Here is a 57,671-nt window from a genome sequence, read left to right as displayed (position 1 = left end):
GCGCCGATGCGCTCGTCGAAGGCGTCCAGCAGCCCGGCGGCGAACTCCCCGTCCGGGACGGCCTTGGCCAGCGCCGACGCGGCGGAGGCGCACCAGTCGGGGACGGGCACCGACGGGGCCGGCGGGAGCGTCGCCGCGACCCCGTCGAGCGCCCGGTCGAACTCCCCGGCGGGCAGGCAGAAGAAGTCCGGGACGGGGAAGCCCGCCGCGTGCAGCGTCTCCAGCCGCGCGAACTTGTGGCCGATCTCGCCCATGCTCACCACACTCCCGGCAGCAGGCGCGGCCTCCCGGCCGCGTACCGCGCGTAACCCGGAACGTCCCGCAGGGCCCGCTCCTCGACCCGGATCCGCCAGGCGACCGCCGCGGCGAGCAGGACCAGCGCCGCCGCCCCTGCCGGGTTGAGGAAGAGGCACGCGAAGCCGGCGTTCGCGAGCAGCATCCCCGCGTAGGCCGGGTGGCGGACGATCCCGTAGAGCCCGCCCGTGACGACCCGGTGCCCGTCCTGCCGCATGACGTGGTGGGAGTAGAACCGGCCGAGCGCGCGGATCGCGGCCTGCCGCAACGCCACCCCGGAGGCGAACACGGCGGCCGGCACGAGCAGCCACGGCGACCACCCGTCCCACGGCGGCGGCGCGAGGGAGGCCGACGCGATCAGCATGATGCGGGCCAGCGCGTACGGGAGCAGCGTCCGCGCGTCGGCGGGCGCCGCGGCGGCGCGGCGGAAGGTCACCGGGGCCTCCAGGAGCAGCCAGCCCAGGTACGCCGCCAGCAGGCCCGCCGCGGCGGGCTGGGCGAAGGCGTGGCGGACGATCCCCGCGACCAGCGTGCCCGCGGCCACGGCGAACAGCAGGCGCGGCGCGAGCACCAGGAGCTTGTCGGTCATCGTCGCGTCACCGTTTCCTGGTCCGCGCGTACTGGTCCGGGTCCACCGCGTACGCCTCGTAGGTCAGCGATCCCAGGTCGGCGCCGGTCACGGCGTCCGCCAGCGTCGCCTTGCAGTGGGAGCGGCGCCCCGGGGCGCGCGTGATCGGCCAGCGCAGCAGGAGCGGGGCTTCGCGGTCGAGGCGGCAGGGGATGTCCAGCCGCAGCGCCGCCCACAGCAGCGTCGTGTCCATGGGCCTGCCGTGCTCCTCGTGCTCCAGCATCGTGGCGAACTGCCGGCCGGCCTCGACGATCTCCACGGGCCCGCGGAACGGCGGTCTCGGCTCCGGTCCGGCGGGCGGCTGCAGGACGGCGGCCTCCACCACCCCGCGCCCGCGCCGCACCGGCTCGCCGACCAGGATGTTCTCGGGGCGGTGCCGGTGGACCAGCGCGGCGGGCGCCCGCCGGGACGCGGCCGGTTCCCCGGCCCCGCGCATGCCCGCAGGGACGGCGGGGACGTCGTCGGCGAACGCGATGGAGCCCGCGCACACCTCCTCGTCCGCCTGGCGCGCGGCGACCGTCCACGCCCGGTTCGGGCCGGGGATCGCGCGGCAGGACAGCGTCGTCGCGCCGCGCAGCTCGCAGAACCGGGTGAAGTCCAGTCCGGCCACCACCCGGCCGGGCGGCCGCCCGCGCGACCGGAGCTCGTCGGCGCGGACGGCCAGGTCGAGCAGGCCGCTGAACAGCAGCATCCCCGGCACATGGTCGAGCGGGTGGTCGAAGTAGAAGGGATCGGACTCGTCGACGACCAGCTCGCGGAATCGATCGATGACGGACGCGGCCATGCGCCCTCCCTCCATTTACTGACCCCTGGCTCCCCGCCGGCATGCGCCGAAAACGGCACCGGACGCCCTTCTCGGTAAGGGCCGGAAAACCGGCGAGACGGCCGTCATCTTGCTACAGAAATGAGCACAGCTGAACTGCACTCCTGGGCAGTCCGGGCGGCGGGAGTCTTCCCAGACCGGCAACCCGGCGTCCCCCGAACACGCTCCGTGCAAGGGCGTACCGGCCGGAAAGCGCATGTCAGCGTCCACTTGCGGAACCCGGCGGCCCGGCCGTCCGGCGGCAGCCCGGGCGAAGCGCGCACGTCATCAGGCCACAATGCAGATCGTTAGCCGCGCGTTTGTCCGCACCCGGTGCGGTGCTTTAGCGCGCCGGTCGCACAAGATATATTTTCAAACTATTGTCCGGGCACCCCGGAAACGGCGAGCGCTGTGACCTTGCCCACAATTAATTGGCAGAATGCGGTCAAAGCGGCGGGGCCCGGCGCGGCGGCTCGCCGAGCCGCGCCGCGCCGGGCCCCGTCCCCCGGTCCGCCCCTCCCCGGGAGGGTCCTCAGGGGTGGTCAGGCGGGTACGTGGGACTTCTTGCGCGTCCAGTGCCGGTGCGCCTTGACCGCGTCGATCAGCTTGGCCGAGAAGTCGCCGCCCGGCCCCTCGCCGGTGACGACGCCGTGGTCGCTGACCGTGCCGCCGTCCGCGAAGTCCACACCGGTGATCCCGGCGCGTTCCAGCAGGCCGATGCCCGCGTCGAGCGCGCCGACCGCCTTGCAGTGCACGAACGCCTCGGCGACGAAGTGCACGGCGTCGCCGTCCTGCGCGAGCGTCCGGACGCTCTCCTCACCGCCCGGCACGAGCACCGCGTCGTAGAGGACGGACGCGACGGTCGGCATCGCGCGGGTGACCTCCACCTGGGCGCCGTTGGCCGCCTGGACGAAGCCGTCCTCGGCGGCGAGCACCTCGCAGACCGCGCCGGCCTCGGTGAGCGCCTCGCCGACCGCGGCGACGGCGGCCGAGTCGACGCCGTCGGCGACCAGGATCGCGATCTGGCGGCCCTCGACGGCCGCGGGAGAGTTCGCCTGGCTCAGCGCGGGCGAGCTGCGGCCGTGGTTGGCGGTCACGGGCGACTTCGGCGGGTCCACCCCGATGCCCTCGGCGACCCGGACGGCGAGGTCGTGGTCGATGTGGTTGAGGTGCTCGACGACGCCCTCGCGGACGTGCTTGTGGTCGCACTTGCCGAGCTCGAACCGGAACGCGCCGACGATGTGCTCCTTCTCCCAGTCGGCCATGCTGTTCCAGAACAGCGTCGCCTGCGAGTAGTGGTCGGCGAAGCTCTCGCTCCGCTTGCGGATCTTGTCGCCGTCCACCCGCTCCTGGTAGTGGGTGAACGAGCCCTCTCCGCCGACCGCGGGGCAGCCGCCCGACAGCGAGTTCTTGTGGTAGCTCGCCCTCCCCTGGTGGATGTCCATCTGGTGGTAGCCGTCGCGGTGGTGGTTGCGGACCTCGGCGACCGGCCGGTTGACCGGGATCTGCGGGAAGTTCGGCCCGCCGAGCCGGATCAGCTGCGTGTCCAGGTAGGAGAACAGCCGCGCCTGGAGCAGCGGGTCGTTGGTGAAGTCGATGCCGGGCACGACGTTGGCGAGGTGGAAGGCGACCTGCTCGGTCTCGGCGAAGAAGTTCTCCGGGTTGCGGTCCAGCGTCAGCGTCCCGACCGGCCGCGCCGGCACCTCCTCCTCCGGGATGATCTTCGTCGGGTCGAGCAGGTCGAAGCCGAACCTGTGCTCGTCCTCGGCGGGGACGAGCTGCACGCAGAACTCGTACTCGGGGAACTGGCCCGCCTCGATCCGGTTCCACAGGTCGGCCCGGTTGAAGTCGGGGTTCTTCCCGGCGATCTTCTGGGCCTCGTCCCAGGCGAGCGAGTGGGTGCCGAGTTTCGGCTTCCAGTGGAACTTCACGAACGTCGGGCTGCCCTCGGCGTTGACGAGCCGGAACGTGTGGACGCCGAAGCCCTGCATCATCGCGAAGCTGCGCGGGATCGCCCGGTCCGACATCAGCCACATCATCATGTGCAGGGTCTCGGGCTGCAGTTGCACGAAGTCCCAGAGCGTGTCGTGCGCGGACGCCGCCTGCGGAATCTCGTTGTGCGGCTCGGGCTTCACCGCGTGGACGAAGTCGGGGAACTTGATGCCGTCCTGGATGAAGAAGACCGGCATGTTGTTGCCGACGAGGTCGAAGTTGCCCTGCCGCGTGTAGAACTTCGTCGCGAAGCCGCGGACGTCGCGGACGGTGTCGGCCGAGCCGCGCGACCCCGCGACGGTGGAGAACCGCACGAACACGGGCGTCGTCAGCGACGTGTCGCGCAGGAACTCGGCGGTCGTGTAGTCGGCGAGCGACTCGTGCAACCGGAAATGGCCGTACGCACCCGAGCCGCGCGCGTGCACGACCCGTTCGGGAATCCGCTCATGGTCGAAATGGGTGATCTTCTCGCGCAGATGGAAGTCGTCCATCAGCGACGGGCCGCGCTCGCCCGCCGACAGCGAGTTGTCGGTGTCGTCGACCTTGATTCCCTGGTCGGTGGTGAGTCCGGTCCCTTCCGGGCTCACCCGCCGATGCTCCAGCTGCTCCTGCTTCGCGTCGCCGCGGCCGGCGGAGTCGACCATGATTCAGCTCCCTCGAAGTGAACGGGCCCAGTGGTGACCTGGCGGGGCGGTGTATGGGCACGTGGTGGCGGCTACCCCCCGAGATCCGGGCCATGCGCCCTTTGACCGGAACTTGGTTTCGGCCCGGGCGGGGCCGTTTCCGGGCGGTCGGGCCGTCCGGGGAGGCGGGCTTGTCAGGCGGCTGACAAATGCGGGCCCGCGGGATGAACGCCGGTGAGTGTCGCGGCTCACTTCGCATGCCTAGGTTGAGACGACCGAGCGTTAGGCCGGTGCTAGGCCGAGGAGGTGCTGAACGTGACGACGGCATACGAGGACGCGCACACCGGATCGTCCGTACTGGACGGCCTGACGGAGGAGCCGTGGCGGGAGATCCCGCCGGAAGAGGCGCGGTGGATGCGGCCCCACCTCCCGGACCTGCTCGGCCCCATGGTGCAGGGCGTGCTGAGGCACGTCCCCGAGTACGACCGGCCGGGCGACACGGCCTACTCGCGGGTGGCCGAGGCGGCGGTCGCGCACGCCATGGAGCACTTCGTGCACATGATCGCCGACCCGGACGCCTCCTGGAAGGAGGTGTACCAGGTCTTCTTCGACGTGGGCTACGGCGAGGCCGTCGAGGGCCGCGCCCTGGAGCACCTGCAGAACGCGATGCGGGTCGGGTCGCGGCTCGCCTGGCGGCACCTGGCGGTCGAGGCCGAGCGGCTCGGCCGCCCCCGCGCGCTGATCAGCCTGCTCGCCGAGGCCAACTTCGCCTATCTGGACGCGCTGGCGTCCGCGGCGGCGCACGGCTACGCGCGGGCCAGGGAGAAGGCGGCCGGGGAGCGCGAGCAGCGCCGCGGCCGGCTGCTGACCCTGCTGCTGTCGGACCCGCCCGCACCGCCCGAGGTGGCCCGCGAGCAGTCGGCCCGCGCGGGCTGGCCGCTGCCGAGGCGGCTCGCGGTGATCGTGCTGCGGCCGCGTCCGGGCAGCGGCGGCGAGGGCCCGGCCGGGCTGCCGCCGTCGCTGCTGACGGGCCTGGACCACGGCCGGCCCTGCCTGATCATGCCCGACCCCGACGGGCCGGGGCGGATCGAGGAGCTGGCCGCGACGCTCGCGGGCTGGACCGGCGCGATCGGCCCGTCGGTCCCGGCGGACCAGGCGGGGACGTCGCTGCTGTGGGCACGGCGGGCGCTGGACCTCGCGCCGGCCGCCCCCGTCCCGGGCCGGTCCGGGAACGGCTCGGCCGGCCGGGCCGGTGTGCGGCCCGGCGCGCGGACCGCCGGCCGGGGCGTGCGGCGCGGCGGGGTGCTCGTCCGGGCGGAGGAGCATCTGCCGGAGCTGCTGCTGCGGGAGGGCGGGACGCTCGCCGCGATCGTGGCGTCGCGGCGGCTGGCCCCGCTGGACGAGGCCGGGCCGCGGCAGGGCCTGCGGCTCGCCGTGACGCTGCTGGAGTGCATGAAGCACGGATTCAACGCCACGGGCGCCGCCGAGGTCCTGTGCGTGCACCCGCAGACCGTCCGCTACCGGCTGGCGCAGCTGCACGGCATGTTCGGGTTCGACATCGAGGACCCGGCGATCCGGCTGGAGATGATGCTGCTCCTGCACACCTGGATCGAGCGGCACGGCGCCTGAATCGTCCGCCATTCCCCGCGCCACTTCCCCGGCCACTTCCCCGCCGGGCGCGTCTTGACGTCATGCCGGGTCCCGGAATCCGCTACCGTCAAGGTCGCCGCGCAGGCCAGGGGAAGGAAGACTGAAGACACATGGCCGAGAAGGTCATTAGGGTGGACGACATCGACGGCTCCGAAGGAGCCGATGTCGCAAAGCGGGACTTCGAAGTCCTGGACCGGACGTTCACGATCGACTTGAGCGATGACAACTTCAAGCGGCTGAACGAGACGCTGGACGCGCTCGCGCCCTTCATCGAGAACGCCGCCGAGGTGAAGCCCGCAGGGAAGGGACGCAAGTCCCGCACCGCGAAGATCAAGGGCTACACGAACGGCGATGTCCGCGAGTGGGCATTGCGAAGTAACATCGAAGTCTCTGAACGTGGCAAGATATCGGATGAGGTCTATGCTGCATTCATCGAGGCACATCCGGACGCCAAGCCGGACGCATAGCTAGGGAGTCCCCGCATGGCACAGAAGGTCGAAGTCCTTCTCGTGGACGACATCGACGGCGGAGAGGCTGACGAGACCGTCAGCTTTTCCCTCGATGGCACCACTTACGAGATCGACCTGAGCAAGAAGAACGCCGCCAAGCTGCGCAACGGCCTGGAGCCGTTCGTGGCGGGCGCGCGCAAGGCGCGCAAGCCCACCGGCCGCGGTGGCCGCGCCGCCCGGACCGCGGGCAGCCGTGAGCGCTCCGCGGAGATTCGCGAGTGGGCGAAGAACCACGGCATCAAGGTCAATGAGCGGGGCCGTATCCCCGCCAATGTGATCGAGCAGTACGAGGCCGCGCACTAGCGGTCCTCCGCGTGGCCGGCGGCGTTCCGGCACGACGCCAGGGGCCGGGGTGGTGGAATTCTCATCACCCCGGCCTCTTCCGTGCGCAACGGGCAAATCGCCTTTTCGGGTGCGGCATTCGCCGGGGGCCGGTTCACACAGAAGCACACTGCCCCGAACGCGCCCGGATCCGGGGAGAATGCCGGGAATAGAGCGAGACAACACAATAGGCTGACCCCCAGGGGGAACGGCCGAGGGGGCAGACCGTTGAGACGCGCGACGCGATGGGACCGTGTCCGGTACTGGTTCGACAGGACCATGTCGAGGGGGACGCCCGCGCTCATCGGCTGGCTCGGTCTCGCCTCGGCGGGGCTGGTGGTCGTGGTGGCGACCGCGGCGGTCTTCCTCACACCGCGCGACAGCGCCGACAACGGGCACTGGCTCGGCATGGTCTGGCGCAGCCTGCTGCGCACACTGGACCCCGGCACGATGGGCGACGACACCGGCACCGGCCCGTTCCTGGCGCTGATGCTGGTCGCCACGATCGGCGGCATCTTCATCGTCAGCTCGCTGATCGGCGTGATCACCACCGGCCTGGAAGGCAAGATCACCGAGCTGCGCAAGGGCCGGTCGCGGATCGTCGAGCACGGGCACACCGTGCTGCTCGGCTGGTCCGAGCAGGTCTTCACCGTGGTCGCCGAGCTGGTGGAGGCCAACCAGAGCAAGCGCAGGTCGTGCGTGGCGATCCTCGCCAACCGCGACAAGGTGGAGATGGAGGACGCGATCCGGGACCGCGTCGGCGACCTCGGCCGCACCCGCATCGTGTGCCGCACCGGCGACCCGCTGAAGGTCGCCGACGTGGAGCTGGTCAGTCCCGGCACCGCCCGCTCCATCATGATCGTCACACCGGAGATCGACGACGCCGACACCCGGGTCATCAAGGTGCTGCTGTCGCTCGGCTCGCGCACGTGGGGACGCAACCGCCCGCACGTGGTCGCCGCCGTCCACGACTCGGCGAACCTGCCCGCCGCCCGGCTCGCCGGCGGCGGCTCGGCGCACGTGATCGACGCCGACGACGTCGCGATCCGGCTGATCGTCCAGTCGCACCGGCAGTCGGGCCTGTCGCAGGTCTGCACCGACCTGCTCGACTTCGCCGGCCACGAGTTCTACATGCGGCGCGAGCCGGACCTGGACGGGCGGACGTTCGGCGCGTCGCTCGCGGCCTACGACCTGGGCATCCCGTCGGGGCTGCGGCGCGCGGACGGGACCGTCCTGCTCAACCCGCCGATGGACACGGTGATCCGCGCCGACGACGAGGTCATCGTGCTGGCCGAGGACGATCTGCTGATCCGGCTCGCGTCCGCGCCGCCACCGCCGGTCCGGGAGTCGGCGATCACCACGGCGACCCCGCGCGAGCCGGTGCCCGAGCGCACGCTGATGCTCGGCTGGAACCACCGCGCCCCGAAGATCATCGAGCTGCTGGACGAGTTCCTCGCCCCGGGTTCGGCCCTGATGGTGGCCGCGCCGCGCGAGGACCCGACCGGGCGGCTGCGCCCGTGCGACGGCCTGAAGATCGACTTCGTCCGGGCGGAGCCGACCGAGCGGCCGTCCCTGGAGTCCCTCGACGTCGGCTCGTACCAGCACATCATCGTGCTGTCGGAGGAGGGGTTCGACCGCGAGCACGCCGACGCCCGCACGCTGGTCACGCTGCTGCACCTGCGCGACATGGAGGACGCCCTCGGCGACCCGTTCGCCATCGTCAGCGAGATCAACGACGACGCCAACCGGGAGATCGCGCAGGTCACCAAGGCCGACGACTTCGTGGTCAGCGAGAAGCTGATCAGCCTGATGCTGACGCAGCTCAGCGAGAACCGGCACCTGTACGACGTGTTCGTCGACCTGCTCGACCCGGCCGGCTCGGAGATCTACCTCAAGCCCGCCTGCGACTATCTGGCGCCGGGCGCGGAGGCCGACTTCGCGACGCTCATCGAGTCGGCGCGGCGGCGCGGCGAGGTCGCGCTCGGCTACCGGCTGACCGAGCGGTTCCACGAGCCGCCCGCCTACGGGGTGGTGCTCAACCCGGACAAGACGGCGCCGCTCACGCTGTCGGCCGACGACCGCGTCATCGTGCTGGCCGAGAGCTGATCCGGGTCACCGCGTGTAGAGCCGCAGCTCGTGGCCGGCCCGCAGCGCCCCGGCGACGCGCTCGCGCAGCGCCCGCTCGGCCCGGCGCGCGTCGTCGGCCATCCCGCGGATCTCCGCGCCCGCCATCTCGTCCCCGGCCGTGCTCGCGAGCAGGTCCCGGTAGCGGGCGTTCTGCTCGGGCAGCCCCTGCAGCACCCGCGACTCGTGGTAGGCGTCGTCGGCCTCGCGGGCCCGGCGGGCGTACCCCTCCAGCGCCTCGATCCGCGCCGTGACCGAGCCGACCGACAGCTCCAGGGCGCGGTCCTGGGGTTCCAGGAGGGCCCGGACGCGCGGCGAGAGCCGTTCGGGCTGCTGGGCGCGGCGCTCGCGGCGCAGCCGCGTGTGCTCGGCGAGGGCGCCCGCGATGGCCCATTCCTGCCTCGGCAGGACGACGGTGTTGTTGACGTCGTCCAGCAGCCCGGCTCCGTGCGTCTGCGACCCGAGGACGGCGTCGATGGCGCGCTGGGCGCGGACCAGGAGCCGCGCGGCGGGCCGGTCGAAGTCGCCGGGCAGCAGGTAGGAGCCGTGGTGCGCGCGTGCGGCGCGGGCGGCGGCCGGCTCGCGGACGTGGCGCAGCGCGCCGATGACCCAGCCGGTGAAGCTCGCCGCCGCGAGGACCGCGGCGGCCTCGGCCTGCCCGAGCAGCAGCAGGAGGATCTGCAGCGCGGGGGTGAGCATCATCGCGAGGACGGGCAGCCTCCCCCAGCGCATCGCGCCGCCGACCAGTTCGTCCTCGTCGAGCGAGGCGAGGAAGAGCACCCGCAGCCAGCCGCCGGGCAGCACGCCGTAGAAGAACGCGAACACCGGGATCCACACCAGCCGTGCCGCGACCGTGGCGGGACGCAGCCGCGGGGGCGGCGGCGCGTCCATGCAGGCCGCGACGAGCCGTTCGGGCGCCGCGGCGAGCAGCGCGCGGTCGCCGCCGGGGATGCCGGGATCGAACACCGGACGGGGGCGGTTCTCCTCGGTCATCGGCACTCCCCACCCATCAGGGAATCCTTGTGCCCGCGGGCCGATCCGACGCTGACCACGCGGGCCCGGCTCACTCCAGGGTGACACGAAATCCGGACATCGCCAGCCCCTCCCCGGAGACGCTCAGTCCTGCAGTCGCGCCCAGACCTCGCGGTCGCGCTCGGCCGTCCAGATCCGGGGGCGTTCGACGCCGTCCATCTCGTCCCACAGGCGGGACACGTCGAACGGCAGGCAGTGCTCGAAGATCGGCCAGCGGCCGTAGGCGGGCGCCAGCGCGGCGTGCACGGCGGCGAAGGCGTCCTTGAGCGTGCCGCCTTCGTCGCGGACCCGGCCGGTCTCGCGGATCATCGTGGCGAGGAAGTCGCGGGTCTGCCCGACGGCGGCGTGCGCGGCGTCCCGGCCGTGCGCGACGGCGCCGCGTCCGCCGACGAGCGTCTCGGCGCCGAACGAGTTCACGTGGTCGAGCGTGCCCGAACCCCACTCGCGGTGGAACGCGTCACCGGTGTAGAGGGCCGCCTGGGTCTCCACGAGGTCGCCGGCGAACAGGATCCGGTGCCGGGGCAGCCACGCCACGATGTCGCCCTCGGTGTGGCCGCGCCCGCAGTACGCCAGGTCGAGATCGCCGCGGTCACCGCCGAGGTCGATGGTGAGCGTGCTGGAGAACGTCACGGACGGCCAGGTGAGCCCCGGGATGCCGTCCGGGTCCTTGAACAGGCGGGGCATCCGCCCGAACTCCGACTCCCAGTCCTGCTTGCCGCGCTCGGCGATCAGCGAGCGGGTCAGGTCGTGCGCGAGGATCACCGGGGTGCCGAACGCGCTGGCGCCCAGCGTCCGGACGGCGTGGTAGTGCGACAGGACCAGGTAGCGGATCGGCTTGTCGGTGTGCGCGCGCAGCACCGTGAGCCAGTCGCGGGCCGCCGCCGGCGTGGCGAGGGCCTCGAAGCAGACGAGGAAGTCCTCGCCCTCGACGGCGCCGACGTTCGGGTCCCCCTCGGCCGTGAGCGCGTACACCCCGTCGGCCAGGACCTCCAGCGTCTGCTCCTTGTCGCCCAGATCAGCGGACGACGCGAACGGTCTGGGCATCGGCGCCCCCCTCGCATCCGTGGCCGCGGCATCCGCGCGGGCAGGTTCTGCTCGTCCAGGGTTCATTCCACGCAGAGCGGTCGATAACCGTCCCAGGATCGCGGGGAAGACGGCGCCGACGCGGGTAAGGGGATCTTGGACGTGTCGCTCAGCGGAGGGAGGGCCGGGTGAACGCCGCGCTCGGGCTGCTCGCCGTCCTGCTGCTGACCGTCGCCACCGGCTACTTCGTGGCGCAGGAGTTCGCGTTCGTCACCGCGGACCGCCCGGTCCTCGACCAGCGCGCCGCGGAGGGCGACCGGTCGGCCGCGCGGGCGCTGCGGGTGATGGGGCGGCTGTCGTTCATGCTGTCGGGCGCCCAGCTCGGCATCACGGTCACGGCACTGGTGGTGGGGTTCATCGCCAAGCCCGCCCTGGCCGACCTGATCGCCCCGGCGCTGAGCGCGGGCGGGGTGCCGGACGCGGCGACCGGCACCGTCGCGGTGGCGCTCGGGTTCGCGCTGGCCACCGTGATCCAGATGGTGCTGGGCGAGCTGTTCCCCAAGAACCTCGCGCTGGCCAGGGCGGAGCGGCTGGCGCGCGCGCTGGCCGCGTCCACCGTCGTCTACCTGATGGTGGCCGGGCCGCTGATCCGGCTGTTCGACGCGGCCGCGAACCGGCTCGTCCGCGCGGTGGGCATCGAGCCGGTGGAGGAACTGCACCACGGCGCGACGCTGGAGGAGCTCGGGCGCATGATCGGCGAGTCCGGCGAGAAGCTCCAGGCGGGCCACGCCGACCTGCTGGAGCGGGCACTGGTGTTCTCCGACCTGGACGCCGAGGAGGTCATGGTCCCGCGCGTCGACGTGGTGACCGTGTCCGCGTCCGCGTCCGCCGCCGAACTCGACGACGTCATCTCCGCGAGCGGGCACACCCGCTACCCGGTCGTCGGCGACAGCGTCGACGACGTCGTCGGGGTCGTCGGGCTGGAGGAGCTGATCCTGCTCGGCCCGGAGGACACGGCCCGCACCGCCGTGCGCGACATCGTCAGGGCGCCGCTGCTGCTGCCGTCGTCGCTGCCGCTGCCGGACGTCGTGCTGCGGCTGCAGGGCGCCGCCGCGCCGCTGGCCTGCGTGGTCGACGAGTACGGCGGCTTCGCCGGGATCGTCACCTGGGAGGACGTCGCCGAGGAGCTGGTCGGGGAGATCGCCGACGAGAACGAGCCCGGCGACGACCTCGCGATCCGGACCGGCGAATGGTGGACGACCGACGCCGGGCTGCGGATGGACGAGGTCGCCCACGAGACGGGGATCGCGCTGCCCGAGGGCGACTACGAGACCGTCGCGGGCCTGCTGCTGAAGCGGCTCGGGCGGGTGGCCGAGCCCGGGGACGTGGTCACCGTGGACCTTCCGCCGACGCGGCTGGACGAACCGCCCCGCACCGCCGTGGTCGAGGTGCTGACCGTCCACCGGCACGTCCCGGAGCTGATCCGCGTCCGCACCGTCGAGGAGGGCCGGTGAACCTCGCCTTCGGCGCGCTGGTCACCCTGGCGCTGCTGGCCGGCAACGGCTTCTTCGTCGCCACCGAGTTCGCGCTGGTGGCGGCCAGGCGGCCCCGGCTGGAACGGGCCGCCGCGCGCGGCGGCCGGGCCGCGTCCGCCGCGATCGCCGGGATCGACGAGCTGTCGCTGACCCTCGCCGGGGCGCAGCTCGGCATCACGATGTGCTCGCTCGGTCTCGGCCTGGTCTCCGAACCGGTGTTCGCCGCGACCTTCACCCCGCCGATCCACGCCGCGGGGCTGCCCGACGGGGCGGCGCACGCGGTCGCCTTCGTCCTCGCGCTGGCGGTGGTGACGTTCCTGCACATGGTCGTCGGGGAGATGGCGCCGAAGTCGTGGGCGATCACCGAACCGGAACGGTCGGCGGTCGTGCTGGGCCTTCCGTTCCGTGCGTTCGCCACGGTGGCCCGCCCGGTGCTGGCCGCCCTGAACGGCGCGACGAACCTGTTGCTGCGCATGATCGGCATCCGGCCGGCCGATTCGCGGGAGGTGTCGCGGACGCCGGAGCAGCTGCGCAGCATCGCGCAGGACTCGCGGCGGCTCGGGCTGATCGAGGAGACCGAGCTGACGCTGATCACCAACGCGCTGGACGCGCCTCGCGCACCGCTGACCGACCTGGTCGTGCCCGTCTCGGACATCGTGTCCGTCCCGGCCTCGGCGACGCCGCAGGAGGTCATCGACACCGCCGCCCGGACGGGCCGCCTCCGGATCATGCTGCGCGGCTCGGGGCGGCACGCCGCCCGCATGGTGCACGTCCGCGACGCCTACCTGGCCCGTGCGCGCGGCCGCGAGACCCCGGCCGGCGAGCTGGCGCACCCGGTGCCGGCGGTGCCGGTCGGCACGCCCGTCGGCGAGGCCGTCGCCACGCTGAAGGCGCACCACAGCCATCTCGGGCTGGCCGTGGCCCCGGACGGCCGCATCGCCGGCCTGATCACCCTCGACGACCTCCTCACCACCCTGCTGACCGTCCGCTGACACCCGTCCGCTGTCAATGTTGGTTGACAGGTGGCGACTGTCAACCTACATTGACGGCATGAGCGATGGAGTGACACTCGCCCAGGAGGCGAGCAGCCGGGACCCCGCGGTCGGGCTGCGGGCCGTGCGCGCGCTGCGCGAGCTGGCCGAACGGCTGGAGGCCCTCCAGGTCGCCAGCGCCCGCGACCAGGGCTGGTCCTGGCAGGAGATCGCGGTCTGCCTCGGCGTGAGCCGGCAGGCCGTCCACAAGAAGCACGGCGGCGGCCGCCGCCTTCTCAAGAAGGAGCAGTAACGCGATGTTCGAGCGTTTCACCCATGACGCGCGGCAGGTGGTCACCGGCGCCCAGGAACAGGCACGCGCCCTGAAGCACCACCACATCGGCACCGAACACCTGCTGCTCTCGCTGCTGGACGGCGACGACCCCGTGACCCGCGCCACCGCCCGGCATGGGCTGAACGCGTCCGGCATCCGGGCGCGCATCACGCGGATGAGCGAGGATCCGCTCGACCCCGAGGCGCTCGGCACCCTCGGCATCGACCTGGACGCCGTCCGCGAGGCGACCGAGAAGACCTTCGGCGAGGGCGCCCTGGACTTCCCGGCCGCCAAGTGCAGCAACACCCCCAGAGGGCACATTCCCTTCACGCCGAGGGCGAAGAAGGCTTTGGAGCTGAGCCTGCGGCACGCGATCCGGCTCAAGCAGAAGGAGATCCGCGCCGGCCACATCCTGCTCGGCCTCCTGCACGACGACGGCTTCCTGTCGGTGCGGCTCGCGACCGAGGCCGGGGCGGACGTCCGTGAACTGCGCGCCGACGTCGAACGCCTGATGACCTCCGCGGCGGCGTGACCGTGCCCCGGCCCGAGCCGCGTCACGTCAGCGGCGCGCGGCCTCCCAGCCCTGGACCAGCTCCTCGGTGGCGGCCCCGGCGAGGGCGACGTTCAGCCCCTGCTCGCCCTGCTCGACCTGGACGCCCACCAGCCGCAGGTCGGGCACCCGGCCCCCGTGAAGGGCCTCGCGCTCGGGCAGCGCCTCGTAGTCCCCCGGCCGCCACCAGTACACCCGCGGGCTGATCGGCTTCTCCCCGGTGGCCGCGAACCGGCCCGCCGTGTCCTGGAGGGTCTTCACGGCCACGACGACATGGCGGTCCATGCCGATCTCGTGGACCATCACGTACTCCGGGAGCGGGAACGTCACGAGCGCCCCGAACGGGAGCGGGCCGGGGACGTACCGGCGCAGGACGTGCACGTGCGCGGCGACGTAGCGGTGCTGCCCGCCGATCGTGACGATCTTGAGTTTCTGCACGTCGTTCGCCTGGACGTAGTGCGGCTCCCGCTCGATCGAGTGCGTCAGCGCGGCGCCGAACGCCTCGGCCTCGCCGAGGCCGCCGAGTTCGGTCCTGTTGAGCGGCGACATCGAGTCGGGACGGTCGACGACGACGGTCTGGAGGAGTCCCTCGGCGAGGGGCCTCGTCAGGAGGGCCGCACGCATCCGCTCGTCCAGCGCGTTCTCGTGGTAGAGGCGGACGCGCAGGTCACCGGTGTCGGGGCCGCCGCCTCCGGGCGCGGGCGCCGGGCGTCCTTCGAAGGCCCCCACCGCCTGGTCGGCGTACTGGGCCGCGATGCCGGGCAGTGCGGCGCGCGGGTTCCGTCCGGCGTGGCGCCGCCACTCGGCGATGTCGGCCCGCACCTGCGTGCCGTCCCTGAGTGTGACGGCGATGGTGCCGGGGTCGGGCAGGTCGGCCCGGTAACCGCGCTGCGCGAAGGCATCTGCAAGTGCCATGCCGATGATGTCGGGGTTGGAGTTCACGGTTTTATACGACTCCCGTTGAATCCCGCGAGTTCCGGAAGTTCCCGATCAATTACCGGACATATCGGCGAGGACCGCGACACACGCCGCCCTGCGGGGCGGATCGTCCGGGAACCGGCGCCGGCACTCCGCGACGACCCAGGACGGCGCCGCAGGCCGCGCGGTGCGCGTGACCCGCGCACGCACCGCCGGGCCGGGACGAGGAACCGGCGGTACGCCCGCGCGCGAGGGGCCGGCCCGCCCGCGACCGGACGGCCTTGCCCGTGGCACCGCGTGACTCGCGGACGACACATCGTTCGGCTCGGGCGCCGCCCGCACAGGCGACGGTGCCGTGGCGGACGGCGGTGCGGGCCCCGTGACGGAAGGCGTGGCCGCGCCTGGCGTCACCGTGCGGGCCGGGGCCGAACCCGTCGCCCCGTGGCCGACGGCGAGGACCAGCCCGGCGCCCAGCACGAGCACCACGGCGATGAACGGACGCGACGACCGGAACGGACGCGGGCGGCCGGGCGGACTGGGCTCGGAGCGGGTGAACCCGGCGGGCGGGAGATCAGAGGAAAGGCGCACCGTCCGATCGTCACGCTACGCGCCCACTCCGACACGGAGAATCGCGGCGACCGTTGCCACCTCGATACAACCGCTACTCGGCCGGGGCGACCGTGAAGCGGCGGAGGCTGAGCGCCGGGTTCTTCGCGCGGACGGCGGCGACGCGCTCGGGCGACACCTCCCCCGCGACGACACCGGGGCTCTCCCCCAGCCCGGCGGTGACCACGCCCATCGGGTCCACGATCATGCTGTTGCCGGCCCCGGTTGGGGCGCACTGCCCGGCCGCGGCCACGTAGATCGTGTTCTCGATGGCGCGGGCGCGGGCCAGCGTCCGCCAGTGGTCCTCCTTCAGCGGCCCCGGCACCCAGGCGGCGGGCAGCGCGAGCACGTCGGCGCCCGCGTCCACGATCCGCCGCGTCACCTCGGGGAACCGGACGTCGTAGCAGGTCTGCATGCCGAACGTGACGCCGTCGACGGTGAACGTCTCCGGGTTCGCGATGTCACCGTGCCGGACCAGCGCCGACTCCTTGTACCCGAACGCGTCGTACAGGTGGATCTTGCGGTACTCGGCGACGACGTCCCCGCCGGGGCCCACGGCAACGAGCGTGTTGGAGATGCGACGCGGCTCGTCCAGGCGTTCGTTCATGCCTGCGACGACGTGCACGCCGTGGCGCCGGGCCAGTTCCCCGAGCCCGGCGGCGAACGGGCCGTCCAGCGGCTCGGCCGAGTCGACGAACCGCTCGTCCATCTTCGGCGCGGTGAACATGGCGAACTCGGGGAGCACGACGACCTTCGCCCCGCGTCCTGCCGCCTCGCCCGCGAGCTTTCCGATCGCCGCCAGGTTCTCGTCCTTGTTGACCCCGGGCGCGAACTGCGCCACCGCCACCTGCACCATGCCCTGCCTCCTCTGCTCTCCGACCGGCGCCGTGTCACATCCGGTCGACGCCGGTCACGCGGATGACGGCCTCGCCCTCCTGGTCCGAGCCCGCCAGGTCGACCTCGGCGCTGATGCCCCAGTCGTGGTGCCCCTCGGGATCGTCGAACGCCTGCCGGACACGCCACAGCGCGTCCTGTGGGACCTCCTCGATCTGCAGCAGCTTCGGCCCCCGCGCGTCCGGACCGGTGAACAGCTCGTCGTGCTCGGCGAAGTACCCGTCCATGGCCTCGGCCCATGCGTCGGCGCCGAAGTCCGGGTCCAGCTCGCCCAGATCACGGAACCGCTCCAGCGCGGCCAGCTCCACCCGGCGGAACATCGCGTTGCGCACCAGCACCCGGAACGCCCGCGTGTTCGCGGTCACCTTCGTGACCCGCTCCTCGATCGGCTCGTCCAGGTCCTCGTCGGCCGGGTTCGCGAGCTGCTCCCACTCGTCCAGCAGGCTGGAGTCGACCTGCCGCACCAGCTCCCCCAGCCACTCGATCAGGTCGATCAGATCATCGGTCTTGATCGACTCCGGGACGGTCTGCTGCAGCGCCTTGTAGGCCCCCGACAGGTACCGCAGGACGAGACCCTCGCCCCTGGCCAGCTCGTAGAACCCGATGTACTCGGTGAACGTCATCGCCCGCTCGTACATGTCCCGCACGACCGACTTGGGACGCAGCGGATGGTCCCCGACCCACGGATGCCCGGCCCGGTAGATCTCGTACGCGGCGTCGAGCTCCTCCTCCAGCGGCTTCGGATGGTCGACGTCCTGGAGCAGCTCCATCCGCTCCTCGTACTCGATGCCCTCCGCCTTCATCTCCGCGACGGCCTCGCCCCGCGCCTTGTTGATCTGCGCCGCGATGATCTGCCGCGGATCCTCCAGCGTCGCCTCGATGACCGACAGCACGTCCAGCGCGTACGACGGCGACGCCGGGTCCAGGATCTCGAACGTGGCCAGCGCGAACGTCGACAGCGCCTGGTTGAGCGCGAAGTCCTCCTGCAGATCCACGGTGACCCGCGCGTACCTGCCCAGATCATCGGGCTCGGGCAGCACCTCGACCACGCCGCCCGCCAGCAGCGACCGGTAGATCGCGATCGCCCGCGAGATGTGCCTGCGCCGCGCCGCCGGCTCCTCATGGTTGTCGGTCAGCAGCCGCTTCATCGCCTGGAACGCGTTGCCCGGACGCGCGATCACCGACAGCAGCATCGCGTGGCTGACCTGGAACCGCGACCGGAGCATCTCCGGCTCGGCCTCCTGCAGCTTCGCGAAGACGTCCTCGTCCCACCCGACGAACCCCTCGGGCGCCTTCTTGCGCTGCACCTTCCGCCGCTTCTTCGGGTCGTCCCCCGCCTTGGCCAGCGCCTTCTCGTTCTCCACCACGTGCTCGGGCGCCTGCGCGACCACGAACCCGACCGTGTCGAACCCGGCCCGCCCGGCCCGCCCGGCGATCTGGTGGAACTCCCTCGCCCGGAGCCGCCGCACCCGGTGCCCGTCGTACTTGCTCAGCGCGGTGAACACCACCGTCCGGATGGGGACGTTGACGCCCACGCCCAGCGTGTCCGTCCCGCAGATGACCTTCAGCAGCCCGGCCTGCGCGAGCCTCTCCACCAGCCGCCGGTACTTCGGCAGCATCCCCGCGTGGTGCACGCCGATCCCGTGCCGCACATACCGCGACAGGTTGCGCCCGAACTTCGTCGTGAACCTGAAGTTCCCGATCAGCTCCGCGATCCGGGCCTTCTCCGCCTTCGTGCACACGTTGATGCTCATCAGCGACTGCGCCCGCTCGATCGCCGCGGCCTGCGTGAAATGCACCAGATACACCGGCGCCTTCTGCTCGGCCAGCAGCTCCTCGATCGTCTCGTGCAGCGGCGTCACCCGGTAGTCGTAGATCAGCGGGACGGGCCGTTCCGCGGACGTCACCCACGCCGTCTGCCGCCCCGTCCGCCGCGTCAGGTCCTTCTGGAAGAACGCGACGTCCCCCAGCGTGGCCGACATCAGCAGGAACTGCGCCTGCGGCAGCTCCAGCAGCGGAACCTGCCACGCCCAGCCCCGCTCCGGCTCGGCGTAGAAATGGAACTCGTCCATGACCACGACGCCGATGTCTGCCTCGGCCCCGTCCCTGAGCGCCATGTTGGCCAGGACCTCGGCCGTACAGCACACGATCGGCGCGTCCGCGTTCACACTGGCGTCGCCCGTCATCATCCCGACGTTGTCGCGCCCGAACATCTCGCACAGGTCGAAGAACTTCTCCGACACCAGCGCCTTGATCGGCGCGGTGTAGAACCCCACCTGCCCCCGGCCCAGCGCCGCGAACAACGCCCCCGCGGCCACCAGGCTCTTCCCGGACCCCGTCGGCGTCGACAAGATCACGTTCGCGCCCGACACCACCTCGATGAGCGCCTCCTCCTGCGCGGGATACAGCGTGATCCCGCGTCCCGACACCCACCGTTCGAACGCCTCGAACAACGAATCGGCATCGGCGTCGTTTCCAGAAGGAAGCTCATCAAGAAGACTCACCCCTCCATCCTGCCCCCGCGCACCCACTGCCCGCGCCGGACGCCGCGTCAGACCAGGGCGTGGCCGTACCTGTCCGCGAGCGGCTTGAGGGCGGGCTCGCCAAAGAACTCGCGCATCGCCTTGAACGTCCTGACCTTGTCGCTGCCGAAACGCCGGACGTGGACGGCGTAGGAATCGGCGGCGACGAACGTCGGCGGCTCGGTCTTGCTGTGGAACTTGTCCGCGTACATGACCAGCCGCTCCTCGCCGGTTCCGGCCACGTAGTGAGCCGCCGGCAAGGGCAGCCCCTGCCGCTCGACGTCGTCCCGCGTGATCCCCATGCCGGTGTGACAGGAACAGAACCGGCAGATCTCCTCGGAAAGCCCCTCGCCACGAAGCAACTCATGCCCCAGCACCCCGTGCCGCACATACCGCTTGTGATCGAATGTCCCGGTCATGTCGTAGAGCCGGTAGACCCCGATATCGTGCAGTAGGCACGCGGCGCGCACCAGATCGGGGTTGATGTCCAGCCCGGCACCATCCATGATCTGCTCGGCGATCTCGCACACGATCACGCAGTGCGTGAAGACGACGTCAAACGCCTCCTGGCTGGGCGCGTGTTTCTCATGCAGCGCCCTGATGTCACCATCCGACGGAATCCACACTCCGCAACCCTATTGCCCGGGTATCCGAGATCGCCGCCGCAGCGCCTCCACGACACGCTCGTCCACGTCCAGCACGTCCACCTCAGCCACCGCAGTCGCCCCGCGGCCTCCCGAACTCTCATTCCGGTCTTCCACGTCACTCGCACCAAATGCAACAACGGCACCGGAGCCTGCCAATTAGAGTAAGCAGGTTGGCCATCCGGAACGCGTCCCCGCGGTCCACCATCGGCCCAGGCGCTGGTGGCCGGTGTCGAGAGGGCCGCCGTCGTGGGGAGGGGAATGTGACCGACACACTTGATCCGCTGGCTACCAGCGAGTTGATCACCGGCACGTACCGGCGGTATCTGCGGTCGCTGCTGCCAGTCCGCGATCCGAAGATCGCGAAGGCACTGGACGCGGAGATCACCGGTAGCAGGCTCCTGGCGAAGGGGCCGTTTCTGGAGGCGACTCCTCCCTACGCCTCTGGCGCGTCGCTGGAGACGCTGATCGATGAGGGGGTGCTCGATCCGGGTTTCCGGGATCTGGGAAGCGATGCCCTGCCCCTCACACGTCCGCTCTACAAGCATCAGGACCAGGCGATCCGCAAGGCCACGAGCGGACGCAACATCGTGGTGGCGACCGGCACGGGCTCCGGAAAGACGGAGAGCTTCCTGCTGCCGATCCTCAACTCGCTGACGAGCGAGCACAGGGCGGGCACGCTGGGGCCGGGTGTGCGGGCGCTGCTGCTGTATCCGATGAACGCCCTGGCGAACGACCAGATGAAGCGGCTCCGCCGGCTGCTCGCCTGCGCCCCGCACATCACGTTCGGCAGGTACACGGGCGACACGGAGGAGAAGACCGCGGAGGCGGAGGCGACGTTCGAGGCGCTCAACCCGGGCGAGCCGCGGCTGCCGAACGAGTTGCTGAGCCGCGAGCAGATGCGCACCGCTCCCCCGCATCTGCTGCTGACCAACTACGCCATGCTGGAGTATCTGCTGCTTCGCCCCGCCGACATGGACCTGTTCGAGGGCGAATTCGGCGGCAACTGGCGGTTCATCGCCGTTGACGAGGCGCACGTGTACGACGGCGCGAAGGCTGCCGAGCTGGCCATGTTGCTGCGCCGCCTGCATGACCGGGTCGCTCCGGACAGGCGTCTTCAATGCCTGGCGACCAGCGCGACGGTCGGGGACGATCCGAGAGCCGTGACGGAGTTCGCCGAGAGCCTGTTCGACGCGCCCTTCGAGTGGGTGGCCGGTGACGCGAGCCGCAAGGACATGGTGGGGGCGTACAGGCGTTCCCCTCACCAGGGCCTGTTCTGGGGGCCGCTGACCGCAGCCGACTATCGCAGGCTCGCCGAGATGGACGATCCGGCAGCGGAGATCATGCGGCTCGCCGGAGAGCACGATGCCGTGGGAGAGGACGCGGCGGCGCTGTTGAGCAGCGAGCGGAGAATGGCCGATCTCCGCGACCTGCTGTCGGAGAATCCCAAGCCGTTCGGCGAGATCGCACCGGCGATTTTCGATCCCGATGAGGAACCGGACAGGTCGTTGGCGGCGCTCGTCGAGGTGGGGAGCGCGGTCAGCGACAGGACCGGCACGCCGGTCCTGTCGGCTCGCTACCACCTGTTCGTCCGCGCGACGGAGGGCGCCTACACCTGCCTGTCGGATTCCGGGCCCCACGTGTCGCTGGGACGGCATGAGGTCTGCTCGACCTGCTCGGCGGCTGCGTTCGAGTTCGGCGCATGCCAGCGGTGCGGAACCGTCTACCTCACCGGGACGGTCCGCAGGGATGAAGGGAACTTCCGCTTCGCCCCGCGCAAACGGCCCGACGACACGCCGACCTGGCTGCTTCTCGGCGGTGATCCCGGCGTCGTGGACGAGGACGACCAGGTGTTCGAGGAGAAGGAAGCGAGGCTCACCAGTGACGACGCGCTACTGTGCTCGGGCTGCGGAACCCTCTACCCGGGTTCCTCGGCGTCCTGCTGTTCGGGGGCGCGGCTGTGGCCGGTCCGCCAGCTCAGCCGGGCGGGTTCCCTCAAGGGCTGCCTGAGCTGCGGCGGGCGAGGGTCGCTGGTGCGCAAGTTCGAGAGCGGGCAGGACGCCGCCGCCGCGGTGGTGACCACGTCGCTGTACCAGGCGCTGCCCCCGGCGGGCGATGAGCTGGTCGCCGCCCGTCCCGGGGGCGGGCGCAAGCTGCTCCTGTTCAGTGACTCACGGCAGAAAGCGGCCTTCTTCGCCCCATATCTTCAGAACAGCTATACGAACCTGCAACGCCGGAGGCTGATCTGGCAGGGCATTCAGGGCTCTTCAGAATCGATTCGCGTCGACGACCTCATCGCGCGCGTCGCCGAGGCCGGGACCGCGGAGGGCATCTTCTCGCGCCGCGAGTCAGCGGAGGGAAAGCGGCGCGAGACCGCTCTCTGGATCATGAAAGAGCTGGTTGCCATCGACGACCGGCAGTCACTCGAGGGGCGGGGCCTGCTCCGGGTCACCCTGGACAAGGAGCCGTACTGGCGGCTGCCCCCAGGGCTGACGCGTCTCGGCCTGAGCGAGGACGAGTGCTGGGACCAGCTGAGCGAGCTGGCACGGACCGTCCGTCAGCAGGGCGCCCTCACGATGCCCAAGGACGTTGATCACACCAGTGAGGAGTTCGCTCCCCGGAGGGGCCCGATCTACGTGCGGTCGGACGGCTCGGAGGGCAAGCGGAAGGTGCTGAGCTGGCTCCCGACCCGCGGCGCGAACCGCCGGCTGGACTACGTCCGGCGAGTCCTGGCCGCTCTCAAGAGCGACCAGGACGCCGCGCAGGTCCTCGGCGGCTGCTGGAAGGCGATCAAGGAGCAACAGGACGGCTGGCTGGTGAGCCGCCAGCCACCGGGGCTCGGCGTCGTCCACCAGATCGACCACACATGGCTCTCTCTGGAGGCGGGCTCGAGCATGTTCCGGTGTACGACGTGCCTGCGGACTGCACCTGCCTCAGTGCGCGGAGTCTGCACCACGCTGGGTTGCACGGGAACCCTCGAACCGTACGACGTCCCCCAGGTCGAGCACGACGACGATCACTATCGGATGCTGTACCGGTCCATGAAGCCCGTGCCCCTGTCGGCCAGGGAGCACACCGCCCAGTGGACCGGGAGGACCGCAGCGGAGATCCAGCAGCAGTTCGTACGCGGCGAGGTCAACGCCCTGTCCTGTTCGACGACCTTCGAGCTGGGTGTGGACGTGGGTGAGCTGCAGTCGGTCATGCTCCGCAACATGCCGCCGACCACGGCGAACTACGTCCAGCGGGCGGGCCGGGCCGGGCGGCGCACCGCGTCGGCGGCGCTCGTGGTGACCTATGCCCAGCGGTCGTCCCACGACCTTTCGCGGTACCAGAAGCCGGTCGACATGATCGCCGGGAAGGTGCGGGCGCCGTACGTGCCACTGGGCAACGAGCGGATCGACCGCCGCCACGCGCATTCCGTCGCGCTCGCCGCCTTCTTCCGGTTCGGCAAGCGGGTGCTGGGGCGGACGTGGCGGAATGCGGGCGATTTCTTCCTGGCGGCGGACGACGGCGAGCCGGCTCCGGTCACCCTGGTCCGCGGCTTCCTGACGCCCGTCCCCGAGGACGTGGAGACATCCCTGCGGCGGGTGCTGCCGCCGAAGGTGCAACGTGAACTCGGGCTCGACGCGGGGCTGTGGGTCGACAGGCTCGTCGATCTCCTCGAAGAGGTGCGGCTCCAGCTCGACCACGAGGTCAAGTCCTTCGAGGAGCGCCGTGACGAGGCGTACAAGGCGAAGAAGGGGCGCCTTGGAGATCAGTTCGACCGCACTATCAAACACCCTGACGAGGCGCGACCTTCTGGGCTTCCTCGCCAACCGCAACGTGCTTCCGAAGTACGGCTTCCCCGTGGACACGGTCGAACTCCGCACGTCCCACACGGGCGATCCCATCGGCGAACGACTCGAACTGTCCCGCGACCTTTCGGCGGCCATCTACGAGTACGCGCCGGGCGGCGAGATCGTGGCGGGCGGGAAGCTCTGGACGTCGGCGGGCGTGTACCGGCTGCCCGACCGGGAACTCGACGGCAAGAAGTTCATGATCTGTGGCCCCTGCGGTTACTTCCATGAGAGCCGTGACGAGCTCGAACGGGTGTGTCCCATGTGCGACACTTCGTTCCAGACTCGCGAGCGCGAGTACGTGGTGCCCGAGTTCGGTTTCCTCGCCGGAAGGACGATCCGCGATCCGGGCATGCAGCCTCCCGAACGCAGCTGGAACGGCGCCACCTATGTCCTCGATCTAGCGGCCGAGCAGAACGAAGACCTCACCTTCGAGTTGGCCAACGGCGGCGCCGTCGTCGCCCGCGCCGGAGCCCGGGGCAAGCTGATAGCCGTCTCCGAGGGGCCAGGCGGTGCCGGGTACTTCATATGCGCGGCGTGCGGCTGGGGTACCAGCATCACGTCGAGCCGTGGGCGCCCGCCGAAGAGCCATGAGCACCCCCTGCGCAGCAGGGAATGCCGCGGCACGCTTCAGCAGCGATCCCTGGCCCATCCCTACGAGACCGACATCCTGGAGTTGTCGTTCGACGGGCTCGCCCTGCCGCATCAGGACGACACCACACTCAACTCCCTGGTGAGCGCCCTTCTCGAAGGTGCGGCGGAACGGTTGGAGATCAGCCGCGACGACATCGACGGCACCCTGTACCCCCGGCCGGGCGGGAGGCGGGCGCTGGTCGTGTTCGACACCGTCCCCGGCGGCGCCGGGAACGCCGCTCGCATCGCGCGGGCCCTCGACGAGGTACTGGCAGGCGCCCTCGACAGGGCGGAACGCTGTGACTGCGGCGAGGAGACATCCTGCTACGGCTGCCTGCGCAACTTCCGCAATCAGTGGATTCATGATCAGCTGATCCGCGGCAGGGCGGCGGACGCTCTGCGTCCGATCGTCCCGGCGATCCACCCGGGCGGGTGACGCTCCGCGAGTTCCTACGGAGCTGATCAGGTCCGGGCCGAGAACCTGTGGGGTTCGCCGAGCACGAGAGCGGCGTGGTGGGGGTCGGCCAGACGAGCGGCGAGGGTGGCCTCGGCCAGATGCCGGGGCAGGGCCGCGGAGAACTTGAGCCCGTGGAGGGCGCGTTCGTCCACGTCGGGCAGGCGGAGATGGTCGGTCACGGCGTCCACGGCAGCGCGCCAGCCGTCCGGGCGGAGGTTGCCGCGGAGCCGGACGTGGTCCGGGGAGATGCGCTGCGACGGGTCGGCGAGTTCACCCAGGGTGGCTTTGAGCGTGGCGTTGGTGCGGTCGCCGGCCCACGTCCACCAGCGCAGGTCGCCGGATGGGCTGCGGGTGATGACCGATCCGCCGGGATGTACGGAGAAGCCGAGGTCGTCCCGGACGGCGGCCAGTGCGGCAGTCGCGCGCCGGGTCAGCGTGACGGGCGGGTCGTCGCCGAGCAGGACGTCGCGGGCAGCGCGGGCCAGCTCGAACGAGACGAGCCCGCTCCCCCAGCCGATCCAGCCGGCCTTGCCGCCGCCGTCGGCCGGTTCGACGTGGCAGCGGCGGCGTTTCCAGTCGATCCAGGTGACGCGCCAGCTGTGGCCGCCGAGGAGCAGGAGCCGGGGGCCGCTCACGCGTTCGGTCAGCAGCGCCGGGTCGATCTGGCCGACCTCGGCGCGCCCGTTCAGGACGGTGAACTGCGGCGCCGCGGTGAACACCGCCGTGAGGTCGCGGAAGTGGATGCGGCCGAAGCGTTTCTCCGCCTCGGGTCCGATGAAGAGCATGCCTCCGTCGGATTCGAGGTAGCCCTGTTCCACCAGATGACGCGCGATCGGGGCCGCCGAGGTGCCGAACGGGGCCAATCCGTCCCACCATTCGGGCCACAGCTTCTCCCCCACCTGGTGTTCTTGCAGGCACAGGGCGAGGAGTTGCTGGGCGACGATGTGGCGCGGCTCGCGCGGCGCGGTGATCGGCTCGACGAAGCCGCGACTCCACTGCAACAGGAGCGCGGAGGCCCTGAGGACGTCTTCGCGGCCGAGGGCGAGGAACAGGCAGTTGCGGCTGGTGCCGGAGCGCCGCCCGGTGCGGCCGAGACGTTGCAGGAACGCGGCGACCGTGGGCGGTGAGTTGATCTGGATGACGCGGTCGAGGTCACCGACGTCGATGCCGAGTTCGAGGGTGGACGTGGCGACGATGACGCAGTCGCGGGCTTCGGCGAAGGCTTCTTCGGCGCGGCGGCGTTCGTCAAGTGAGAGGGACGCGTGGGAGAGGAACGTGGTGACGCCGAGGGCGCGCAGGGCGGCGCCGAGCTGCTCCACGATGCGTCTGGAGTCGCAGAAGACGAGGCGTTTCTCGCCCCGGTGGAGTGCGGAGATCACCTTGGCGGCGTTCTCCACGGATCCGACGTGGTCGAGTTCTACGTGCGGTTCGGGGGCCGGGCCGCTCTCGGGGGCGATGACACGGCCGGGGCGGTGCGTCCCCGATCCCTGGAGCCACGTCAGCAGCTCCGCGGGGTTGCCGACGGTGGCAGATAGCCCGACCCGCTGGATGGGCCGTCCCGCGACTCGTGTGAGCCGTTCGAGGACGGCGAGCAGGTGCCAGCCCCGGTCGTCTCCGGCGAAGGCGTGCACCTCGTCCACCACGACCGCGCGCAGGCCGCGGAAGAGATGAGCATGCTCGACCTTTACGCTGACCAGCATCGACTCCAGTGACTCGGGTGTGGTCAGCAGGATGTCGGGCGGGTCGGCGACGATGCGCTGACGGCGCGTCTGGGAGACGTCACCGTGCCAGAGCGCCACGCGGCGCCCCAGCCAGGCGGCGTAGGTCTCCAGGCGGGGCAGCAGGTTGTTGAGCAGCGCCTTCAGGGGACACACGTACAGGACGGAGAGGCCCGTCCAGTTCTGCGTGGCCATCGCCGACAGCAGCGGGAACATCGCCGCTTCGGTCTTGCCTCCGGCGGTCGGTGCGAGCAGCAACGCGTCCGATCCGTTCAGGAGGGGTTCGGTCGCGGATTCCTGGAGGGGGCGGAGCGACGTCCAGCCCAGCACGTTCACGATGTGGTGCCGCAGCGACGGGTCCAGGCCGTCCATTACAGGTCGAGTTCCACGTCGTCCGCGCCGGCGGCGCGGACCGTGGAGGCGGCGGCGTTGCGTTCGACGTCGCTGAGTTCGGATGAGGTCAGCGTGAGGTGGTAGTCGCGGCGCGGGTCGAAGCCGTCGATGTAGTCGACGCGGTCGAGGACGTCGGCGACGAGTTTGCGCAGGAAGACGCGGGGTGCGACGCCGACCTGCCCGCCCAGCCCGCCGGTGACGGCCTTGGCGAGTTCGGCGAGGTAGGCGTCGTCGACGAGGGCGGCGACGCGGTCCTCGTGGCGGGCCCCCGAGCGGAACAGGTCGCGGACGGTGCCGCCGAGTTCGATGAGCTTGGGCAGGTCGAAGCCGGTGAGCCGGAGCTGGATGGCCCGGGGCGAGTCGAAGCGCGGATCGGTGGAGAAGTCGGTGGCGAGCCGCTGCGCGAGCGGGGGGAGCCGCTGCGCACCCTGCTGCCCGTCGAAGAACGCGGGCGTCCCGGTGATGACGAGGAACAGGCCGGGGAAGCGGCCGTTGTCGACTTCGTCGATGAGTTGCCGGAGCGCGTTGAGCGCCTTCTCGCGGACGTCGGACCGTACCCGCTGTAGCGTTTCGATCTCGTCCAAGACCACGAGCAGCCCCGGATGGCCGCAGTCGCGCAAGACCGTCAGCAGCCCCTGCAGGAATCCGAGGGCGCCGAAATGGTCGAGGTCACCGCGGATGCCGGCGGCGCGCTTGGCGCTCGCGGCGACGTTCGGCTGCCCGCCCACCCAGGCGAGCAGCGCCTCGGCGGTGGCGTGGTCGTCGGCCAGGCGTGCCCGCCGGTAGCCGCGTAGCGCGGCGGCGAACGCGGGGGTGGTGCGGGCGACGTCCGCGAGCCGCCGCTCCATAAGCTCGTCCACTCCGGTGGCGAGCGCCGCAAGGTCGGGCTGCCCGTCCGGGGAGAGGGGGATGGTGCCCGTGGCGAGGACCTCCTCCTCCAGGGTGAAGAACCACGCCTCGATGACGTCGCGGAGGGCACTGGGCTGGTAAGACGCGGTGGAGAGGCGTTCGACGAGGCGCCGGTAGACCGTCTCCAGCCGGTGCAGCGGCGTCTCGGTCTCGGAGATCTGGATCTCGGTCGCGGCCATGCCGCGGCGCTTGGCGCGCTCGGCGAGCCACCGCGCGAAGAACGTCTTGCCGGACCCGTACTCGCCGCGGATGGCCTTGAAGACGGCGCCGCCCGAGGCGGCGGTGGACAGCTCGTCGTCGATCGCGGTCTCGAACCTTCCGAGCCCGACGGCGAACAGGTCGAGCCCGGCCTGCGGCACGGTTCCGCGGCGCAGCGCGTCCACGACCTCGCGGCGCCGGGCCGCGCTGACCGGCGCCATCAGCCGCCGCCTCCGAGGAACTGCTCGCGCAGGAGCGGCAGGTCCAGGGCGACGGTGCGGCCGCCGTCGGTGACGGCGAGCACCTGGTAGCCGTCGACGTTGAGGAGCCTGACCACCGTGGAAACGTACCCGTGCATGCGGGCGGGGAGCTGCCCGGCGCGCTGGGCGGCGACCGGGAGCGGCAGTTTCCCGCCGGCGCCGGCGAGGGCGTCGATCAGCGCGGTGAGCCCGCCCTCGTCGGCGGGCATGCGTCCGAACTGCTGGCGCTGGGCGGCGAACAGCTCGGACGCGACGACACGGGCGCCGATGCCGTCCGGCTTCTCGGCTTCTGCCGGTCCACGCGCGGACGGGACGTCGAACAGCGGTTCCTCGGCGCGCCGCTTGGCCGGTGCCGGAGTCTTGGCTCCGGCCTTGGCGCCGGCCTTGGCGCCGGCCTTGGTACCGGCCGTGCTCTGCTGGACTGAGGTGAGCCGCGTCCACCACACGGGTTCGTGCATCGCAGGGCTGTAGGTTTCCCATCCGTCCGGGACGAGGCGCTCGGAAGGGACCAGCACCACGATGGGGACGACCATCTCCGCAAGCGAGACGCCGCCGTGGTAGCCCTCTTTGCGGGCGTTGTAGCGGATGCGTTCGTTCCATGGGACGACGACGCTGCCCTCGGACGTGAGGACTCGCGGGCCCGAGACGGTGACCTCACCGTCCCCCTGCTCCCCCGTCCTGTACCGGGCGGCGTCGGCCTTGACGGTGATCGCGGCGTCACCGCGGTCGAGGACATGGCCGTGGTCGGAGGTGAGGACCACCGGACGGCCCGCGTGCCACGCCTCTCTCAGCAGGTTGTCGAGGCCGGCGATGCCGCTGGCGTGCCAGTCGGCCCGGCCGTCGGCGCGGCCCTTGTCGAGGCTGTCGTCCACCGCGTTGAGGACGACGCCGACGACGGTGTTCCGGTCGGCCATGGCGGCTTTGACGTCGTTGCTTATGCCGTCCCTGACGTCGGCCTTGTGGAAGAGCACGGATGTGCGGGTGCCCCAGAGGTCGCGGAAGCCGCGCTGTTCCTCGGCCTGCTGCCCTGCCTTGAGTTCTCCGCAGAGGAGGGAGGTGCGGGAGAATCCGGTGACGGACGGGACGGTCGCGAGTGCGCCTTCGCGTCCCTGGCCGTGCCGGCCCGTCTCCGTCCACCCGCCGTCCTTGACGATCTCGGTCGTGATCGCGCCGGCGATCGCGGCGGTCATCCCGTCCACGACGACGATCAGCGGGGCGACGTCCGCCGCGGCAGGTCGCGCGATGGTGCGCAGGAGGTTCTCCACGAGGACCAGTTCCGTGGCGTCGCCGGACACGCTGCTCCAGGCGGCCAGCCGCTCGGCGAATTCCTTGTCGTAGCCGTCGCGGCGTGCGCGCACTGCGTCGAGGAGCGCGGCGTACCCGTCGTGGCCGCTGTACCGGATGTCGGTGACGGCGCGGTCGACCCAGGCCCCGTCGCGCACGTGCCGGTCGACGTGCTCACGCAGCGATCCGGCCGGTTCGGGCTCGCGCGCCAGCCACCGGACGAGCCGCGCCGCCATCTCGGCGGCCGCGGTCTCGGGGTGGGAGTCGTGCAGATGGTGGTCGATGAGTTCCGCGAGCGCCTCGTCCACGGTCGCGACATCGGTGGGCGACGGATCGGGGACGGCCGCGGAGACGGCCGTGACCAGCGTCCGCAGGCGCAGGAGGTATCCCGCTTCCAGCACGCGGCTGGCCCCGGCCAGGTCCCCTGCCTGCAGTTCGTCCAGGAGGCCTTGGGCACGCCGGAGAACGGTGTGAGCTCGCGTCCCGTCACCGAGGATCCGCCGCAGCAGCAGCGACTCGGCCGCTTCTGCGAAGGCGGCCCGCGCGGACTCGTCGGGCAGCGCACCGCCGAACAGCCGCTCGGCGCGTACCCGGGCTTCCAGTACCGCCTGCCGCCGGTCCTTCTTCCCGAACAGCAGTCCTGTAACGAGACCGACCGCGACCGCGTCGGTCGCGTGCCCGGCCCTGACGAGCCGGTACAGGACGTCCGCCGCGGGGCCCACGCTCCGCCCAAGCCACTCGCCGATGCCGCGCTGCTCCTGTTCGGACAGGCCGGTGAAGCGGGACACGGCGGCGATGTCCTCGGCCCATTCCAGCAGGCTGGCGACGTCGGTGGCGCCGCCGAGTCCGAGACGGGCCGAGGTGACCTCGCCGAGCGCCGTGTCGAGATCGAGTAGCGCACCCTTGATCTTGGGCCATCCGCCGTCCGGCTGGGCTTCCAGCAGCGCGTCCGATATCCACGCGTTCTCCGGGGCGGTGAGGCGCGCGTCCAGCCGCTTCGCGCCGAACGCGTGCCGCACCAGGTCCCAGCGGTTCACGGCGATGACGTCGTGCCCGACCGCGTGTGCGAGCAGGGAGTCGCCGAGGTCGCGCCGTTCGAACGGCGAGAGCACGACGAGGTAGTCGGCGCTCTTGGCGGACACCGCGTCGAGGATGCCGAGCAGCGTCGTGCACGGGGCCACCTTGACGGTCGCGCCATCGATGTCGAAGGTGTCCGGCCCGCGCCATTCCGCGGCGGCGCGCAAGAACAACGTGCCGCCGTCCGGGTAGTGGCGCCTGGCCCGGCGGACCTCGGCGCTCACGATTCCGGGAGTGGCCACCGGGGCGGACCGGAGGGAAGGCGCCACCGTCACGACAGGCTCCGCCAGGTGATCTCGAATTCGGCGTCCGGGTGCTTGCCCATGTCCTCCCGGATCCGCGCGACGACCTGGTCTAGCCCCTCGGCGAGGATCCGGGCCTCTCCAGTGACGCGGGACGGGTCGTCCGGCGGAGGGGGCGGAGGGGGCGGAGGGGTGTCGTCCACGAAGAGGTCGAGGGTGGCGCGCTTGGCGTCGGCGAGGGCGGGGGCGAGGTGGGCCGCCTGCTCGTCGTGGCGGCCGACGGCCCGGAGGCGGTCCACGATCAGCGCCGCGCGCTCGGCCCTGTCGCCACCGCCCGCGACGAGGTCCGGCAGCCGGTTCAGCAGCTGCCAGTCGGCCCGCGCGACGGCTTCGGACACGGTCTGCGCCTCGCGCAGCGTGACGCCCAGCGCGACCGGCTGGACGTTCCCGAGGCCGAACTCGGCGAGTGAGCGCAGCAGCGGCGTGTCCTCCTTGCCGACGAGCGCCTCGATGAGGCGGTGGGCGGTGCGCGCCATCGGCAGCCTGTCGCCCTCGTCCAGGCCGAGCAGTTCGGCGTGCCGCTCCAGTTCGGTGACCAGGGCGCCGGTGTGCGGGAGGTACAGGCCGGCGGCGCGGCGCAGCTGGTCGGCCTGGGCGTGCACCGACCGGGGGCTGCGCACCTGCTGCCGGGCCAGCTGGAACAGCTCGTGGGCGCGCCGGTCCGCGGTCTCGAACTCCTCGGGCGACGGAAGCTCCTGGGGCCGCAGGACGAAGTCGCCGGGGACGTTCTTCACGTCCGGCTGCGGGACGACCTGACCGCCCCGCACCCACGCCCTGGCCCGCATCAGCGCGTACGCGCAGACGACGAGGTTGATCACGTCGGGCGGCAGGCCGGGCTGCTCGTCCTCGATCCATTCGCGGACTTGCGCGACGGTGACGTCCCCGGTCGCCGCGCCCGCCGCCGCGGCCCGCCGGTCGAGGGTCATGGGCCAGTTGTCGTTCAGGACGAGCGCGGCCTCGCCCATGGCGCCGAGGTCGAGCGGATTGACGATGCGGCGGAGGATCGGAATGTCGGCGCGCGGCGGCTCGTAGCGCCGGACGTCGTTCTCCGTCGCCTGCTCGATGGCGGCCAGCGCGACCTGCAGATCCTTGAGCCGGTAGGGGGCCTGCTTGCCCTGCGGGGCGAAGTTGGGGTGCTTGGGGTAGCGGTGGTCGAGCAGTTTGCCGCAGATGTGCTCCAGGGCCGCGTCGAAGCCGAGCGCGGCGGGCGGGCGGATGTCGACGGCGGCGTCCATGCCCATGATGTGCTGGTCGATCTGCTGCCCGATGTCGGCGTCGTCGTGCGCGGCGAGCCCGTACGCCTTCTTCAGGACGTCCCGCAGCCGCGTGTCGAGCGCGTTGCGGCGGCTCTCCAACTGGGTGCGGGCGTGGTAGCGGTCTTCGTCCGTCAGCCTCGGGGTGTTCTCGCGCAGCCGGTCACGTTCGAGGATGTGCCTGATGACGACCAGCTCGCCCAGGTCGGAGAGGCGGTCGGTGGACAGGAACGACGGCAGCCAGCACAGCGTGGACAGGTTGGCCCGGCGGGACTCGGCGCGCAGTTCCTCGACGCGGTTGCGGTCCTCCGCGGGCCCGAAGACGTCGTCGAACGGGTAGTCGACGATGACGCGCAGCGCGCCCGGCTCCTCGGCCGCGAACACCTCGGCGGACGTCTTCGGGTCGGCCACGTTGGCGAACACCAACTCGACAACGCGGGACGTGCCGCGCCAGGTGACGGCGCGGCGGCCGACGAACGCCTCGGTGTCGCCCGCCTTCAGCTCCTCCCAGAGGATCTCCTTGAGCAGCCGGCGCCTGGCCGCGTCGTCGTCGACGTTGCGCACCTTGTCCAGGATGCTCTTGGTGTCGACGCCGATCAGCGCGACGTCAACGGTGGGGTTGCCCTCGCCATGCAGCCGGATCTCGCCGAACTCGCTGGCCAGATCGCGCAGCGTCTTGTGGACGACCTCGCCCTGCCGTCCCGGCAGCATCGAGGGGATCGAGCCGTGGTTGAGGGCGGCGAGCCGCCCGGGGTTGAGCGTCTTCAGGGCGGGGACGTTCGGTACCAGCGCCTTCAGCATCAGCGTCTTCACGACCAGGTCGTCGGCGCGGAACGCGTGGACCGGAGGCAGGGCGGCGGCCTCCTCCTCGGCCAGGCGGTGCCGGGCCAGCAGCCAGGGCCGCAGCCGCTCCTGGTAGAAGTTCTTCGCCTGGTCGAACTCCGAGCGCAGCTTGTCGCTGAACGGGTCGACTCCGCCGGTCAGGAGCACATCGAAGATCGCGCCCAGCGGGACGAGCTGCCCCGCGGGCAGGGTGTCGCGGTGGTCGACCAGCAGCTGCAGCATCAGCTTCAGCGCCGTCCGCTCCCGCTGCAGGGCGCTGGAGATGTCGACCATCGTGTGCAGGAACGCCGGGCTGAACGGGTACACCGACCGGAACGCGGCCTGGTCGGTGCCGCCGCCCTGGGAGTCCAGCAGCGCCTCCCACACCTGCGCCTGCGCCCGCGTGATCCGCTCGAACCCGGCCTCGATCTCGGCCCGCGCCTGTTCGTCCTTCGGCTTCAGCAGCCGCTGCCGGACGACCTCGGGCAGGTTCGCGTCGGCGAGCTTGATGAAGTCGAACCGGCCGTCCCAGTGCTTGAGTGTGTCGAACAGCGAGGTCTGCTGCGCGCCCGCGACGTCCCGTCCGACCAGCTCGCGCAGGTCGCGCTGGCGTGGCACGAAGCTGACGATCGGCGCGGGCCGCCGCCAGTCCGCGGACTCCACCAGCTTGGCGACCATGCTGGCCTGCTCGGCGACGAACGCCGGCTTGGCGAGATGGGTGTTGAGCCACAGGACCAGCTCGTCCAGCAGCAGGATGAGGGCGTCGTAGCCGAGGACGTCCTTGGCGTGCCTGCTGATGATCGCCAGGCCCTCGTCCAGCGGGACGAACGCGTCGGCGTCACCGCTGACGGCCTGCCGGTAGGCGGCAAGGTGCGTGGCCAGCAGGTCGGAGACGAGATTCTGCCGCTTCAGGTCACCATGCGGGGCACTGAGCGCGGCATCCAGTTCCCCGGCGGTCCAGCCGGAGGTGCCCCACTCGTCGTCCTCGGTGGACGGCAGGCCCGCGAGGAACGCCTCGTCTCCCATCGACGCCCGGAGCGCCCGCGCGTTCTCCAGCAGCAGGTCGTCCCGGTACACCGGCGCGGGGGACGCATCGGGGTGCAGCCGGGCGACGTGCTTGACGTAGTCGCCGAGCACCGCCGACGCCAGCGTCGCCGAACCGCTCAGGTGGTACGGCACCAGCAGGACCTTGCGACCCGACAGCCACGGATCGTGCTTGTCCACCACGGGGCGCAGCAGTTCCTTGCTGCGCGCGTCCGGGTCGTGCTTGACCAGCGCGTGCAGCATCGCCATGAAGTGGCTCTTGCCGGAACCGAACGACCCGTCGATGTAGGCGGCGTGCGACGTCCCCGTCTCCACGGCCGACTGCACGATGCCCAGGGCCCGGTCGAACGACTCGGCGAGCTGCGGCGTCACGACGTAGTTCGTCACCGTGTGGTGATCGGCGATCCCGGCGGTCAGCTTCAGCACCAGGTCCCCGGAGTGCACCCGCTCCGGAATGTCGATCAGGTCGCGCAGCAGCTTCGTCATCGGCCCTTCCCACTCCAACCGGATCCCCGTCCAGTATCGCGCCACGTTAGCGGCTCAGGTGGGCTGACAACGACGTGGCCCGTGACGGTCAGAGGGCGCCCCGTATATAGGTGCGGTACTCGGCGGCGAGGGTGTCGGTGTCGTAGGCGGGCCAGAGGGTCAGGGTGCCGGTGTTGCGGTCGACGATGAGGACGTTGTCGGGTGCCTCGGGCGGCGGGGTTCCGGGGCGGGCGATGAAACCTTCGGCGAAGGGTTCGATGGACAGAAGGACGGGGTGGCCCGCGGTGCGGGTGTACCAGGCGTCGGCGCGACGCCAGGCTTCGGGGCGGTCGACCGGTTCCGCTTGGAGGGCGTAGGCGGTCAGGACGTCGGAGATGGCGCGGACGGTCCGGCAGCGGTCGATGCCGCAGGCGAGGCAGACGAGCCGGTCGTGGGGGTCGCGTCCGTACCGGTGGGGGTTGAGGACGGTGGTGAGCGCCGCGGAGGTCGCCAGCGTCAGCATCCGGCCGGTGCGCAGGAAGGACAGGCTGTAGGGGTCGAGGACGGCGGTGTTCTTCTCGGCGAGCGCGTCGAGGGCGTTCGGGTCGGTGCGCATGGCGGCGGTCATGGCGGACCGCACCTGGGCGACGGTCCACTCGCGCAGGTCCCGGCCGCTCACGCTGCTTCGCCCAGCGACGCGGCGAAGAGCGCGGCCACGGTGCGGGACCGGTCGTTGCCGAACCAGCCCCAGCCGGACGCCAGCAGCGACACGGTGCGCAGGCCCCGGCCGGATTCGGCGTCGTCGGCCGCGTCGCTGACGGCGGGTTCGGAAGGGGCGCCCTCGTCGGTGACGGCGACGGTGACCGCGCCGTCCCAGTGGGCGATCTCGACGGTGAAGGTGCCGCCGGGCTGACCGGACTTGGTGTGCCGGAGCGCGTTCACCACGAGTTCGTCCACGGCCAGGAGCACCTCGTCCAGCTCGGGGCGGCCGGCGAGGAGGACGGCGGTGAAGCGGCGGGCGGCGCGGGCCTGGTCGAGTTCGCCGGGGAAGGCGCGGCGCCAGCGCTGCGCGCTCGCGGGGGCGGACGGGAGAGGTATCGGGTACGACATGAGGGTTCCTCAGCGCGTGGTAGCCGACTCGTCATCGTGCGTGTTCATCGTTACGGCAAGAACCGGCGCGCACACACGAAATCCCACGTCAGCCCACCGATTCGCACGCTCTCGAGCGGAACGTCGACCGCATTGACGCGCAAATCCCGCACGTCCACGAACTGAACGTTCATACCTTCCTCTGGCAGCGCCAGTGGCGCTTCTCTCGTCCGGATGCGAGGGCGCCAACAGCACGTCCACGCATCCCGCAGCGCCGTGTGGGCAGGACGGGGAGGTGACCGATCGGGGGCATCACACTCGGTCGGCGAATTGATCTCTTAGAGCATCGGATGCGCTCTGCGCAGGGGCCGTGTGAGCGCTAGTTCAAGCCGGGATCGCTGAACACGCCCACGATGCTGAATAGCACGTTGCGTCGGCCGCCAGAAACAAGGTTCGTGCAGGGACGGTGCCGTAGAAGCGCCTCGGGTGGCCGGTGTCCTATAGGTGCATGAGTGACCAAGAGATCGATAGAAGTTCCCAGCACGCGAGCCACTCGCGCCACACAGACGAAACCGATCACCTCGACCCGGCATCAAGGCGGCGAATACGTGACGCCGTTTCTGCACACGCACAGGAAGTCCCTGCTATCGTCACCATATTCGCAAGTGTGAAGCTGGTCGGTGCCCAGAACTTCATTGGCGAGGTGACTCAATGGCTGCCCGCTACGCCTGCATGCGTCTCCGTCCTGGCTTATGCCGCTGCCATGGTCTTTCGGTACGCGCGGCTCCCCAGGAACGCGCAGCGACGTCAGCAGTGGATCGACCGGTGCCACACGGTTGGGACCGTGGCCTTCACCCTATGGTTCGTGTTCGACGAGCTCGGTAGAATTTACTGATCTTCGGTTTTCGAAGATGGAGTGGTAGATGAGCGGCCAAACGCCGGGATGGTGGGTCGGATTCTGGGAATATCTGGAGGAAAGCGAACGGGAAGCCCTCATTTCGCTCGGCCGCAAGAGAGTCTTCGGTGGCGATTCGGTGCTCCTGCACGAGGACGAGCCATCAAGTCACGTTCTCGTTCTACTGAATGGCTGGGTCAAGATCGCGTGCAATGACTCTGAGGGGCGCGAAGTCATTCTGGCGATACGGGGCCCAGGGGACATTCTGGGTGAGATGGAGGTCATGCTGGAGGATCCCCGACGTTCGGCCATGGTCAAGACGCTGATCAACAAGGTCGAGGCCCTCGTCGTTCCGGCGACCGCGTTCACGAGGTTTCTGGACGAGCACGGAAACGCGTGGCGGGCGCTTTACCTGGTCCTTGCCTATCGGCTGCGCGAGGCCAACAGGAACGCCCGGGAGTTCGGCCGGATCGGCGTACGGCAGGCACTCGCCCGGCTGCTCCTCGGTCTGGCAATCCGGCATGGTACGAAGTCGGCGGACGGATCCATCACCGTCCAACTGCTGTCACAGGACGAGATTTCGGCGTGCATTTGGGCCTCCCGGGACGCCGTCGCCCACGAACTCGTGGAGTTGCGTAAACGGAACGCGCTCATTACCGGGCGGCGCAGCTTCACGATCACTGACGTGGAAGAGATTAGGAGGATCGCCCAGGCCGGTGACTTCTAAAGCGCCTTTGGACACACGCTGAGCGGCAGCCAAATCGGCGCCAAGTCGCTCCTTCACAGCCGGCCGCGTTGGTGAAGCCAGTCGAAGATGATCTGGTCGACCGGCGAGGATTGGTGCTTTCCCGCATAGTCGAGCCATACCACCTCGGCTATCTCCGAGGCCGCCCGGATCTCGCCCTCATAGGGGCACTCATAGCACGTCATGACGACTGATATGCCCTCCGCGTGCGAGTCGGCCTGCGCTTCGAAAATGCCGACGAACTTCGCATCGGCGACGTTCAACTCGATGCTCAGCTCTTCGCGAATCTCTCTCTCCAGTGTTTCCAAATCGGTCTCGTCGCCCTCGCGTTTGCCGCCTGGAATGTAATAGCGCGACTTCCCTCGCGACAATGTACTGAGGATCCGTCCGTCTTCCGTATGGATCCAGGCGACCTTGTCGATAGTGCGCGATACGGCCATATCATGTCCCCATGATGTTCGGAGTGCTCTCGTCTGACGAATGAACGAGCTTCGCTCCATACTGCCGCACGGAGTTCCGCCGTGCCATCTCAACGGCACCTTTTCCTAGTTCATAGATTTGCTGGAACGTGCTGGCGTCCGTGTGATATGGAACGCGAGACAGCCATGCCGGATAAGGCTGGTCAAAATCACCCAATCCGGCCACAACCCCGCCGAGGTCGTACAGGCTAAGGTCGTTGTTCCGTATGAGCCGCTTCCACCAGTCGGATCTCCCTCGCAGGTGGCTGTCCGGGCTGAAGGCACGGAGACCGCCGTCGTAAATCGCGCACTTCTCGAACAGACTGTCGGGTTCCGCTAGCCGGGCCAGTTCGAATTCGGGTGCCGGATGGTATCCGGTGCGCAGGAAGTCGAAGTGATCCTGCGGGATTCCCGGTGACGGCCGGGAGGGCAAGCCGAAGATGGCCTCCAAGGCGATGATGGTCGCCGCTCCGGCTCCTTCCCTTTGGAGTTCGGCCAGCGCGTGCCGCATGACCTCGACTCCCGGTGCCGCGGCGATGGACACGACAAGAACATGCCGCGGCGCGTCCCGTCCCGAATACCACCGGCGTGCCGCGTTCAGGGCGACTTGGACCGTGCCGCCGGTGGCCACGATGTCGCCGAAGGCGAGGAACCCCTGAGCGGTCTCCCACCGCTCATAACAGACGGCGGTCGCGCCGCCGGTGCCACGGTCGGTCCCTATGAAGCTCACGGCCGGAGGCTTTTCGGGGGTTCCGAGGACCTCGGTCAGCGCGAAGGTCAGGCCACCGCGCAGGATGACAAGAACGTCCGCGGGCGAGTCGGTCATCGCGGTGCCCAGCCGCGCATCCGCGGTCGCCGCTATGGCGACGGCCTCGGACACGGCGGTGGCGAGCAGTTCGCGATACGGTGCGCCGACGAGGACGGGGTTCGTCAGGAGCCTCCTGGAGGCGTCCGTGGAGACGACCAGTGTCCGCACCGGTCCCTGATCATGGCCATAGCCATAGCAAGTCGCCTTTTCGTTGACCGTCAACTGCTCTAGAACGCTCATGTGAGCTCCATGTCGGTCATCCGGAACATCAGGACTTCGCGGCCGGCCGACGGCGTTCGATCCCCCGCAGCCGGGCCAGCTCCGCTTCGACGAGATAGGAGGACTCCACTCCGTCGATGGTTTTGGCAGCGGCGGGGACGGCAGCGTCATTGCTCACCGAGCCGATCAGGATCGGCCGCCGCACGCCGGGTCGAGCCGCCGTAACCGCCGAAGCCGCGGCCTCTGGGTCGGCGCAGACCCTGGCGTGCAGCCCGAACGCGCTGAAAAGCATCTCCCAATCGAGCGGGCACCCACGGCTCGGCATGCCACCGGAGGATTCGTAGATCCGGTTGTCGATGATCGCGATCCGGAGGTTGTCGAGTTCCGGCATCCGGCGGCCGAGTACCGGCAACACGGAGAGGTTCATCAGGAGGCCGCCGTCCGTCTCGAACGCGTAGACGTCGATCTCCCGGGCGGCCATCGCGATCCCGAGAGCGAGCGGGCAGACGTCGCCCATGCTGTCGACGAACAGGGTGCGCGCCGGACGGATCCGGAAGAGCAGTTCTCCCGTCCGGCCTGGTGCGACGACGGCTACGGACCTGCCGCCGGCCCGATCGAGGATGGCTTCGATGAATTCTCGGCTGTTCATCTGCTCACCGAGAGGGCGGAGCGTTCGGCGACCAGGGCGACCGAGCTCTGACCTGTCCGTAGCGTCGAGTAGGCACGTCGCAAGGCGTCCTCGAAATCGACGGCCGCGGTGACGTGCTCGGTCTTGATGCGCAGCATCTCCAGATGCGGCGCCATCGTCTCCGAGTGCGCGAGACCCCACCAGTTGGCCTCTCCGAAGGCCCCGCGGTGCGAGAGAAGCATCGCCACATGAAGCCGATGCGAGAGGACGAAACGCGAGAGCGTCTCGCAGGCCCGCCGCAGCCCCGAGTTCTCCATGAGCACGAGGGTGCACGTTCCGGCCAGATTCGCGCCGGCGGCGATTCCGATCGCGGTGGCCTCGTCACAGCACTGGACGTAGGGAATCTCGCCGCGCTCGGCCGTCATCGCGCACAGCGGGGAGAGCAGTGAGTCGGGCAGCGCGACCGCGAGTTCCACCCCAGCGGAGAGCATTCCTTGATAGAGGTCCTCCGCGCTCATGGGGCCGTCCGCCCGGCAAGGACTCCCAAGCCGTGGCTGGTGGTCGTCACGGCCGTGACCGCGGTGGGGCCCCGGTGCGACATGCACAAATGCTGTGCGGACAGCCGCGCCCAGGCGCCCTCGGCGTCCGCGCCCCGGAACAGGGTGTCGACGATGAGTTCGGTCAGGGTCTCTTGGAGCTGGAACCGGCGGGCCAGGCAGTCCACCATGCGCGGGATCTTGCCGATCCCGATGATCACGGACCGGGGGTGGTAGGCGACGGTGGCGGTGCCGAAGAAGGGCAGGAAGTGGTGGGCGCACATGGAGACGAATGGGATGTCACCGACCTGGACGAGTCCGTGGGACTCACCCTCCGCCAGCTGTTTCACAGGCTTGAGCAGGGTCAGCGGGTCGGTCGAGCCGCCGCTGAGAAGGTCCCGGTAGGCACGGGAGATCCGTTCCGGGTCCTCTTTGATGCCGTCGGCCAGTATTGCGTGGTCATCGGATTCCCTGCCGAACACCTCGCCGAACCAGGAAAGCAGCATATAGTCCATCATTCGCCCTGCCCGCCGGTCTCGACCAGTTCCACGATGATGTTGCGGTAGGGGGCTCCTCCGGTGTTGGCCAGTGAATGCGGAGGTCCCGCCGGGTGGTGGTAGGACTCTCCTGCCCGGTCGGTGCGGGGGTCCGCTGAGCCACCGGCATAGCGGGTCTCGGTGCTCCCGCCCGAGATCACCACGTAGACGTAGTCGCAGAGATGCTGATGGACGGGGGTCTCCTCGCCGGGGGCGAGTTCCAGGGTCCACACGCGCACCCGGGAATCTTCGTAAACGAGGTGGCTGCCGACGGCGGCCGAGATGTGAGACATACGGCTTCACCTTGCTCGCTGGGTTTTCCCCACTCCCCGTTGAGTATCACGGGACACACGTGCCCTGAACAGCCGAATAGCCGCATGAGGCCACAGAGGCAGGTGACCGATTACGGCAATGAGGTTCCCTTGACAAACGAGAGTCGACCCTGTTTATCCACGGAGTGAAGTCCTGGCGTAACGCTGAGCCGCAGCGACGAGTGGTGAATGATCATCTACGCTTGAGCGGGCGGTTGATCGATTCATATTCCTCGAGTTCCCGCAGAACTTGATCGATATCCTTCCGCTTCCTGACGGCCGGGTGATAAAAACAAAGATTCGCCTCGGTGTGTTCTCCCACAATATAAATGAGAGGGCGGCCGAAGAGCAGGTTGGAGCAGAGCGCCACACCGAACTCCGTTGAGCTGCCGCCGCCGGCGACGGGACTGGTCAAAAGCATGAAGACGTCACTTTCCCGGACTGCGTCCACGTCCTGAACCGCGTACTTCGACACTAAACTCCCATTGTCGGCGTACGGCTTCGCTGCGTCGTGGACCGTCCAATCCTCCGTTATCATATGTCCCCGTCTCTCCAGGGCTTCGTAGACCTTCCGGACTCGTTCCCGTTCTTCGAAGCGGGCCGCGACATATATTTTCACAGTACGTCCACCGGAACTTTCCTGAGCGGCAGGCCGTCGGCGTAGATCAGCCAATGTTTTGAGCCAGCTCCACCAGCCCCGTGAAGGCCGCGTTGCCGGCCACGCCGAGGACGACGGCCCGGAGATATTCGAGCGATGCTTGAGCGCGCCCGGCGGGCACTTCGGCACCGTTCAGATGTGCCTCGACGGTGGCCAGTTCCTGCGCCACCCTGGCGCCTTCGCCGCTCTCCCGCGCAACCTCGTCGAGGTTGTCGCGCAACTGCTCGGTGAAATCCCGGACGCGCTGGGCTTCAATTCCCACCTGCCCGATGTTGGAGTCGCGTCCGCTGAGGACGAAGCTCGACCCGCTGACATTTCCGTGGAACACGATGGCCGGCGGCTGGGTTTCGTCCGGTGCGCTGTGCTCAGATGTGCTCATCTGGAGTACTCCGATTCTCTGGGCCCGCTGTTCTGCTTTTTCCAGGCGGTTGAGGGCGGCCGCTAGGTCGATGTCCGGGTCGCCGCGGCATGTGTTCTGCGGCAGGCCATAGAAGGATCGGCGCAGTATGCCCATGGTCGCCGAGCGGCGCGCCGGTAATGAGGCGGCCACGGGTGCCGCCGCGCAATGCCGTAGGAGCATGCCGGTCCGGCCGACGAACTCGGCGTGCAGTGGAGCGTGCTTCGCTTCGAAGAAGCGATACCACCAACGGCTCGTCTCCACGTTGTACGGGACGTTCATGTTGAGCATCTTTGCCAGTGTGTTGAGCACCGGCGCATCGGATCCCGGAAATCCCTCGGTAAAGCTCCCCTCGAACAGTGATAAGCCGTGGATACCGGTGAGAATCACGCCTGTTCCAGCCGCGACGTAGTCGCGCAGGTAGTTGGCCGACATGACCTTGGTGAGATGCTTTTGCGCCAGATATCCTGCTGGGCCTGCATCCCGTAGGTCGTCGAACAGCGGCGCGGTCATTGCCCGATTCCCCCGGTTGCGCAGTATGCGCTCAATTTTTCGTTGGATCCGGGGAGACTCCAGAACCTCGGCACGGGGTATCAATCTGCCGGGCGATCCATGCAGATGGTTCAGCGTCCCGCGCTGTAGCGCCGCACTGGTGTCGGACAGCTTTACCTGGACGTCGGGCGTGTAGGCGGGTCGCGCAGTAGCGGAGAAGTACATCGGATAACGCGTCCAGGCGTGCGCGTAGAGTTCATGCCTGGACTGTATGAACTCCTCCGTGGACTCGAAGCCGGAGTAGGCGACAAGCCATCCGGTCTCAGCGGCGATCCGAATCAGTTCCGCGAGGGGCCCTTGGCGGGCGAGCGGGCTTTCCCAGAGAGCGGATAATGAGCAGTAGAAAGGGCCGCCCCGGAACACCGCGGCCACAGCGAAGACGTGCGCGAGGTCATCGGGGCGGGGAAACCGCGCGACAGAGTTGATGAGCTGACTGTCCAAGAAGTGGAGATAGACAGGTTCGAAACCGGTAGAAACCCCACCGGCACTGTCGACGTCCATCGCCACTCCCGAGCACATTGGGTCAGCGATACCGAGCCACGTTCAAGATCCACGCCCTCGTGGCAGCGCCCATGAGCATAACGCATGACGCCGCCGCGGACGGACCTTCCTCACAACCCATTTCGGCCGCACAGAAGATCAATAATTCGGCATGGGCACGCGCTGACGTGCTTCATGACTGATTGCCGTATTCACTACTGACCCTTGAGTTTCGCCAAGCCTCTCTAACGGCCCGCTTGTCACCCTGTCCATGCACCTCTTGGGGTCTGGGTGGTGCCCAGCGCGCGGAACGGCCGGGCGTCCCGCTGACAACCGTCGTGCTCCTTCACGGCAGAGGCCACGCCTCCCCCGTCCCGCCAGACGCGATCGGCTTGCATCCGGCCCGCCATTGCGGGGAAGCAGGCCCGCGACATGCGGATTCGGTCGGCAGGTGGATGACAGGAGCGCGACGAGGAGTACGAGCGCGCGGTGTGGCCCCGCGTCGGCTGCTCTTGGATCGCCGGCCGACGCCGGTCGTGTTCGTGGCCGTCTGCTTCGCGGGGCTCCTGCGCAACCGTGCCCGGTGCCGGGCCCTCGCCGAGGTCGGTGGCGACGTGGGACGGGGTCGTCCGGTGTGCGTAGGTTCTTAACTTCGGCGGACTCCGGCCAGTGACAGAATTTCGGTTGCGGTGGGGCGCATGTGGGCGGTGAGGTTCAGGGGTGCGGATACAACGGGTGGCGATCAAGAACTATCGGTGTCTGCGGGATGTGGACATCCGCTTCGATGACATCACGACCTTCATCGGGCCGAACGGGGTCGGCAAGTCGGCCGTCCTGCGGGCGCTGGACTGGTTCTTCAACGGGACCGCCCAGACGCTGACCGACGAGGACGTGTGGGCGGGCGCCGAGCACAGGCAGATCAGTGTCGAGGTCGAGTTCTGCGACCTCACCGACCTGGACCGGACGGCGCTCGGCAAGTACGCGGCCGGAGGCGCGAAGACCGTCAAGCTGTGGCGGCGCTGGGAGGATGGCACGGCCAAGCTGTCGGGTCACGCGCTCGCCTACCTGCCGTTCGAGGAGGTGCGGCGGCCGGAGCGGGCCGGCGAGCGCACTGCACGGTACAGGGCACTGCGGGAGGAGCGTCCTGATCTGTTCCTGCTGTCCGTCCGGAGTGCGCAGGCCGCCGAGGACGCGATGACCGCATGGGAGCGGGATCACGAGGACGAACTGGTCGCGACGGAGCTGACGGCGGACGGCCACTTCTTCGGCTTCGCGGGGCAGGCGAAGATGACCGGGCTGTTCGACTACGTGTTCGTCAGCGCGGACCTCCGGGCGGGCGAGGAGGGCCGGGACGCCAGGGGTTCGGTCATCGGCCGGATCATGGACCAGGCCGTCAACCGCACCCAGGCCGAGAAGGATCTGCTCGACCTGCAGACGGTGTTCAACGACGACCGCGGCAAGATCCACGCCGAGCACTTCGAGACGCAGCTCGAGGCGTTGTCGGACGAGCTGACCCGCGAGGTCGAGCAGCTGACCCGGGGGCGCCGGCTGCGCATCCGTTCCCACATCCCGGAGATGCGGGTGCCACAGGCCCAGTTCCAGGTCTCGGTCGAGGACGGCACGGCCAGCACCCGCGTCGACCAGCAGGGGCACGGTTTCCAGCGGGCCGTGCTGATCACCGCGCTGCGGGTACTGGCGGAGCGTAGGGCCGCGGAGGACAGCCGGACGGTGTTCCTGGCGATCGAGGAGCCGGAGCTTTTCCAGCATCCCGTCCAGGCCCGGACGTTCGCTTCGGTGCTGCGGACCCTCGCCGACCAGCGCGAACGAGGAATCCAGATCTCGTACGCGACGCACAGCCCGTACTTCCTGGAGTCGGACGGGTTCGATCAGATCCGCCGGATGACCCGCACCGTCGAGGACGGCGCCCCATCCGTCGATGTCCACTCGACCACGCAGGCCGCCGTCAGGGACCGGCTTGGGTCGGGCATTAAGGACGCGGACCTGATGCGGCAGATCGCCCGTGCCTACCTGACGGAGATGCCGGAGGCCATGTTCGCCCGTGCCGTGATCCTGGTGGAGGGTGTCACGGACAAGGGCGTCCTTGAAGGGTGCGGTCTCCGCGAGGATCCGCTCAACACGAACGGGATCATGGTGGTGCAGGTCGGAGGGAAGCAGAATCTCCGCCTGCCGTACGCGATCCTGACCGCCCTGGGCATCCCGGCTTTCGTGGTCTTCGACGGAGACAGGCACAATGCCGAGCAGCAGCCCGACGATACCGACGCCAGGCTTGCGAACCGGATCGCCCAGGAGACCGGCAACAACCGCAAGCTGCTGGCGCTACTCGGCGCGGATCCGGAGGACTGGCCTGAGACGCGGGTTGCGGACAGGCACGCGGTGTTCCGCGGCAGGCTGGAGGATTTCCTCAAGGCTGAGTGGCAGGACTGGGAGACCAAGAAGAAGCAGCTCATCGCGGACGGCCACGGGACGGACGGGAAGAGCGAGCACACGTACTGCCAGGCCACGCTTCAGACCGAGACCCTTCCGCCGGCGCAGCTGAAGGAGATCATTGCCCGCGTGCAGTTGCTTGCCAGGGAGAGCTGAGGGCCATCGGGCGCGGTTCGTACGTCCTGGCCGGCGAGGCCATGACGGGAGCCGGGTTCGCCGGGATCGGACGCGGACACGGCGCGGACCGTCGGTCACGGATGCCTGACGAGGGACGGTCACACGCTCGACACGTCATCGCCCGGCGGCCCGCACCTGCCTGAGAAGCGCAGGTATCCGCCGCCTCCTTCCACGCTGGAGGCGAACGGGTACTCGTCGCGTCCCAGGCCGAGCCGCAGGACTGATCGAGTTGACCATGGGATGGGTCTGACGGCCGGAAGCATGCTGCCTTCCGGCCACCGCCCTTTACCCTTCACGGGGCGCCCGTCTTTGAGGTCGTCGCCCGAATCCCCGTGCTGGGGCCCTCGGTTGTCGATGACACGTGGTTTCGCGTCGGCTGGACTCTGCCCGTAAGTCTGGTCAGCCTCCCCGTGTCATCCCGAACACAGGAAGAACCCTCTGTAGGCGCCTATAGCGCCGTTGAGCGCATCTGGATCGCGTTCGTCCGCAACGGCCGAAGATGATCGGCGAATAGCGCACCACAAGCTGCGGGTGCGTCGCGGAACCAACCTACCTTGCGAATTCACTGGAAATCGACGTCTGCACGCGCCGAACGTCACACACCCTCGCCCTCTTCCCGCGGATGCCCCCTCCCCTATGCCCCTGGGCCCACCGACTCGAACAGGCAAGCCACGAACGTTCGCATCGTGAACGTGCAAATCCGGAGCGTTCGCGATTACATGGGCGGTGGCGCCTCCGGAGGTCGACCCCGCACGCCCCTCGGATGCATGTCCGACATGTAGCGAAAAGGGCGATAAGTCCGCTGTCAGATCTGTGGCGGATGACGGAGTCCGTTCCCCCGGCGGAGAGGATCAGAGCGTGGGCATCGACCGGCCCGGCGGGACCGACACCCGCGCGGAGAATGTCGAGAAACCACCGGCCGAGGACCGTCCGCCGGCGCCGCCGCCCGACCGGCCCGGGTCGCCCGGCCAGCCGTCCCGCCTGGAAAGCCTCCGCGCCGCCCGCGAAGCCCAGGAGGCCCGCCGCGCCGAGACTGCACCCCAGCAGACCGACTCGCAGGAGACCGGCACCGAGCAGCGCGACGAACGCGAGAAGGACAAGGGAGAGTCTTCCTCCGCCGAACCCGCCGATGAGAGGCAGGACGCCCAAGCCGAGCCAAAGACCCCGGAGAGGACGCCGGACGGCGGCGAGACCGAGCGCGACGCCGAGGCCGGGAGCGGCGAGCGCGAGCGGGATACCGGCCGCCCCCAACCTGGGACCGGACAGGCACGACCGGACGAACGCGGCGAGCAGCCTTACACAACGGACACCGGCGAGCTTGCTCCGGAGACGGGCACGGAACCGCGCGGAGAACTCCAGGACGACAAGGCCGAGCCCTCCTCCGACAGGCCCGCCGACGAGAGGCCGGACGCACCGGCCGAACCGCACACCGCCGAAGAGCGGCCGATGACCGGCGAAACCGAGCCGGAGTCTGACGAGACTGGACAGGCCGACAGACCCGGCGAACAGCCTCCCCGCCAGGAAACAGGCGAGGCCGGCCCGGAATCACCGGGCGAACGCGACCGACCCGACGACCGCGAAGCGCAGGCCGAGGCTCCTCAAGGCAGGGACCATCAGCCACTCCCCCAGCAGGAGGGGCAAACGCCCGACGACGACGGGAATGAGGCCGGCGGGGAAGCCAGCAACGAACAGAAACCCCAGGCCGAGGACGAGTCGGCCGGTCACGACCACACACCGCAGGACGAGCCCGCTCCCGCCGAACAACAGGACGGCCGCACCGACACACCGCAGCCCGCCGAAGAACCGGTCCGCGCCACCGACCATCCGGAGCCGAGGGACGAACCGGGAGTCCGGGTCGCCTGGCCACCGGCGGCGGAGGAAGGCGTCACACGGTGGGCATCCCCGGTCATCCAGTTCAACGAGCAGATGCCCGGCAACCAGCTCGAGCGCCGTGATAGGAATGCCGAAGGCCGGTCGGGAACCCCGGCCACCACAGACGACGAACCAAACAAATACCGCGATCTCCCCGAACCTATCCGGGATAGGACATCCGGCCGCGGCGAACCTATCTCACCCGAGGACGACCCTGTCGACCGCAACCCCGATCCCGAAGAGGGACGCCGGGGCCGGTGGGAGAACTACGACCGAGTCAATACGGCAATCGGCGCTACAAAAAAGATCCTCAAAGGCGTGAAGGACCTTCAATCAAAACCCCCACCGACAGGGCAGACAGAGTCCAAGACTGATGCAAGCGGACCTAAACCGGCAGCTCATACCGGGTATTCGACGGATCCCGTGAGCAACGGAATCGTAGCGATGGCGGCAATATTCAGCGGAGGGGTACACATGTACCGATCGTTCAAATCTTCTCGACGGAGTGAACATGCCGATAACTGATCACCAGCTAGCCACCTTGCGCGCTCAGCTCGCAGGCCAGATGGATGAACACGAACGCCTCCTGGATCAACTGGAGACGGAAGAAAGCCAAGCTGGCTACATCGCCCTGGTGACCGCGGCATTCTTCGAGGCTGTCGACCGAAAATTCATCATCAACGATAAGGTCGCCGATGACGCAGAAGTCATCGAATTCATCGCCTACCAGCGATCAGCACATCCCGTCGCAGCCGAGCAAATGGATCCCACCGTCGCCGAACAGGTCGTTCTGCATGCCCTAGACAAGGGGCCGATAAGCGAAGATATCGATGGCGAGACGCTGCTTGGCACAAAAATTCTCTTGCTCGCAGCGCTGATGGCGGAGGCCGATCTCGGCGAATCCGAGCTCGATATCTTTCTTGCGAAGGCGCGGGCCGAAGCTGATGAGCACGTAGGCTGACACAGCCAACTACCCGGTGGGTGTCGAATGACGGCGAGTCCTCTCAGTCACGTTACAGACATGCACGTGGCGGCATTGCGCACAATCCTGGCCGAAGGCCCTGAAGAATGGATTGAGCAATACGGCGAAAAAATTGGGAGCGAGGTCAATACCGGATACTCCCTCCTAGTCTACTACGCCCTCGGCGAGGCCTTGCGACGGAAGTTCTCGCCGACCTACACCACACCGCAGGTGATCCGCTTTGTCGCTGATCTTCGCCTCGACCTTGAGGAGTATGCGCATGAGCTGGACCCCCGCGTAGCTGAGGGCCTCATTCGCTATTCTCTTGGCGACGAAGCTTTTAGCGGCCGTCCGCCATTTGGCGTGGACGAGGTAACCATGGCGCGCGCCCAGATCCTCCTGCTTCTTATTCTTGTCCTGGAAGAAGATTTTGACGAGGCGGAGCTGGAGAAGTTCATCCAAAACTCTGCGGCTCTCGCCAGGGAGCGGGGCGTAGTACGGCAAGATGATTCCCGCAACGCCTGAGCATGGGCAGCCACTCGCGCGGATGGCCACGCAAGGCTAATTTGTTTCGAATCCTGAGCTGACCAGTGGCTGACCTGCAATCTGGCGAATGGTCTGTAACGACACACCACAGAAGGCTCCGATCGCCAAGCGTGAGCGTATCGGCGGACGCCTCGGCGGCCTTGGTGGCCTATACTCGCGGTTTCGGCTGGATGTTCCTGGTACTGGTATATTGGATGCGGTTCGCTGACAACCGGTCCCCCTTCGGCCATTCACGGCACCTGGACCTCAAGACCCTGTACGCCACCAAGGCCCATGCCCTGCTCACCCGCTCGACCAAACGGCAGATGCCCGCCGAACTGCTGTCCGACCGGCCGCACACCCACAACGCGCTGGACGATGCCATCGAGCAGGCCGAACTCTTCCACAACCTGGTCCGCTGGACCGAGCACTCGCACTAACTGGCGCAGGAATCTAAACGAGGCTACGAAAGCCGCCACGTCCGAAACAGGCAGATTACCTCGGCCTAATGGATAGTAGGCGCGCAAGCCGCTGTCCAAGTTTTGCAGGTGGCAGTTCCGGCGCTTCGACCTCGAACTGCTGGAGAAGCTCCAGAATCTGCTCCGCGGCACGCTCTGCCTCCAAGCCTTTAACCAGGAGCAAATGCTTGCACCAAAGAAGCCATAGCCACACAGCGCATGGCACCGAAATCCCAGAGAGAATGCCAAGCAGGAGCCGGGGTTCGTCTATCAAGATCGAACTCGTCACAGCAAATACTATCACTAGAGCAACTTCGACGACGATTACTGCCCGGGTGATTCGCTTCAGAGAAGTCCAACAGCTACGGAAGTTCCGCCCCTTGGATGCGTCCTCGCCTAGCCGGCGACCGTGAGATCTAAGCTCCCTGGCACGTGTTTGCCAGCGCCCATACTCATGGCCGCTCAACACCGTCACGGTGGGCAGCTCCGCCAGATAGCTGATGTCTTGATAGTAGACCTGCGCACTTACCCTGCTAGGTCGAGCATCATTTCGCAGTGCTTTGTAGTACCACGAACCCCCGAGACCTCCAAATATCCAGACCGCGAGAAAGGCCGTCAGAAGTGACCAATGACCGCCCTCCGGGGCCCTTGAAACACCTAGACCAATCAGCCCCCCAGCCAGCCCGCCGACGAAAGGGTACCAGATTGCCCCGAGGATGGCGTCCGCTTTGATCGCACTGAAATTATAGGTCGACCAATCAATGGCAATAAAGACGCCCGCAAGGACGATGGGCGCCAGAAACAGGGCGAGCTCGATCAAGGCGATAACAATCCATGGCTCCGTACTCACCTGGGAAAGGCTAGCAATAGCCACTGACATGATTGTGGCGTCGGACACAGACTGCGCCCTGAAACCGGTGCTTGTTAGCTCGACAAGCTGCGCTGACAGCTTTGGCCAGATGGCGATGGTTGCTGAGTGCCGACATAGCGTCCACATAGGTTACATGTCACACAGAAGACGCTAATCATCAGTTCACTCGATCCCGTGGGCCGCACTGCTCAGCCATTCGATCCCAAGAGATGACGGAGACGTGATGACCGGGGACGGGCCGGGGGTCGATGAACTGGTGCGCTGGTACAGACCCGCGTGGGAGGGGACCTGCCTTTATTGCCTGCTGGTACCTATCTCGCGACGCCGCAGCCAGGAAGGCAGGACCGGTCGCGTGGAGATGTGGATGGGTGGGCGCCATGGTGGGGCGTGCGAGGACGACACCGGGTCGGCCGGAACCGTGCCGTCCGTCTTTGACAAGCCCAGGTGTGGTGACGGTGTGGGTGCTGACGACGCCGGCAGCGGCCAGTGCGGCAAACGTGAACGTTCGACTATGGGGCTGAGTGACGTATGCGGGTTGCGCCCTCGGGATGATGGAGTTCGGAACCAGGCCGCTGTGGGACGCCCCAAGGGATGATGTAGGCCGGACAAGTCACAGTGGGGCGCGCCCAGAGAACTGGCCTCGGAGAGCAATAGTCAATACCTGTGGATCAGGTTCTAGGCGGCTTCTGGTCGGTCGTCGGGGCGTTCGACGAGCTTGCCGTTGGTGAAGGTTGCTCCTGCGCGGACGAGGGCGACGAGGTGGGGGGCGTTGACCGCGCGCCAGCGTGTCTGGGCGGACTCGATGAGCTTGAACGCCATGGCCAGGCCGGCCGCCCGTGAGCCGGGTCCTTTGGTGACCTTGGTGGGGTGGCGGACCGTGGCGAAGGTGCTCTCGATCGGGTTGGTGGTCCGCAGGTGGATCCAGTGCTCGGCCGGGAAGTCGTAGAACGCCAGCAGCTCGTCCAGGTCGTCGACCACCTTGGCGACGGCCTTGCTGAACTTGGCACCGTAGGCGGCTTCGAACGCCTTCACCGCTGCGACGGCGTGGTCCTTGTCCTCGGCGTTCCAGATCTCAGCCAGGGCCTTCTTCGCCCCTGGATGCGCCGATTTCGGGAGTGCCGCCAGGACGTTGGCGATCTTGTGGAACCAGCAGCGCTGCTGCTTGGCCTGGGGGAACACCTCGCGCAGCGCGCCCCAGAAGCCCAGTGCACCGTCCCCGACCGCCAGGATTGGGGCGCGCATGCCGCGGCGCCGGCAATCGCGCAGCAGGTCGGCCCAGGACTCGGTCGACTCCCGGTACCCGTCGGCCAGGGCGATAAGCTCCTTGCGGCCGTCGGCCCGCACTCCGATCATGACCAGCAGGCAGAGCCGGTGCTCCTCAAGCCTGATGTTGACGTGGACGCCGTCGGCCCACAGGTAGACGTAGTCGACCTCGGACAGGTCGCGGTCGGCGAAGGCCCGCTGGTCGGCCTTCCACTGCTCGGTGAGCCTGGTGATGACCGGCCCCGACAGCCCGGCCGACGAGCCGAGGAACTGGCCCAGTGCCGGGACGAAGTCCCCGCTGGACAGGCCGTGCAGGTACAGCAGCGGCAGCACCTCGCTCACCCGCGGGGTCTTACGCGCCCAGGGCGGCAGGATCGCCGAGGAGAACCGCTGCCGCTCACCCGTGACCGGGTCGGTGCGCCTGTCGTTGACGCGCGGGACCTTCACCTCGATCGCACCCGCCGAGGTGAGGACCTCGCGCGGCTGGTGCGAGCCGTTGCGCACGACCAGACGACGACCCTGCTGGTCGCGCTCGTCGATGAAACGGGCGACGTAGGCATCGACCTCGGCCTGCAGCGCCTCGGCCAGCATCCGTCGGGCGCCCTCCCGGACGATCTCGTCGATCAGCGATGCGGGCGGGGCTGCGTTTCCCGCGTGGTGGTCGCCGTCGCCAGAGGCGGAGACTACGGTGAGCATGGGTGTGCCTTCCCGACCGACGTTGGCGCGTCGGTCCTGCGTGAGACCTCAACAGATCACCGGGAAGGTACACCCCTTCCCGGCCGATCCACAGGTCTCAAGCATTGCTCGGCCTCGGATGTGCGGACGCGTACCGATTCATAGGGCAGAGACGCTCGAACGCTGTTTTCGTGACTCATGTTGACGTGTTCGATATAAAAGTCTATCGGTGTTCGGCGTGACCGCCTGATCATTCTCATGCCAGAGGTCACGATCATGGTGTACATACAGTAGTTACGCGGTCACGTTCCTACTCCCCGGGGGTCGCCATGGTCAGCCCGTACGTACGACGCCAGCGCCTCGCCACCGTACTCCGCACGCTCCGCGAAGAGCGCGGGTTGATGGCTGACGAACTCGCCAAGCGCATCCACTACTCACGCACGAAGATCAGCCGCCTGGAGAACGCCTACGGCCGACCGGACGTCGGGGACGTCGTCAAGATCCTCGATGTACTCGAAATCCCAGACGAGCAATACTTGTCGATCGTTCGCCTCGCGTCCGCTGCCTCCGCGAAGGGCTGGTGGGACCGCTACGGCGACACCATGGGGGCACGCCAGCGCCTCTACGTGGACATCGAGTCCGGTGCCACGACGATCCGCGAGTACAACCAGAGCGCCATGCCGGGCGTCCTCCAAACACCCGACTTCATCGGTGCCCTGATCAACCTGACCAAGGCGGAGGGGCCCCTCGACTTCAACCCCAAGAAGATGACAGACGCGCGCCTTCAACGTATGGAATCGCTCTTCCGACCGGGCGGCCCCACCTATGAGGTCGTCGTGGACGAGGTAGTGATTCGGCGACTCACCGTCCCGCCTGAAATCATGAAGGCGCAGCTCAGGCACGTCATCAAGACGCTGGACAACGAACCACAACTGACACTTCGAGTGCTCCCGCTCAGGGCGCAGCTGGTCGGCACTTTGCTTCCGCGAGCAACCTTCACCCTCTACACGTTCCCCGCCGCGGAGGACCCGCCGATGGCAGTGGTGGATACCATCACTGCTGACCTCGTCTACACCGAGCCGCGTGAGGTGGAGCGGTATACACGAAGGTACGACTACCTCAGTCAGGCAGCACTGTCACCGGACGACAGCAAGCGGCTGCTGATCGAGGCGGCACAAGAGCCGAGCGACTAGACAGGACTCCCCATGACGAGCCGATTCACCAACTGGCGCAAGTCACGCCACAGCGAACCCAACGGCACATGCGTAGAGGTTGCTCCCAGTCTTGAGGGCACTGTAGGAATCCGTGACTCCAAAGCTAACGGCGCTGGTCCGATCTTGGAACTGACGCGCCACGAGTGGGCGGCTCTGCTCTACTCCATCCGGTCGAGTTGATCAGACATTCTTAGGCGCTCGGGGCCGACCAACCCGCAGAACTAATCACCGCTGGCTGCGCAGCCCGCTACGGACCTCACACCGCGTCCGTAGCGGGACGCACTTCCGCCACAGCAGGACGTCAGTTCCCGCAAGCTGATCCGCGCGGCCAGCGGGCACGGCGCGCAGAACCCATCAGACCTACCTCCAGAACACGCACATCGCCCGTTTCCCTGGACCGAAGAAGCCGGGACAGCCAGGTCGGGACGACGTCAGGGGTCCTTCTTCCTCCGGCCGCCACGCTTGGGCTTCTCGGGACGCCAGTTCTTAAGATCGTCGTCCGAGATTCCGTACTCGCGCTGCTTGCTCTCCAAGTACGTGGTGTACGCATCGGCAGGGCTCTGGCCGAACGCCGGATCAATCTCACCGTGCCACTGCCGCACCCACGGCAGCACCTCAGCGAGGCCAGCGAGCAGTGGCGTCAACCGAGCCGCGTCCCACCCGTCCTGGGTGGCCCGCTCCTCGATCAACATCATGAGCGCCTGCGCCTGCTCCCGATGATCCCAGCCAGCCCACCCCAGCAGCATGGACGAGTCCCCGTCCGGCCCACTCCCCGGATACGAGATAAACCGCTCCTTGGGCACGTCCAACTTCCCACGACTCTTCCAATACGACTCAAGGAAGTCGGCAGACTTGTATGGAGCAGGAATAGCAATTTCAAGTCGCTTGTTGGATCGATCTTCTTCGCGCTGCTGCTCCCACACCGTTTCCCACTGTCCCCGTTTACGGAGAGCTGATTCGTTATATCGCAAGGCGGCCAAGTGAGGAACATGTTCCTCTCGCGTAACCTCGTCTACAATAACCGTCAAATCTGCATCTTCGCCTGCATAGAGCCGAGCGATCGAAACGAAGTCTTTATCCTGCCCGAGTCGGTCAGCAAGCTGGTTTACCGTCATCGTACGCGGTTGCTCAAGACCATACTCGTCATTCGCGAACCAGAGCGCACGAGCCTCGCAACGATCCAGCAGCCAAGCCCGAAGTGCAACCCTTTCTTGTTCGCCCAAAGGAACTGTAATCCAACGCCGCTTACACTCAGGTCGCTCAATTAGAGCGATGTCGCGACGGCTTTCGATAACTTCGATGCGCTTCTCAACAACGCGTCGATACTCGTCCGGCCAGTGTTCCGGGATATCGGTTATGGGCACTGATCCGTGCCGCCTGAACCACTCCGCCTCAGCGTCGCCATCCCGCATGTTACGCGCAAGTACTATCTCGAAGGCACGCTCACCCAACCGAATTTCTGGCACGGCATCTATGGGCGCTGTCAAGTTCTCTCCAAGAAGCCCATATAGACAATAGACCTCCCAGTCCAATTCTTCCTGCTCTGCGATTATCTGACCACGTATGGAACGCCAACGATCACGCGCAGCGTCGAGAATCTCCCTGTCAAGGACTCCACCTGCAACAACACTCTTAGGTGCCTCGTACTCAAGAGCCAGAGCAAGGCGATCAATCCTGCGTGCACGCCTACTCGGCATTTGTGGAGGCAAAGGATACTCTTGAACATTCGTTGAAGTGAACTCATAACTGTAAGACCATGGGTGGTCCGAGCTGCCACCACCTGAATTAGCTGCTCCACCCTTCTGTTGACTTACCTGTTTGAGCCAAAAGCATGCGGTGGAGCTATTGAGAACGCCAAGGAGTCGAAGATGTTCACTCTCTGAAGCGTCTTTGTGAAGCTTAATCACGGGGGCGGTCTGTTTGTAGACCTTGTCGCCGCGATCCAGAGAAAAGTGGTTATGTGTTGCCACAAATGCAAACGTTATCGAGTAAGGGGTGAGATACCGCTTCTCGACCCAGCGATACCACGTCCACCATGATTCGTCAGCTTGCCCCTTGGTGACTCCACCGAAACCTGTGGTCGACTTCAACGAACTCCGATAACACCAGAGATGCTTGCCCCAAGGAGAGTTTGGGAAATATTCAATGGCCGCTTGATCTTCTCCATATGGAACAAAAGCCGCTTCTTGGATATGCAGCCCCCAATCACGAACAACCTCCCCGACCACAAGGTGTCGGGCCATCGGGAACTCGATACCGTTCCGCCTCATCCAAGCATCCCCTAGGATAAAAACCTCGTCCTGCCCCGGGAAGCTGGCAAAACCGATCTTTCCATCGATCAGAGATTTCAGTCTCTGGGTGGAAGCGGACTCTATTTGGCTAAGCAGTTGAGCTTTACCGCCGCCTCCAAGCCTCCACGGGTGCTGCGCGAGTGTTGCACGAGAGACGCTTTCTAGCGAGACCCATTCTTCTCCGCCAGAGTCTGCACCTGAAAGCTTGCTAAGTATCGCTGTCCACACAAGTCCCCTCGCGGGATAAGCCGGTTGCGCAGGCTCGCCCCGTACGCCCATCACCACCGGTACAGGAACATCTTGCATGGGCCACTGTCGACGGGCGAATAGAATTACGGTAGGAGTTCCGTGGCCAGGAATGTAGGCCCCTGAGGTATCGATTACATGAGTGATGTCAACGGTTGGCAAATATTCCGATACAAGCCTTTTGCCGAATTGACGCTTCATGAATGAGTTAGCTGTGATCTGACCTATTAGGCCACTTCTTGCGTTGCCGCGACTACCAAGTCGCGCCAACTGAAAGAACCGCTCGACAAACGGAACCGAGAGTGCATAAGTTCCTACGCAACTCCTATAAGCGTTCCGGTAGTTCTCGTTTTCCTGCCTATCACTAACTGCAATGTACGGCGGATTACCAACCACAACGTGATAGCTGCCGGCACCTAGAAGATCAATGCCACTTAGCCCGTCCGCGCCCCCCTCGCTGCTGATAAATGCGTAGATGTCTTCCGTTGCATACGTGTGCGGCTCGGCTTCCGAGAGCAGGTCTTCCTGAACCCCCGGGGCACCACGACCGTGGAGAAGTGAGTCACCTGTGGCCACGACGATAGGAAAATCGGGTGCCTGTGCAAGTGTAGAAACTCCGCCAGCCTTCATCGTGGCGGCGAGGAGGCGGAAGCGGGCGATATTGGTGGCGAAGGGGTTCTTGTCCACACCGTGGACCGACAGGAGGGTCCGGCGGATGAGTTCCCAGATTCCCGTGCCGGACTCTGCGTTGCGCCACCTATTGAGGATGCGGTGGAAGGCGCCCAGTAGGAAGTGGCCGGAACCGCAGGTGGGGTCGATCAGGCGCAGACCGTCCAAGCCGAACTCGTCAACGGCCGGTTCGAGGGTGTAGTCGAGGATAAATTCCTCAACGAATTCTGGTGTCTGGAGCAGCGCGTAAGTCTTCTTGGCGTCCTCGGAGAGGTCCTGGTAGAGGTCGCCGAGGAAGCGGGTGTCCCACTCCGGGTCGGTGAAGTCGTGGACGGTCTCGCCGTCCTCGTCCCGCTGACGCCAGAACGCCAGCAACGCCTTGGCCGCATGGTGGGGGATTTCGATCTGCCACATGGGGTTGTGGGCTCGATCAAAAAGTCCGGCGGCGACTGGGGAGCGGGACATCGCCTTGAAGCCTGCCAGGATCCAGTCGCGGTCGGTGTCGTGCGGGTTCTGCCGGATGTAGTCGGCCTGACGTTCCTGGGCAAGGTCGAGCTTGTCGCCGGGGCCGGCGAGGAAGGGCATCTCGATCAGGCCGTTGTCCTCGCAGAAGCGCAGGAACACGGTCCCGAGGACCCAGGCAACCGCGGCCTGCGTCACTCGGTCATCCAGCCAGGACTCATACGTCGCCGCGATCCGGTTCGCCGTGCGGGCCTTCTGCCACTCCCCGTATAGGCGGGCGTGAGTCTCCGCATCGTCGGCCGCACGCTCCCGCAAGTCCCCCTCAAGGGTTCCGACCTGCTTCTTGAGGTCGGCGAGCAGCGCCTTGCGGTCGATCATGAAGCTCTCCCAGTGGACGTTTCGTCGGGCTGCCCGAAGTGGCGGGGCAGCAACAGGTGTTCGTTGTCCGTGTTGGTCGGGACGACCGTGTCATCGAGCAGGGGCAGTGACTTCGGGTCCGCCATCGGGCACAGCAGCCAGAGCCCGTTCGGGGTCTCGTGCGGGTCGCGGGCCGCGTCGGCGAGGCGGGCGAGGAGTTCCGGGCCGCCCTTGTAGCGGGCGAGTGGCG

Annotated in this window: 46 protein-coding genes (2 of these 46 cut by a window edge); 18 read left to right on the top strand and 28 right to left on the bottom strand. The window is 68.3% G+C overall.

The features are described 5' to 3' along the window. From AB0C35_RS19805 to AB0C35_RS19790, 4 genes are all read right to left on the bottom strand, one after another. On the bottom strand, positions 1 to 254 hold the start of the coding sequence (locus AB0C35_RS19805) for a PEP/pyruvate-binding domain-containing protein (RefSeq protein ID WP_358457759.1). 2,455 nt of this gene lie to the left of the window's left edge; only the first 254 of its 2,709 coding nucleotides appear in the window; its start codon is at positions 252 to 254; the stop codon falls past the left edge of the window. A 2-nt stretch (positions 255 to 256) separates the two neighbouring features. Next, a complete protein-coding gene (locus AB0C35_RS19800; RefSeq protein ID WP_358457756.1) occupies positions 257 to 883 on the bottom strand; it encodes an isoprenylcysteine carboxylmethyltransferase family protein in 627 nt (208 codons plus the stop codon). A 7-nt stretch (positions 884 to 890) separates the two neighbouring features. After that, positions 891 to 1,706 carry an AfsA-related hotdog domain-containing protein gene (locus AB0C35_RS19795; RefSeq protein ID WP_358457753.1) on the bottom strand — a complete coding sequence of 272 codons (816 nt, stop codon included), beginning with the start codon at positions 1,704 to 1,706 and terminating at the stop codon, positions 891 to 893. A gap of 560 nt (positions 1,707 to 2,266) precedes the next feature. After that, a complete protein-coding gene (locus AB0C35_RS19790) occupies positions 2,267 to 4,360 on the bottom strand; it encodes a catalase (protein WP_358457750.1) in 2,094 nt (697 codons plus the stop codon). Between the two features lie 294 nt (positions 4,361 to 4,654). On the opposite strand from AB0C35_RS19790, the gene AB0C35_RS19785 reads away from it, so the two are divergent. From AB0C35_RS19785 to AB0C35_RS19770, 4 genes are all read left to right on the top strand, one after another. Further along, entirely contained in the window at positions 4,655 to 5,968 is a 1,314-nt protein-coding gene (locus AB0C35_RS19785) for a helix-turn-helix domain-containing protein (RefSeq protein WP_358457747.1), read from the top strand. Positions 5,969 to 6,099: 131 nt separating this feature from the next. Next, positions 6,100 to 6,456 carry an Lsr2 family protein gene (locus AB0C35_RS19780; protein WP_358457744.1) on the top strand — a complete coding sequence of 119 codons (357 nt, stop codon included), beginning with the start codon at positions 6,100 to 6,102 and terminating at the stop codon, positions 6,454 to 6,456. 15 nt (positions 6,457 to 6,471) lie between these two features. Next, entirely contained in the window at positions 6,472 to 6,801 is a 330-nt protein-coding gene (locus AB0C35_RS19775) for an Lsr2 family protein (protein ID WP_358457741.1), read from the top strand. Positions 6,802 to 7,047: 246 nt separating this feature from the next. Beyond that, complete coding sequence (locus tag AB0C35_RS19770) at positions 7,048 to 8,925, top strand: potassium transporter TrkA (RefSeq protein WP_358457738.1); 1,878 nt, start codon at positions 7,048 to 7,050, stop codon at positions 8,923 to 8,925. A 6-nt stretch (positions 8,926 to 8,931) separates the two neighbouring features. Here the strand turns inward: AB0C35_RS19770 and AB0C35_RS19765 are convergent, their stop codons facing one another. Further along, positions 8,932 to 9,936, bottom strand: a complete 1,005-nt coding sequence (locus AB0C35_RS19765; RefSeq protein WP_358457735.1) for a hypothetical protein — start codon at positions 9,934 to 9,936, stop codon at positions 8,932 to 8,934. A gap of 123 nt (positions 9,937 to 10,059) precedes the next feature. Next, entirely contained in the window at positions 10,060 to 11,019 is a 960-nt protein-coding gene (locus AB0C35_RS19760; RefSeq protein ID WP_358457732.1) for an MBL fold metallo-hydrolase, read from the bottom strand. Positions 11,020 to 11,186: 167 nt separating this feature from the next. Between AB0C35_RS19760 and AB0C35_RS19755 the strand changes: the two genes are divergently transcribed. From AB0C35_RS19755 to AB0C35_RS19740, 4 genes are read left to right on the top strand one after another with little or no spacing between them, the layout of a single operon-like run. Beyond that, positions 11,187 to 12,512 carry a hemolysin family protein gene (locus AB0C35_RS19755; protein WP_358457730.1) on the top strand — a complete coding sequence of 442 codons (1,326 nt, stop codon included), beginning with the start codon at positions 11,187 to 11,189 and terminating at the stop codon, positions 12,510 to 12,512. Then, entirely contained in the window at positions 12,509 to 13,525 is a 1,017-nt protein-coding gene (locus AB0C35_RS19750) for a hemolysin family protein (RefSeq protein WP_358457727.1), read from the top strand. The genes AB0C35_RS19755 and AB0C35_RS19750 overlap by 4 nt, the downstream gene beginning before the upstream one ends. Before the next feature lie 58 nt (positions 13,526 to 13,583). Continuing rightward, positions 13,584 to 13,817: a helix-turn-helix domain-containing protein gene (locus AB0C35_RS19745; RefSeq protein WP_067794089.1), complete on the top strand. Its 234-nt coding sequence runs from the start codon at positions 13,584 to 13,586 to the stop codon at positions 13,815 to 13,817. A gap of 4 nt (positions 13,818 to 13,821) precedes the next feature. Continuing rightward, a complete protein-coding gene (locus AB0C35_RS19740; protein ID WP_358457724.1) occupies positions 13,822 to 14,370 on the top strand; it encodes a Clp protease N-terminal domain-containing protein in 549 nt (182 codons plus the stop codon). A 27-nt stretch (positions 14,371 to 14,397) separates the two neighbouring features. Here AB0C35_RS19740 and AB0C35_RS19735 read toward each other — a convergent pair whose 3' ends face one another. The 4 genes from AB0C35_RS19735 to AB0C35_RS19720 form a co-directional block, all read right to left on the bottom strand. After that, on the bottom strand, positions 14,398 to 15,330 hold the full coding sequence (locus AB0C35_RS19735) for a hypothetical protein (protein ID WP_358457721.1): 933 nt from the start codon (positions 15,328 to 15,330) through the stop codon (positions 14,398 to 14,400). A gap of 637 nt (positions 15,331 to 15,967) precedes the next feature. After that, positions 15,968 to 16,768 carry a carbon-nitrogen hydrolase family protein gene (locus tag AB0C35_RS19730; RefSeq protein ID WP_358457719.1) on the bottom strand — a complete coding sequence of 267 codons (801 nt, stop codon included), beginning with the start codon at positions 16,766 to 16,768 and terminating at the stop codon, positions 15,968 to 15,970. Between the two features lie 34 nt (positions 16,769 to 16,802). Next, positions 16,803 to 19,310 carry a DUF3516 domain-containing protein gene (locus AB0C35_RS19725; RefSeq protein ID WP_358457716.1) on the bottom strand — a complete coding sequence of 836 codons (2,508 nt, stop codon included), beginning with the start codon at positions 19,308 to 19,310 and terminating at the stop codon, positions 16,803 to 16,805. A gap of 47 nt (positions 19,311 to 19,357) precedes the next feature. Then, positions 19,358 to 19,954, bottom strand: a complete 597-nt coding sequence (locus tag AB0C35_RS19720; protein WP_358457713.1) for an HD domain-containing protein — start codon at positions 19,952 to 19,954, stop codon at positions 19,358 to 19,360. Between the two features lie 281 nt (positions 19,955 to 20,235). Here AB0C35_RS19720 and AB0C35_RS19715 point away from each other — a divergent pair, with 281 nt between their 5' ends. Both AB0C35_RS19715 and AB0C35_RS19710 read left to right on the top strand, forming a co-directional pair. Next, on the top strand, positions 20,236 to 24,039 hold the full coding sequence (locus tag AB0C35_RS19715; protein ID WP_358457710.1) for a DEAD/DEAH box helicase: 3,804 nt from the start codon (positions 20,236 to 20,238) through the stop codon (positions 24,037 to 24,039). Further along, positions 24,008 to 24,877, top strand: a complete 870-nt coding sequence (locus AB0C35_RS19710; protein ID WP_358457829.1) for a DUF1998 domain-containing protein — start codon at positions 24,008 to 24,010, stop codon at positions 24,875 to 24,877. The genes AB0C35_RS19715 and AB0C35_RS19710 overlap by 32 nt, the downstream gene beginning before the upstream one ends. A 26-nt stretch (positions 24,878 to 24,903) precedes the next feature. On the opposite strand, the gene AB0C35_RS19705 is transcribed toward AB0C35_RS19710, so the two are convergent. The 6 genes from AB0C35_RS19705 to AB0C35_RS19680 all read right to left on the bottom strand — a co-directional run bounded on the left by AB0C35_RS19705 (position 24,904) and on the right by AB0C35_RS19680 (position 35,733). Beyond that, positions 24,904 to 26,988, bottom strand: a complete 2,085-nt coding sequence (locus AB0C35_RS19705; protein ID WP_358457707.1) for a DEAD/DEAH box helicase — start codon at positions 26,986 to 26,988, stop codon at positions 24,904 to 24,906. Further along, on the bottom strand, positions 26,988 to 28,337 hold the full coding sequence (gene brxD / locus AB0C35_RS19700; protein ID WP_358457704.1) for a BREX system ATP-binding protein BrxD: 1,350 nt from the start codon (positions 28,335 to 28,337) through the stop codon (positions 26,988 to 26,990). Before brxD ends, AB0C35_RS19705 begins: the two co-directional genes overlap by 1 nt. Beyond that, the gene (gene pglZ / locus AB0C35_RS19695; RefSeq protein WP_358457701.1) at positions 28,337 to 30,961 is read right to left on the bottom strand and encodes a BREX-2 system phosphatase PglZ; all 2,625 of its coding nucleotides are present in this window, start codon (positions 30,959 to 30,961) and stop codon (positions 28,337 to 28,339) included. The genes brxD and pglZ overlap by 1 nt, the downstream gene beginning before the upstream one ends. A 47-nt stretch (positions 30,962 to 31,008) precedes the next feature. After that, positions 31,009 to 34,644 (bottom strand): phage resistance protein, encoded by a 3,636-nt coding sequence (locus tag AB0C35_RS19690; protein WP_358457698.1) that lies wholly within the window; start codon positions 34,642 to 34,644, stop codon positions 31,009 to 31,011. Between the two features lie 88 nt (positions 34,645 to 34,732). Then, positions 34,733 to 35,302 carry a hypothetical protein gene (locus AB0C35_RS19685; protein WP_358457695.1) on the bottom strand — a complete coding sequence of 190 codons (570 nt, stop codon included), beginning with the start codon at positions 35,300 to 35,302 and terminating at the stop codon, positions 34,733 to 34,735. Further along, positions 35,299 to 35,733, bottom strand: a complete 435-nt coding sequence (locus AB0C35_RS19680) for an ATP-binding protein (protein WP_358457692.1) — start codon at positions 35,731 to 35,733, stop codon at positions 35,299 to 35,301. The genes AB0C35_RS19685 and AB0C35_RS19680 overlap by 4 nt, the downstream gene beginning before the upstream one ends. A 902-nt stretch (positions 35,734 to 36,635) precedes the next feature. Here AB0C35_RS19680 and AB0C35_RS19675 point away from each other — a divergent pair. After that, entirely contained in the window at positions 36,636 to 37,334 is a 699-nt protein-coding gene (locus tag AB0C35_RS19675; RefSeq protein ID WP_358457689.1) for a Crp/Fnr family transcriptional regulator, read from the top strand. Positions 37,335 to 37,387: 53 nt separating this feature from the next. Here the strand turns inward: AB0C35_RS19675 and AB0C35_RS19670 are convergent, their stop codons facing one another. From AB0C35_RS19670 to AB0C35_RS19635, 8 genes are all read right to left on the bottom strand, one after another. Continuing rightward, positions 37,388 to 37,792 (bottom strand): NUDIX domain-containing protein, encoded by a 405-nt coding sequence (locus tag AB0C35_RS19670; protein WP_358457686.1) that lies wholly within the window; start codon positions 37,790 to 37,792, stop codon positions 37,388 to 37,390. A gap of 1 nt (position 37,793) precedes the next feature. Beyond that, entirely contained in the window at positions 37,794 to 38,858 is a 1,065-nt protein-coding gene (locus AB0C35_RS19665; protein ID WP_358457683.1) for a hypothetical protein, read from the bottom strand. 28 nt (positions 38,859 to 38,886) lie between these two features. After that, positions 38,887 to 39,486, bottom strand: a complete 600-nt coding sequence (locus AB0C35_RS19660) for a thiamine pyrophosphate-dependent enzyme (RefSeq protein ID WP_358457680.1) — start codon at positions 39,484 to 39,486, stop codon at positions 38,887 to 38,889. Continuing rightward, the gene (locus tag AB0C35_RS19655) at positions 39,483 to 39,983 is read right to left on the bottom strand and encodes a hypothetical protein (RefSeq protein ID WP_358457677.1); all 501 of its coding nucleotides are present in this window, start codon (positions 39,981 to 39,983) and stop codon (positions 39,483 to 39,485) included. Before AB0C35_RS19655 ends, AB0C35_RS19660 begins: the two co-directional genes overlap by 4 nt. Then, positions 39,980 to 40,507, bottom strand: coding sequence for a GTP cyclohydrolase I (locus AB0C35_RS19650; protein WP_358457674.1), 528 nt, complete (start codon positions 40,505 to 40,507; stop codon positions 39,980 to 39,982). Before AB0C35_RS19650 ends, AB0C35_RS19655 begins: the two co-directional genes overlap by 4 nt. Positions 40,508 to 40,515: 8 nt before the next feature. Continuing rightward, positions 40,516 to 40,830, bottom strand: a complete 315-nt coding sequence (locus AB0C35_RS19645) for a cupin domain-containing protein (RefSeq protein WP_358457671.1) — start codon at positions 40,828 to 40,830, stop codon at positions 40,516 to 40,518. Positions 40,831 to 41,041: 211 nt separating this feature from the next. Next, positions 41,042 to 41,467, bottom strand: a complete 426-nt coding sequence (locus AB0C35_RS19640; RefSeq protein WP_358457668.1) for a hypothetical protein — start codon at positions 41,465 to 41,467, stop codon at positions 41,042 to 41,044. Positions 41,468 to 41,513: 46 nt separating this feature from the next. After that, positions 41,514 to 42,956 carry a hypothetical protein gene (locus AB0C35_RS19635; RefSeq protein WP_358457665.1) on the bottom strand — a complete coding sequence of 481 codons (1,443 nt, stop codon included), beginning with the start codon at positions 42,954 to 42,956 and terminating at the stop codon, positions 41,514 to 41,516. Positions 42,957 to 43,670: 714 nt separating this feature from the next. Here AB0C35_RS19635 and AB0C35_RS19630 point away from each other — a divergent pair. From AB0C35_RS19630 to AB0C35_RS19610, 5 genes are all read left to right on the top strand, one after another. Further along, positions 43,671 to 45,536, top strand: coding sequence for an AAA family ATPase (locus AB0C35_RS19630; protein WP_358457662.1), 1,866 nt, complete (start codon positions 43,671 to 43,673; stop codon positions 45,534 to 45,536). 879 nt (positions 45,537 to 46,415) lie between these two features. After that, positions 46,416 to 47,954: a hypothetical protein gene (locus tag AB0C35_RS19625; RefSeq protein ID WP_358457659.1), complete on the top strand. Its 1,539-nt coding sequence runs from the start codon at positions 46,416 to 46,418 to the stop codon at positions 47,952 to 47,954. Continuing rightward, positions 47,941 to 48,390 (top strand): hypothetical protein, encoded by a 450-nt coding sequence (locus AB0C35_RS19620; RefSeq protein WP_358457656.1) that lies wholly within the window; start codon positions 47,941 to 47,943, stop codon positions 48,388 to 48,390. The genes AB0C35_RS19625 and AB0C35_RS19620 overlap by 14 nt, the downstream gene beginning before the upstream one ends. Before the next feature lie 66 nt (positions 48,391 to 48,456). Next, complete coding sequence (locus tag AB0C35_RS19615; RefSeq protein ID WP_358457653.1) at positions 48,457 to 48,915, top strand: hypothetical protein; 459 nt, start codon at positions 48,457 to 48,459, stop codon at positions 48,913 to 48,915. 131 nt (positions 48,916 to 49,046) lie between these two features. Continuing rightward, entirely contained in the window at positions 49,047 to 49,355 is a 309-nt protein-coding gene (locus AB0C35_RS19610; RefSeq protein WP_358457650.1) for a hypothetical protein, read from the top strand. A gap of 55 nt (positions 49,356 to 49,410) precedes the next feature. Here AB0C35_RS19610 and AB0C35_RS19605 read toward each other — a convergent pair whose 3' ends face one another. Together AB0C35_RS19605 and AB0C35_RS19600 are read right to left on the bottom strand one after the other, a co-directional pair. Next, positions 49,411 to 50,193, bottom strand: coding sequence for a hypothetical protein (locus AB0C35_RS19605; protein ID WP_358457648.1), 783 nt, complete (start codon positions 50,191 to 50,193; stop codon positions 49,411 to 49,413). A gap of 726 nt (positions 50,194 to 50,919) precedes the next feature. Then, positions 50,920 to 52,203, bottom strand: coding sequence for an IS256 family transposase (locus AB0C35_RS19600; protein WP_358457645.1), 1,284 nt, complete (start codon positions 52,201 to 52,203; stop codon positions 50,920 to 50,922). A 308-nt stretch (positions 52,204 to 52,511) separates the two neighbouring features. Here AB0C35_RS19600 and AB0C35_RS19595 point away from each other — a divergent pair, with 308 nt between their 5' ends. Both AB0C35_RS19595 and AB0C35_RS19590 read left to right on the top strand, forming a co-directional pair. Beyond that, positions 52,512 to 53,375 (top strand): helix-turn-helix transcriptional regulator, encoded by an 864-nt coding sequence (locus AB0C35_RS19595; RefSeq protein ID WP_358457642.1) that lies wholly within the window; start codon positions 52,512 to 52,514, stop codon positions 53,373 to 53,375. Between the two features lie 12 nt (positions 53,376 to 53,387). Then, positions 53,388 to 53,576, top strand: coding sequence for a DUF397 domain-containing protein (locus AB0C35_RS19590; RefSeq protein WP_358457639.1), 189 nt, complete (start codon positions 53,388 to 53,390; stop codon positions 53,574 to 53,576). A 251-nt stretch (positions 53,577 to 53,827) separates the two neighbouring features. Here AB0C35_RS19590 and pglX read toward each other — a convergent pair whose 3' ends face one another. Then, complete coding sequence (pglX, locus tag AB0C35_RS19585) at positions 53,828 to 57,442, bottom strand: BREX-2 system adenine-specific DNA-methyltransferase PglX (protein ID WP_358457636.1); 3,615 nt, start codon at positions 57,440 to 57,442, stop codon at positions 53,828 to 53,830. Then, positions 57,439 to 57,671, bottom strand: partial view of a BREX system serine/threonine kinase PglW gene (pglW, locus tag AB0C35_RS19580; RefSeq protein ID WP_358457633.1) — the 3' end only. 4,066 nt of this gene lie beyond the right edge of the window; only the last 233 of its 4,299 coding nucleotides appear in the window; its start codon lies off the right edge, out of view; the stop codon is at positions 57,439 to 57,441. Before pglW ends, pglX begins: the two co-directional genes overlap by 4 nt.

Origin of the sequence: Spirillospora sp. NPDC048819 (genome assembly GCF_040650055.1) — a bacterium.
Lineage (GTDB): Bacteria > Actinomycetota > Actinomycetes > Streptosporangiales > Streptosporangiaceae > Spirillospora.
This window is presented reverse-complemented; position numbering and strand designations above follow the sequence as displayed.

Excerpts from the sequence above, each read along its gene's own strand:
- AB0C35_RS19800 (WP_358457756.1), bottom strand. The coding sequence starts at position 883 with ATGACCGACAAGCTCCTGGTGCTCGCGCCGCGCCTGCTGTTCGCCGTG.
- AB0C35_RS19795 (WP_358457753.1), bottom strand. The coding sequence starts at position 1,706 with ATGGCCGCGTCCGTCATCGATCGATTCCGCGAGCTGGTCGTCGACGAG.
- AB0C35_RS19790 (WP_358457750.1), bottom strand. The coding sequence starts at position 4,360 with ATGGTCGACTCCGCCGGCCGCGGCGACGCGAAGCAGGAGCAGCTGGAG.
- AB0C35_RS19780 (WP_358457744.1), top strand. The coding sequence starts at position 6,100 with ATGGCCGAGAAGGTCATTAGGGTGGACGACATCGACGGCTCCGAAGGA.
- AB0C35_RS19775 (WP_358457741.1), top strand. The coding sequence starts at position 6,472 with ATGGCACAGAAGGTCGAAGTCCTTCTCGTGGACGACATCGACGGCGGA.
- AB0C35_RS19765 (WP_358457735.1), bottom strand. The coding sequence starts at position 9,936 with ATGACCGAGGAGAACCGCCCCCGTCCGGTGTTCGATCCCGGCATCCCC.
- AB0C35_RS19760 (WP_358457732.1), bottom strand. The coding sequence starts at position 11,019 with ATGCCCAGACCGTTCGCGTCGTCCGCTGATCTGGGCGACAAGGAGCAG.
- AB0C35_RS19745 (WP_067794089.1), top strand. The coding sequence starts at position 13,584 with ATGAGCGATGGAGTGACACTCGCCCAGGAGGCGAGCAGCCGGGACCCC.
- AB0C35_RS19740 (WP_358457724.1), top strand. The coding sequence starts at position 13,822 with ATGTTCGAGCGTTTCACCCATGACGCGCGGCAGGTGGTCACCGGCGCC.
- AB0C35_RS19730 (WP_358457719.1), bottom strand. The coding sequence starts at position 16,768 with ATGGTGCAGGTGGCGGTGGCGCAGTTCGCGCCCGGGGTCAACAAGGAC.
- AB0C35_RS19710 (WP_358457829.1), top strand. The coding sequence starts at position 24,008 with ATGATCTGTGGCCCCTGCGGTTACTTCCATGAGAGCCGTGACGAGCTC.
- AB0C35_RS19705 (WP_358457707.1), bottom strand. The coding sequence starts at position 26,988 with ATGGACGGCCTGGACCCGTCGCTGCGGCACCACATCGTGAACGTGCTG.
- brxD (WP_358457704.1), bottom strand. The coding sequence starts at position 28,337 with ATGGCGCCGGTCAGCGCGGCCCGGCGCCGCGAGGTCGTGGACGCGCTG.
- AB0C35_RS19690 (WP_358457698.1), bottom strand. The coding sequence starts at position 34,644 with ATGACGAAGCTGCTGCGCGACCTGATCGACATTCCGGAGCGGGTGCAC.
- AB0C35_RS19680 (WP_358457692.1), bottom strand. The coding sequence starts at position 35,733 with ATGTCGTACCCGATACCTCTCCCGTCCGCCCCCGCGAGCGCGCAGCGC.
- AB0C35_RS19675 (WP_358457689.1), top strand. The coding sequence starts at position 36,636 with ATGAGCGGCCAAACGCCGGGATGGTGGGTCGGATTCTGGGAATATCTG.
- AB0C35_RS19670 (WP_358457686.1), bottom strand. The coding sequence starts at position 37,792 with ATGGCCGTATCGCGCACTATCGACAAGGTCGCCTGGATCCATACGGAA.
- AB0C35_RS19665 (WP_358457683.1), bottom strand. The coding sequence starts at position 38,858 with ATGAGCGTTCTAGAGCAGTTGACGGTCAACGAAAAGGCGACTTGCTAT.
- AB0C35_RS19660 (WP_358457680.1), bottom strand. The coding sequence starts at position 39,486 with ATGAACAGCCGAGAATTCATCGAAGCCATCCTCGATCGGGCCGGCGGC.
- AB0C35_RS19655 (WP_358457677.1), bottom strand. The coding sequence starts at position 39,983 with ATGAGCGCGGAGGACCTCTATCAAGGAATGCTCTCCGCTGGGGTGGAA.
- AB0C35_RS19650 (WP_358457674.1), bottom strand. The coding sequence starts at position 40,507 with ATGCTGCTTTCCTGGTTCGGCGAGGTGTTCGGCAGGGAATCCGATGAC.
- AB0C35_RS19645 (WP_358457671.1), bottom strand. The coding sequence starts at position 40,830 with ATGTCTCACATCTCGGCCGCCGTCGGCAGCCACCTCGTTTACGAAGAT.
- AB0C35_RS19635 (WP_358457665.1), bottom strand. The coding sequence starts at position 42,956 with ATGGACGTCGACAGTGCCGGTGGGGTTTCTACCGGTTTCGAACCTGTC.
- AB0C35_RS19620 (WP_358457656.1), top strand. The coding sequence starts at position 47,941 with ATGCCGATAACTGATCACCAGCTAGCCACCTTGCGCGCTCAGCTCGCA.
- AB0C35_RS19600 (WP_358457645.1), bottom strand. The coding sequence starts at position 52,203 with ATGCTCACCGTAGTCTCCGCCTCTGGCGACGGCGACCACCACGCGGGA.
- AB0C35_RS19595 (WP_358457642.1), top strand. The coding sequence starts at position 52,512 with ATGGTCAGCCCGTACGTACGACGCCAGCGCCTCGCCACCGTACTCCGC.
- AB0C35_RS19590 (WP_358457639.1), top strand. The coding sequence starts at position 53,388 with ATGACGAGCCGATTCACCAACTGGCGCAAGTCACGCCACAGCGAACCC.
- pglX (WP_358457636.1), bottom strand. The coding sequence starts at position 57,442 with ATGATCGACCGCAAGGCGCTGCTCGCCGACCTCAAGAAGCAGGTCGGA.